This is a genomic window from Psychrobacter sp. K31L, from assembly GCF_017942195.1.
Classification (GTDB): Bacteria; Pseudomonadota; Gammaproteobacteria; order Pseudomonadales; family Moraxellaceae; genus Psychrobacter; species Psychrobacter glaciei.
Genome location: NZ_JAGKSC010000002.1, coordinates 533,715 through 582,796, shown reverse-complemented (window position 1 = coordinate 582,796; position 49,082 = coordinate 533,715). Strand labels below are relative to the sequence as shown.

Below are 49,082 nucleotides of genomic sequence, written 5' to 3'. Positions count from 1 at the left end.
TGTCAGAGTAATCTGATAGTCGTTAAGCAGTTCGTGAAAAGCCGCTCTCTTTATTGAGGGTGGCTTTTTTTTGGGTGGCAGAATGTTGTTTTAGAATTCTTAGAGAGATTTAAATTGAATGCCATATCTGCTATGTCTCCTATTGTAATATAGCGCTTGTCTTGTTATATTAACGCTGCTTCTTACGAAGCATTTTTTATGAAAAGAGCGTTTGTTGATTAGAGAAATTAGCTAAAATATACAATTTTAACGCTAAAGGCTTGCATTCTATGCTCAATATTGTATAATGCTGTCCTTTACACCCATAGGCGATTGGCTCAATTGGTAGAGCATCGGTCTCCAAAACCGAGGGTTGTAGGTTCGAGTCCTACATCGCCTGCCATCTTCTTATCACATCTTTGTTACACCTCACCATCTCCGAAGCGAGTTCTTTATGAGCAATAATCAAGATAACCTCGAGAATAAGTTATCTGATGCCAAGGCGGGTGCTGGTGGAATGCTGTCTAAAGGTCAGCACATCTCAGCAGGCAATCAAACGACGGCTGTTGAAGTGGCTAAAACTGGCTCAATGAAAGATGTGATTCTGTGGCTACTTGCCGCAGCAGTTTTAATTGGGGCGACGTTAGTTAATCAATATTTACCTGGCTATTGGCAGCCTGCCAATGATGTCTGGGTACGTATTGGTATTATCGTTGCCCTTATTGTATTTGCTTTAGTCTGTTTAGCATTAACGCATCAGGGTCGCGCTTTTAAAATATTGTTAAAAGATGCTGCCGTTGAATTACGCCGCGTGACATGGCCAGGCAAAGACGAGACTTTTCAGTATACTTGGCAAGTTCTTGTGATGATTGCCATTGTTGGGTTTCTAGTTTGGTTATTAGATAACTTTTTCAACTGGTTCGTTGGCCTCTTTATTGGTTAATAGCACGTATTAGTGCATATTAACCCAAAATTTACTTATAATGATCAGGAGCGTGACATGCGTTGGTATATTGTCCAAGCGTTTTCAGGATATGAAAAGCAAGTACAGCGTTCATTAACTGATCGTATTAATCGTAGTGACTTCGCTGAATCATTCGGTGACGTATTGGTTCCTACTGAAGAAGTCGTCGAAATGAAAGACGGCAAAAAGCGTAAAAGCGAGCGTAAATTCTTTCCAGGCTATGTATTGATTCAGATGGAAATGAATGACAATACTTGGCACATCGTCAAAGATTGTCCACGTATTATGGGTTTCATCGGTGGTACACCTGAAACACCAGCGCCAATCACCCAAGTAGAAGCAGATCGTATTTTAAACCGTTTGAATCAGACTGAAACTGACCCACGTCCTAAGACTCTATTTGAGCCGGGCGAAGAGTTGTTGGTTATCGATGGTCCATTTACTGACTTTAAAGGGTTGGTTGAAAAAGTGGATTATGAAAAGTCTAAACTACATTTAACGGTAAACGTATTTAATCGACCGACTCAGGTCGAGCTTGAGTTTAGTAAAGTTGAGAAGCTAGACTAAACCCGTAAAAATTCATCAACCGGGGAGCTGTTAGTCAATAAGGTTTATACCACGTTGATTTGGCGCTATTACCCATTTAGGAGAGTATCATGGCTAAGAAGATTGATGGTTACATCAAACTGCAAGTGCCTGCAGGCAAAGCAAATCCTTCACCACCGATTGGTCCAGCATTGGGTCAAAAAGGCGTGAACATCATGGCATTCTGTAAAGAATTTAACGCTGCAACCTCAAACCAAGAGCCGGGTCTACCGATTCCTACTGAGATCACTGTATATAGCGATAAGTCTTTTACCTTTATCATGAAGTCACCACCAGCTGCGTACTTACTACGTAAGGCTGCTGGTATCGCTAAAGGTTCTGGTACGCCAAACACCGCTAAAGTCGGTAAAGTTGACCGTGCACAATTAGAAGATATCGTTAAGACTAAAGATGCAGATTTGACTGCTGCTGATCTTGATGCTGCTGTTCGTACCATCGCTGGTACTGCACGTTCAATGGGTATTACCGTGGAGGGTGTGTAAATGAGTAAACTTACTAAGCGTCAAAAGTTAATCGCTGAGCGTGTAGAAAACGAAAAGTTATACACGATTGAAGAAGCGGTTCAAATCTTAAACGATTTGCCAGCACTAAAATTCAAAGAGTCTATCGACATTGCAGTAAACTTGGGCGTTGACCCACGTAAATCTGATCAAGTCGTTCGTGGCGCTACCAACCTACCTGCTGGTACTGGTAAAACCAAACGCGTTGCTGTATTTGCTCAAGGTGCTGCTGCTGAAGCCGCCAAAGAAGCTGGTGCTGACATCGTTGGTTTCGAAGACCTAGCAGAACAAATCAAAGCTGGCAACATGGACTTTGATATCGTTATTGCTGCTCCTGATGCAATGCGTGTTGTTGGTCAGTTAGGTACTATCCTAGGTCCACGTGGCTTAATGCCTAACCCAAAAGTTGGTACAGTAACGCCAAACGTTGCTGAAGCTGTGAAAAATGCTAAAGCTGGTCAAGCACAGTATCGTGTAGACAAAGCGGGTATCATTCATACTACTATTGGTCAAGTTGGTTTCACTGCTGAGCAAGTTATTCAAAATGCTGAAGCATTAATCACAGATCTAAAACGTGCTAAACCTGCTACGTCTAAAGGTACTTTCATTAAGAAAATCACCTTGTCTAGCACTATGGGTCCAGGCATCACTATTGATGCTGTTCCTTACCGCACTGCTAAATAATTAAGTATTCACTCTTCAAATATTTTGAATAATGCGTACAAAAAAATTCTAAAAAATTAGGTCAGCGTAGCATATGCTACGCTGTCTAAGACCGTAGGTAGAGAGTGGTTTAGTGTCATAGATAGCAATTTTCGAATGGTTAAATATGATAACAAGCTGCTTTTTTTAATCGACCACAGATGAAAATCTTAGTTGTCCTACGCAGACGGTGATCCACCCAGTTGTTGATAAGAGCCGATAGTTCAATCTATCACTTGATGTCATTCTGATAACGGTGCCGTAATCAGTCGTTACGAGTAGGTTTTATTTTTATAGAATTTATGAATAACGTGTCGTATCAAGTCAGTCTAATTTAGTTGTTTAATAATTGAAAATTTCGGTTTTTAAGTATTGAAGTACTGAGCAGACTGATAAGATTAAAGGAGTCAACTTATGGCATTAACGCTAGAGCAAAAACAACAAGTTGTGGCTGAAGTGTCTGAAGTTGCTGCTAATGCTTACTCAGCAGTAGCTGCCGAATATCACGGTATTGGTGTTGCAAAGCTTACTAAGCTGCGCGAACAAGCCCGTGAGAAAGGCGTGATTTTGAAAGTGGTAAAAAATACCCTAGCAAAACGCGCTTTTGAAGGCACTAAGTTTGAGAGCATGTCAGACCGTATGACTGGTCCACTACTTTTGGCTTTCTCTATGGAAGATTTGGGATCTGCCGCTCGAGTCGTTTTCGACTTTAGCAAAGATAACAAAGCTTTAGAGACCAAATTGGTATCAGTCGGTGGTGTTGTTTATGGTCCAGAAGAGCTAGAGCGCGTATCGAAGCTACCAACTCGCGACGAAGCAATCTCTATCTTGATGGCTACTATGAATGCACCAGTGACCAAGCTTGTCCAGACTATGAACGCTGTTCCTGGCAAGTTCGTTCGCACTGTAGCGGCAATCAAAGACGCAAAAGAAGCTGCTTAATTGCTTGTTTTAACGTAACTTTGACATCGCTGATTGTACTTTATTGCCAACACTATTTGAACATTTGGCAAACAATCAAAGCGATATTAAAATCAATTAAATTTTATCAGATAACGGAGAGTTCTCATGGCACTATCTAAAGATGATGTGTTAAACGCAATCGCTGAAATGTCAGTAATGGATATCGTTGAGTTAATCAGCGACATGGAAGAAAAATTCGGCGTAACAGCTGCTGTTGCTGCTGCACCTGCTGCTGCTGGCCCTGCTGCTGCTGCTGCTGAAGAAAAAGACGAGTTTGACGTAGTTCTTGCCAGCTTTGGCGAGAAGAAAGTTGGCGTAATTAAAGCCGTACGTGAAGCTACTGGTCTTGGCTTGAAAGAAGCGAAAGATTTGGTTGAAAGCGCTCCAGCTCCAATCAAAGAAGGCGTTAACAAAGCTGAAGCTGAAGAGTTGAAAAAGAAACTTGAAGAAGCTGGTGCAACTGTTGAACTAAAATAAGCTGAGCTTATCTTAGTGTTGTACAAAAAAAGCTGGTAATGCCTTGCATTGCCAGCTTTTTTTTATTATAATTCGTAGCTTGACCTTTTGTGTCTGCCAACATACGTATGCAACAACACGGTGGATACCCATCAAAAGGACAGACGATAGCTATGCAAATAAACACAGTGCAAGCACACATACCAGTTTTTGAAATCAGTTAATATCAGCTAAACGTCCATAGATGTTTGGCATTTTTTTGTGTCTGCATGCTTTCCCATTAACACTATAGTTTATACTGATTCTAAAAGTTATAGTTACCCCAATTATTATTAATTCTGAAAAGCTGTTAATCTTAGGTTATCCATTTAGCATGGTTTTACTGTCAGTAGGTAGGCTCGTAGACGGTATATATCAGCGACGACATTGGTTTTGACGGTAAGTAGATTAGGATAACCCTAATAGAAGTTGTTTCTTCTCAAGAGTATTGGTAAGTATTAACCTATAAATCAATTTATTATAGATTGACTTATATTGAAACTGTCGATCTAAACCATCATATAGAGTGGCTTAGATACCGATGATAAGACTAGATTGATTTGTAAGATTAAATGCAGTTGCAACATTAAATGCAGTTGTAACATTAAATAATAGTGTCATAGTGGCGCACTGATGAAGCACATACCAATGTATCACCTGTACGAATGGATAAACAGTCACTAGCTGAGTATTAACACCCGTTTTATATTATCGTTTACGTTGCCAAGTTTGCATAATATTAATATCAAATAGTATTGATGCATGCTGGCCACGCTTTCAATTTGTTTCCACGTTTACTGTAAGGACTCTCGATGGCATATTCTTATACTGAAAAAAAGCGTATTCGCAAAAGTTTTGCTGAATTGCCCACTGTGATGGACATTCCCTATTTACTGTCTATTCAAGTAGATTCCTACGAGCAATTTTTGCAAGAGCATAAAAAGCCAAAAGCTCGTGAGAATAGTGGCCTGCAAGCTGCGTATTCCTCTATTTTCCCAATTGAGAGTCACTCTGGTAATGCTGAGTTACAATTCGTTGAATATTATTTGGGCGATCCTGAGTTTGATGAGCGTGAGTGTATCTTACGTGGCTCAACGTTTGCAGCACCAATGCGTGTCAAGATCCGCTTAATTATCAAAGATAAAGACAGCAAAGACAAAGACAGTAAAGCGGCAATCAAAGATATCCGTGAGCAAAGTGTCTATATGGGTGAAATCCCATTGATGACCCAAAACGGTACCTTTATTATCAATGGTACTGAGCGTGTTATCGTATCGCAATTACATCGCTCACCTGGCGTGTTCTTTGATCATGATAAAGGCAAATCACATTCAAGTGGTAAAGTGCTTTATAACGCACGTATCATCCCTTACCGTGGTTCATGGCTTGATTTTGAATTTGATGCAAAAGACTTAGTCTTTGCTCGTATTGACCGTCGTCGTAAATTACTGGCATCTATTATCCTTCGTGCCCTAGGCTTGAGCACTGCTGAAATCTTAGATCTTTTCTTTGATAAAGTAGCGGTTTATAAAGGTGAAGAGCAGTTTGAGATTGATCTGGTTGCAGATCGTCTGCGCGGCGAGATGGCTCAGTTCGATATCGTATCACCTGAAGGTGACGTTATCGTAGAGCAGGGCAAACGTATCAATGCCCGTCGTATCCGTCAGCTTGAAGAAGCGGGTATGACTAAAATCTCTATCCCTGATGAATACTTATATGAGCGTATTTTGGCCGAAGACATCGTCGTCAACGATGAAGTCATCGCTAAAGCCAATACATTAATTGACCATGAATTATTGGTTAAATTAAGCGCATTTGAAGCCAGTGACTCTATCAAAGAGTTCAGCATTCTGTTCACCAATGATATCGATCAAGGCAGTTATATTGCCGATACGTTACGTGCTGACAGTACTTCAAGCCGTGAAGAAGCCTTGATTGAAATATATAAAGTCATGCGTCCAGGTGAGCCACCAACGGTCGAAACTGCTGAAAAACTATTTGATAGCATGTTCTTTAACGCTGATCGTTATGACCTATCAAATGTTGGTCGTATGAAATTCAACCGTCGTCTTGGTCTAGAATTTGATAACACGGATGATCCAGATATCCAGCGCGAACGTAGCGTATTGACCAATGCCGATATCGTTAACGTGCTAAAAGAGCTGATCGAAATTCGTAACGGTCGCGGCGAAGTCGATGATATTGACCATCTAGGTAACCGTCGTATTCGTTCGGTTGGTGAAATGGCAGAAAACCAATTCCGTGTTGGTCTAGTGCGTGTTGAGCGTGCGGTTAAAGAGCGTTTAAGCTCAGCGGAATCTGATAACTTGTCACCACAAGATTTGATTAACTCAAAGCCTGTTGCGGCTGCGGTTAAAGAGTTCTTTGGTTCAAGCCAGTTGTCACAGTTTATGGATCAGAACAACCCGTTGTCTGAAGTTACCCATAAGCGCCGTGTATCAGCATTAGGACCCGGTGGTCTGACTCGTGAACGTGCAGGCTTTGAAGTACGTGACGTACATGATACCCATTATGGCCGTGTATGCCCAATTGAGACTCCTGAAGGTCCAAACATTGGTCTTATCAACTCATTGGCAACATTTGCTAAAACCAACAGCTTTGGCTTCTTAGAAACGCCTTATCGCCGTGTGGTTGATGGTAAAGTCACAGATGTTATTGAATATCTATCCGCCATTGAAGAAGTAGGTACGGTCATTGCACAGGCTGATTCGCCAGTAACCGCAGAAGGCGCGTTATCTGATGAAATGGTCAGTGTGCGTAGCTATGGTGAATTCGTTCGCATGCCGCCAGAAAAAGTGACGCATATGGATGTGTCACCAAGTCAGGTCGTATCTGTCGCAGCAGGTTTGATTCCGTTCCTAGAGCATGATGATGCTAACCGTGCCTTGATGGGTTCGAACATGCAGCGTCAGGCTGTTCCTACGCTACGTGCTGATAAGCCGTTAGTAGGTACGGGTATGGAGCGTCACGTTGCTCGTGACTCTGGTGTTTGTGTCATCGCTAAGCGTGGTGGTGTGATCGAAGACGTTGATGCCTCACGTGTTGTGGTTCGTGTAAATGAAGATGAGATGATTGCTGGTGAAGCCGGTATTGATATCTATAACCTCGTTAAATATACGCGTTCTAACCAAAACACTTGTATCAACCAACGTATTATCGTGAACCAAGGCGACGCTATTGCTGTAGGTGATATCTTGGCTGATGGTCCGTCAACGGATCTTGGCGAGTTGGCATTGGGTCAGAACATCCGCATCGCATTTATGCCGTGGAATGGTTACAACTTCGAAGATTCAATCTTGTTATCTGAAAAAGTGGTTAAAGAAGATCGTTTCACCACTATTCATATTCAAGAATTGACCTGTGTGGCGCGTGATACCAAGCTAGGTACTGAAGAGATTACTGCTGATATTCCAAACGTTGGTGAAGCGGCGCTATCAAGCCTTGATGAAGCGGGTATCGTTTATATCGGTGCTGAAGTTGATGCTGGTGATATCTTAGTCGGTAAAGTGACGCCAAAAGGTGAAACACAACTGACGCCAGAAGAGAAACTCCTCCGGGCTATCTTTGGTGAAAAAGCCGCTGATGTTAAAGACACGTCTTTGCGTGTTCCAACATCAAGCAAAGGTACGGTTATTGACGTTCAAGTCTTTACCCGTGATGGCGTCGAAAAAGATGCGCGTGCAAGAGCGATTGAAAAATCACAGCTTGATAGCTACCGTAAAGATTTAAAAGAAGAGCTACGTATCTTTGAAGAAGCCGCTCGTGGTCGTATTGGTAATTTGCTTGATGGTCAAAAAGTCAGTGGTGGTTCAGGTCTAAAGGCCGGTACAGTGATGGCATTGGCTGATATGAAAGATATGAGCCTTGAGACTTTGCTTGATATTCAGCCAGTTGAAGAAGAAATCTCTGAGCGTCTAACGCAAATCGCTGATTACTTAGTTGATAAGCAAAAAGACATCGATGTGAAGTTTGCTGAGAAAAAACGCAAATTGACTGCCGGTGATGACTTGCAACATGGCGTACAAAAAATCGTTAAAGTATATCTAGCGGTTAAGCGTCGTATTCAGCCTGGTGATAAGATGGCTGGTCGTCATGGTAACAAAGGTGTTGTATCGCGTATTATGCCGGTTGAAGACATGCCTTATGACGAAAATGGTAATACCGTTGACATCGTACTGAACCCACTAGGTGTTCCATCTCGTATGAACATCGGTCAGGTGCTAGAGACGCATTTGGGTATGGCAGCAAAAGGTTTGGGCGAGAAAATTGATGGTATGCTCAAAGCACAAGCCGCGATCAAAGACTTACGTGATTTCTTAGACCAAATCTATAACAAAGTAGGCGGTGAACAAGTTGATCTAGATAGCTTGAGTGATGATGACATCATGGCGCTATCAGACAACTTGCGTGGCGGTGTACCGATGGGCACGGCAGTATTTGATGGTGCGCATGAGCATCAAGTCAAAGACTTGCTAGAGCTTGCTGGTCTAGCCAGAAACGGTCAGCAGACGTTATATGATGGTCGTACGGGTCAGAAGTTTGATCGTCAAGTAACCGTCGGCTACATGTATATGCTCAAGCTTAACCATTTGGTTGATGACAAAATGCATGCACGTTCAACCGGTTCTTATTCACTAGTGACGCAGCAGCCACTTGGTGGTAAAGCACAGTTTGGTGGTCAGCGCTTCGGTGAGATGGAAGTATGGGCACTAGAAGCTTACGGCGCGACTTACACGCTGCAAGAGATGTTGACAGTGAAATCGGATGATGTCGAAGGCCGTACCCGTATGTATAAAAACATCGTCGATGGTGAGCAATATATGGATCCAGGTATGCCTGAATCGTTTAACGTCTTGACCAAAGAAATCAAATCATTGGGTATTAACATTGAGTTAAAACAAACCCATTAAGAATGGCTGGCTGACTGAATTAAGATTATTACAGTCAGTTATTAACCTTAGTGGTTAGCTAAAAGCAGTATGCTAAATTGCTGCTGCTTTTAGCCATTTATCTCAACCCTATTCATTGCCTTCATTCATCTTATCCGCGTTAATAGTACGCTGTCAGATGATTATAAAGATAACGGAGAAGCAACTTGAAAGATTTACTCGATATCATGCAAAGCCCTACCGGCAACGGTAACCAAGAGTTTGATAGCATTCAAATTACTTTGGCCTCACCTGACGTGATCAAGTCATGGTCGCATGGTGAAGTGAAAAAGCCTGAAACCATTAACTATCGTACGTTTAAGCCTGAGCGTGATGGTCTTTTTTGTGCCAAAATTTTTGGCCCAGTAAAAGATTTTGAATGTCTATGTGGTAAGTACAAACGCCGTAAATTCCAAGGCGTTATCTGCGAAAAATGTGGCGTTGAAGTCACTACCGCCAAAGTCCGTCGCGATCGCATGGGTCATATTGACCTAGCCAGTCCTGTGGCGCACATTTGGTTCTTAAAATCATTACCAAGCCGCATCGGTCTCTTGCTAGACATGACGCTACGTGATATTGAGCGTGTTCTATATTTTGAAAGCTATATTGTCACAGAACCTGGCCTGACTTCTTTAGAGAAGTACCAATTGCTTGACGATGAAGATTACTACCGAGCGCTTGAAGAGTTTGGCGACGAATTCACTGCCAAGATGGGTGCAGAAGCGGTACAAGACCTATTAAAAGATATCGACTTAGACTTAGAAATCGATGAGCTGCGTGAAGCGATTCCGCAAACGGGTTCTGAAACTAAGCTCAAAAAGATGTCTAAGCGTCTTAAACTATTAGAAGCATTCCGTGATTCTAATAACAAACCTGAATGGATGGTGATGACCATCTTGCCAGTATTACCACCAGATTTACGTCCTCTAGTACCGCTAGAAGGTGGTCGTTTTGCGACTTCAGATTTGAATGATTTGTATCGCCGTGTTATCAACCGTAACAACCGTCTCAAGCGTCTGCTTGAGCTGAGCGCCCCTGATATCATCGTACGTAACGAAAAACGTATGTTGCAAGAGTCAGTCGATGCGTTGCTAGATAACGGTCGTCGCGGTCGTGCAATTACGGGTAGTAATAAGCGTCCATTGAAATCTTTGGCAGATATGATCAAAGGTAAGCAAGGTCGTTTCCGTCAAAACTTACTTGGTAAGCGTGTCGATTATTCTGGTCGTTCGGTAATCGTTGTAGGTCCAACACTACGCCTACATCAGTGTGGTCTACCGAAGAAAATGGCACTTGAGTTATTCAAGCCATTTACTTATAACAAACTGTTATCTCATGGTTTGGCGACTACAATTAAAGCTGCCAAAAAGATGGTTGAGCGTGAAGAACCGCAAGTGTGGGACATGCTGGCCATGGTTATCCGTGAGCATCCAGTACTTCTTAACCGTGCACCAACGCTTCACCGTTTGGGTCTACAAGCGTTCGAGCCAGTACTAATCGAAGGTAAAGCAATTCAATTGCATCCGCTCGTATGTACTGCATTCAACGCCGATTTTGATGGTGACCAAATGGCCGTTCACGTGCCATTGACGCTAGAAGCTCAGCTTGAGTCACGTGCTTTGATGATGTCGACCAACAACATCTTGTCACCTGCGAACGGTGATCCAATCATCGTACCGTCACAAGATGTGGTATTGGGTTTGTACTATATTAGCCGCTCATCAGTGAATGCTAAAGGCGAAGGCATGATCTTTGCCACCGTCAATGAAGCATTGCGCGCGATTGGCTCAAACGATTTGCATGTAAACGCGAAAATTAAAGTTCGTGTGACTGAAACGCATTTCGATGAAGAAGGCAACGAGACCAAAGAAATCAGTATCAAAGATACGGTTGCTGGTCGTTTACTTATCTGGAACATCATGCCTAAAGGTATGACGTTTGATGAATGTAACCAAGAAATGACGAAGAAAAACATCTCACGCTTGATCAACTCTTGCTATCGTAAAGTAGGCGTTAAAGACAGTGTTATGTTTGCTGACCAATTGATGTACCTAGGTTTTGCGCAAGCAACGCTATCTGGTGTATCTATCGGTTTAGATGACATGGTTATTCCACCGAGCAAAAAGCAAATTATCGAAGTTGCTGAAGGCGAAGTGCGCGAGATCGAAGATCAGTTTGAGCAAGGTTTTGTGACGGCTGGTGAGCGTTATAACAAAGTGGTCGACATCTGGTCACGTACCAATGACAAAGTCGCGAAAGCGATGATGGATAACTTGGCGACCGATAAAGTCATCAATGCGCAAGGTGAAGAAGAAGAGCAGAAGTCATTTAACTCTATCTTTATCATGTCAGATTCTGGTGCTCGTGGTAGTGCGGCACAGATTCGTCAGTTGGCTGGTATGCGTGGCCTGATGGCGAAACCAGATGGTTCAATCATTGAGACACCGATTAAAGCCAACTTCCGCGAAGGTTTGACGGTACTACAGTACTTTATCTCTACGCATGGGGCACGTAAAGGTCTAGCAGATACGGCATTGAAAACCGCTAACTCGGGTTATTTGACTCGTCGTTTGGTTGATGTTGCACAAGATTTGGTTATCACCAGTGATGACTGTGGTACCGAGCAAGGCTTGCTCATGAAACCACATATTCAAGGTGGTGAAATCATCGAGAAACTCGGTGAACTAGTACTTGGTCGTGTGACCGCGCGTGATGTCACTTACAATGATGACGCTGATAAGATATTGATTCCAGCGGGTACATTGATCGATGAGCATTGGGTCAATGTGCTTGATGAAAACGCGATCGATGATATCTGGGTACGTTCAGTTATTACTTGTAATGTTGAGCATGGCGTTTGTTCACAGTGTTATGGTCGTGACCTTGCACGTGGTCATAAAGTGAATATCGGTGAATCAGTCGGGGTTATGGCCGCTCAGTCTATCGGTGAGCCGGGTACTCAGTTAACCATGCGTACGTTCCACGTGGGCGGGGCTGCAAGCTCAGCCTCTGTGGACAATAGCATCTCTGTACGTAATGCTGGTCAAGCGCATTTCGAGAACATGAAAACGGTTCAACATACCGATGGTCACTTAGTCATCGTATCGCGTTCTGCTGAAATTGCATTGACTGATGAGCTTGGTCGTGAGCGTGAACGTTATAAAGTGCCTTACGGTTCAAGCGTACTTGTGAAAGATGAAGATCAGGTCGAAGGTGGTCAAACTATCGCTAAATGGGATCCGCACACGCATCCTATCATCACAGAATTTGCTGGTACAGCACGTTTCAGTGATATTACTGATGGTCTAACAGCTACCGTGAAGGTTGATGACGCGACTGGTATGAGCTCATTTGAGATTCTTGCTACTCGTGACCGTTCAAGCTCAGCAAAAGACTTACGTCCTGCTATTATCTTGAACACAGACGAAGGCAAAGAAGTGGTTTACTTCTTACCAGCTGAAACCATCATTCGTGTGAGCGATGGTGAAAAAGTTGCCGCAGGTTCGATCCTAGGCCGTGTACCACAAGCGTCTTCAGGTACCAAAGATATTACTGGTGGTCTACCACGTGTTGCTGATTTGTTTGAAGCACGTCGCCCGAAAGATCATGCCATCATGGCAGAAATGTCAGGTGTGGTGAGCTTCGGTAAAGAGACCAAAGGTAAAAACCGCTTTATTATCACCAATGAAGATGGTGAAGTACATGAAGAGCTGATCCCGAAATGGCGTCAAATTAACGTCTTTGAAAACGAGACAGTTGCTCGCGGTGAAGTGATCGCTGATGGTCCACAAAACCCACACGATATCTTGCGCCTAAAAGGTCAAACGGCACTTGCTGATTATATCGTTAATGAAGTACAGGACGTTTATCGTCTGCAGGGCGTAAAAATCAACGATAAGCACATCGAAGTTATTATTCGTCAGATGCTGCGCAAAGTTGAAATTACCGATGGCGGCGATTCAAGTCACTTCAAAGGTGATCAGGTAGAGTATGCAGACATCAAAGCATTGAATGCGAAGCTAGAAGCGGAAGATAAATTCCCAGTACAGTTTGAGCGTCAATTGTTAGGTATCACCAAAGCCAGCTTGGCAACGGAAAGCTTTATCTCAGCAGCGTCGTTCCAGGAAACGACTCGTGTGCTAACTGCTGCTGCCGTTACTGGTAAAGTCGATGAACTACGTGGTCTGAAAGAAAACGTGGTTGTTGGTCGCTTGATTCCAGCTGGTACTGGTCTTGCTTATCATAAAGCCCGTAAAGAGAAAGCGGATCAAAAGCTACAAGACAAAGATCTCAATGCAGCGTTTGATATGACTGCTAGCACTGATAGTAAAGACTTTGCTAGCTTTGATGAAGCTTTTGCACAAGAGCTGAACCAAGATAACTCATAGTATTAGACATCTTTGATTCATTGTTAACTTAATAAAAAAGCCAGCCTACGTTGCTGGCTTTTTTATGCGCTGGAAAAACAGATAAAAATGAATGATTGAAAGTACATACAATGAAAGACAATTCTCTTAGAAATCTGTTTCAAAAAATAGTAAACTGAAAAGTAGCTTATTTTTTATGAATACTGAACTCCCAATATAAGGATGATTAAAGCATGGCAGGTAAAACGCGCGTTGCTAAATATCAAGCAGATCGAACCAACCAAAAGCTGTATTTTTGTCGTCTATCTTGCCAAGCGGCTGGAAGTACCAACGATAAGCAGTTATATCAAGCACACTGTGAAACTGCTATTTTCCATTTGTATGGCAGTTTCTTAGCTTTTATCCAAGAGCTTGGTCATTTTTATAGCTTAAACATGACGGCGCCCACTTTGTCAGATATCGAGCAAGCACTAAGTGAACGTACTCAAGTGTCACCTGAAATTCAACGCTTGCAGCAGTTACAAGAACAAGGCTTTCTAGCCAATGTAGAGCGCGCTTATCAACGTTGCCTGTATGCGGTACTGCCAGATAATTCGGCGGCTGAAAATGCTAATATGGTTGAGATAGAGCCAAAAGATCTTATCGTTAACGTTGTCACTTTATCGAATCAGTGGTTGCCAGATGAGGCGACCATACGTGAGTGGCGGCAGCAGCTTTTAGAGCTGATTGAGCAGTTGCGTGCGGGCATGGTTGAGTTTTAGTAGGGTAGGACTTAACTGATTTTATAAGCAGATCTTTAAGATTATAGTTTCAAAATAAAAAAGGGCTGGTTCAGTGATTACTGAACCAGCCCTTTAATGCTAAATAGCCGTTACCCTCGTAAAGTATTTACTCTGGCATGGGTGGCATACGTTCGACAGGGGTGACCGTTAAAGGGTTTTGTGGCACGCTATCAGCGTTATTATTGCTTGGCTGTGACACGGGCGAACGCTCAGGTTCTGATGGCTTACGTTGCTGTGCTTTGGTCTTGACGGGTTTGGCTGACGTGCTAGTATCGGCATCATCATCTTCGCTGTCAACAATGCCATCATCTGTCATTTCTAGGATTTGTTGCATCTGTTTCTTAGATTTGGCACGGTTGTTAACAGACACCCATTGATTAGGCACATCTTTAAGCTGCGCTCTCATAAAGTCCATCCATACAGGCAGCGCCGCCACGCCACCATACTCACGGCGACCCATGGTTGATGGTTGATCAAAACCCATCCATACGACAGTAGTGTTAGTAGGATGAAACCCTGCAAACCATGCGTCTTTCGCATCGTTGGTTGTACCAGTTTTACCACCAATATCATTACGTCCCAACGCTTTTGCTCGTACAGCTGTACCACGCTGCACGACATCACGCAAGATATCAGCCATATCATAAGCCACTCTTGGCTTCAAAATACGCGGTGCTTGCATGGCAGTAATGTACTGCACGACAGGTGCTTTCAAACGATCTGAGGCTGGACTCCCATCATAAATATTTAAATCAAGCGCCTCGTTATCTTTTGCCGTATTGTCGCTATTTTCTGCATTGAGGTCAGCAGCTGATTTATTTTCTGTTGCTTTGTCTTTAGCGTTGGCTTTTTCCTCTTTTTTAGCAGCAAGCGCTGCATTCTCTTTTTCTATTTTTGCCTCATAATCTACGATAAGCTTTTTATTGAGATTTTCAAGTTGTTCGTTAAAGCATACAGCACAAGCTTGCTGCGGATTGGCTTGGAATAACAATTTGTTGTCGTAGTTGTAGATCTGTTCTATAAAGTAAGGTTGAACACGGTGACCACCATTGGCGAACGTAGAGTAAGCCGTTGCCATTTGTAATGGCGTTGCTTGCCCTGCGCCTAATGCCAACGATAAAGTCGTTGGTAGCTTTTCTTTATCAAGACCGAATTCGTCCAATAGATTGCGGGCATCAGAGATACCAATAGCCTGTAATAAGCGAATAGAGACTAAGTTACGTGATAAATACAAGCCACGACGTAAAGTGATATCACCTAAGAAACGTTGATCGGAATTTTTCGGTTTCCAGTCACCTACTTGAATCGGGCGATCCGAGACAATACTATCTGGGCGATAGCCTTTTTCTAATGCAGTGGTGTAGACCAGCGGCTTAATCGTTGAGCCTGGCTGACGCCACCCTTGCAAGGCACGGTTGAACTTACTGTGGTTAAAGTCAAAACCACCAACCAATGCATTAACCGCTCCAGTCTCAGGATTCAAGGAGACCAGACTTCCTTGTATTTTAGGAATTTGTCCCAACTGCCAATTACCATTCGCGGTCGGTATCAAACGAATGATATCGTTTTTATTAACAATTTGGCGAGCATTGTCAGGAAAGTAACCGATACGATTGGCAGAAATATACTTGCGTGCCCAGCTCATCCCAGACCAACCAACAGTTACATTCTCACCAGAGGGCATTGTCGCCTCAAAACTGCGAGCATTCACTTTGGTGACTTTGGCAGGAGTCATATTACTATAACGACGGAAATTTTCTAGCGGTTCATCATTTGCTTCAGCCCCGCGCCAACCATGACGATGTTCGTAAGCCACCAAACCTGTCAGTATCGCCGCTTCCGCATCTGTTTGTGCTTTGCTATCAACCGTAAGGCGTACCCGCCATCCACTATGCATCACTTGCTCACCATAGCGATCAACTAAGGTAGAGCGTGTCATTTCTGCCAAATAAGGCATATTAACGTCTAGCTTTTCTTGATATAAATTGATGGCTACTGGAGAATTTACCGCTTCGTCGTGTTGCGCTTTATTGATATAGCCCAGCTCAAGCATACGACCAATGATCCAGTTACGGCGAGTAAGGGCGCGGCTAGGGTTGGCAACAGGGTTGTATTTAGAAGGGGCTTTTGGGAGACCTGCTAACATTGCCATCTCAGCAATATTCAGGTTTTCTAACGATTTACTATAATATTTTTTGGCGGCGGCACGAATGCCATAAGCGCCTTCACCGAGGTAAATTTTATTGACATAGAGAGTCAAAATATCATTTTTACTGAGTTCGTCTTCAATCTTACGAGCCAAAAACAATTCCGTCAATTTACGGTTTAAGGTACGTTCTGGGCTTAAAAAGTAATTTTTGGCAACCTGCATGGTGATGGTAGAGCCACCAGTTTGGCTGTCATCGTCAGTCACTACTTCAGTCACCGCGCGACCAAGACCTTTAATACTAATACCACTATGCTGGAAAAAAGCCGCGTCTTCTGCCGCTAAAAAAGCATGCGTGAGATCTTCAGGAATGTCATCAAAAGTAACAGGTAGGGAGAGACGATTGCCATACTGACCGATTAATTTATCATCTCGGCTATAGATCTGTAATGGCATCTCTAAATTGGCAGTTTTGATTTCTTGGGTACTAGGCAAGGTGGGTGATAGGTACATCGCCATCCCATAGAAACCAATAGGCACAGCAAGCGCTAAGATAACGGCGAGCGCCAGACAGGCAATGAAAAGCCCCACCAAAAAGCGAATGAGACGAACGGTAGCATTTTTTTTAGCCATAATGAGACTTATCAATTAAAATTTGCAACAAATGAGGCATTATACCTTGAACAAAATAGGGAGGTCATAATAAATGTGTAAGTTGACCTTAATAACTTATTTAAATGCTTGAATCTATCTGGTAAGTAAAGTATTGTACTAAAATATTACAAATCACTATCAGATTGTACACTTAATATAAGGTATAGAGTTTGTGAGGCTATTTACTTCCAAGAGTCGACATTTGATTGGCATAGATATCTGTGCTACTTCGGTCAAATTGGTTGACATACAGCGCCAACAAGGGATGTTTCATCTAAAATCCTATGGTATTGAAAGACTACCGGAAGGCGTAGTCGTTGACAAACTTCTTGTAGATACTGAGGCAGTGGGTAATATTATAGCTGGCTTGGCGCGACGCTGTCAGGTAGCGGGTAGCGATGCCGCCGCCGCCGTCTCAGGCTCAGCAGTGATCACCAAAATCATTGATATGGATATGGTGCTAAGCGATATTGAGCGCGAAGCGCAAATCCGTCTGGATGCTGATCAATATGTGCCTTATCCCTTAGAAGATGTCAATCTGGATTTTGAAGTATTGGGCCCTTCTTTAGTAAATGACGAGATGGTACAAGTGTTGCTTGCTGCCTCGCGCTCGGAAAATGTCGACCAAAGAGTTGATGCTTTAACCTTTGGTGGCTTGCAAACCAAGGTAATGGATATTGAAACACATGCCATTGAGCGTGCGTTCGGTTTGATGGCAGATAACTTGCCAAATATGCCAGAGATTGTCGCCTTGATCGATATCGGACACAACCAAACCACACTATATATCGCCAAAAATGGCGAATTTATATATAGCCGTGAACAGTTATTTGGTGGCTCTCAGCTCACAGAGGCGATACAAAATCGCTATGGACTATCGGCTGAAGAAGCAAATATTAGTAAACGCGCAGGTACCTTGCCTGATGATTACTATCCAGATGTATTGACCCCTTTTATAGAAAATACTATCCAACAAGTCACTCGCTCTCTACAGTTTTATTTTTCCTCGAGCCAATACAGTAGTATCGATCATATCGTACTGGCAGGCGGTAGTAGCTCTATTGCAGGTCTGGCCGGTATGGCGCAACAAAAACTGGGCGTGACGGTTAGTATTGCCAATCCTTTCACCAACATGACTATTGCGCCGCACATTGATAATGAGCAGCTGGTCATTGATGCCCCGAGTTTAATGGCCGCGTGCGGTCTTGCGTTAAGGAGCTTCGACTAATGGCTCGTATTAACCTACTGCCCTGGCGGCAAGAAGAACGCGCGCGTCGCAATAAAGAATTTCTTACTTTAGTAGTGGCGGTCACTTTATTTGCCTTACTAGCAGCGTTCGCTTCATGGAGCTATTTTAATAATGAGCTTGATGAACAACGCAATGCGAATGTACTGATTGAGCAAGAGAACGCTCGCTTAGACAAAGCATTGATCGAAATTGATAGCCTGGAGCAACGCCGTGAAGATATTATCTCTCGCATGCAGGTGATTCAAGATTTGCAAGGTCGACGACCTGTGCCTGTACGTCTATGGGATGATTTGGCCAAAGCCATTCCGCCTGCGCTTTATCTAAATAACCTAAAGCGCGAAGGCGATATCCTTACTTTGACGGGTCTTGCGGACAATCCAAATGTCGTATCAAGTTTGATTCGTAACCTTGATAGTAGCAAATGGATGGGCAACTCAGCGGTCAGCAATATTCAGCAAAATATTAGCGCGTATACACCAGCGCCTGCGCTTAATGAGCCGGTAACAACTGATGGACAGCCACGTCCCGTTTATCCTGAGGACAGTTACGTACAGTTTGTCGTAACGACCAAGGTGCAATCAGAGACTGCTGTAGCCGTTGATGCTGATGGTAGTACTGGGCTGGGAGGTGAGTTATGAAGCTGAGTCGTAAAAAAAGCCTAATCAAAACTAAAAAGAGCGCTGTCAATCCTAAAAAACAGTTTGACTTGAATGAGTTTCGCCGCAGTTTTGAGTCTTTGGATTCTGAAAACTACGGCAGCTGGCCAGTTCCGGTAAAGATAACGGTCATTGGATTTATCATTGCACTGATAGCGGCGCTATCGTGGGCGTTACCGATTAGCAGCAAGATTGATGAGATTACTGCGGCAGAAAGTCAGCAGCAAACCTTACTTGATAGTTACCGTGAAAAAGAATCACGTGCACGTCACTTAAAAACTTATCAAGCACAGGTTGTCCAGATGGAGACGGAGTTCAACACCTTACTTGACCAACTGCCAAAAGACACCCGCGTGTCAGAGCTGGTAGAGGGTATTAACATGACAGGTGTTGGCAGTAATATACGCTTCCAAGATATTTCTGTAGAGCCTGAGATTGAAAATGAATTCTTTATCGAGCAGCCTATTCGCATTGCAGCGTTAGGGGAATATCATCAGTTTGGTAGCTTTATCAGTGGTCTTGCTGCCTTACCACGCATTATTACGATGCACGATTTTGAAGTCAGTAATCCACAGCCTACTTTAGATGTGTTGCCGGAGCTGAATTTGGTATTACAAACCAAAACGTATCGCTCAAAAGAAGCGGCGCCTGAAGGTGAAGAGGCTGTTGCTACTGATGCCGCTACGACCGATGCTGCAGGAGGCAACTAATGAATATCAAAAAACTGCCCATGCTACTGATTTTGAGCGCTGCTGCTTTATCAATCACAGGTTGTAGTGATCGTATTGGTATGGCAGAAAAGGCGATGACCGATATTCGCAATCAGCCTGCTCAGCCTATCGAGCCACCGCCAAAAGCTGAGCTGGTAGAAGATTTTGTCTATAGTGCCAGTACGCAGCGTAGCCCGTTTTTGCCGCCAAGCTTAGTCAATGTACAAGGTCCTAGCACCTCTATCGATGGCGTACGCCCTGATATCACCAGAGTAAAAGAACCGCTTGAGCAATATGAGCTCTCACAGCTGACTTTTCGTGGCGTCGTAATTTCGCCAGAAGGTCAGCAGTATGCACTTGTACAACGTCCTGATGGTTCGGTTGCTAGTGTGAGAGTAGGTGATTATCTTGGATTAAATGACGGCCGTATTGTTGAAATCACGCCGACCCAGATTAATTTGATTGAAATTGTGCCAGACAGTCGCGCCGGGTTTATTGAAAAACCCCAGTCGCTGGTCTCCCCTATAAGTTAAGTCGGCAGATTTTTTGAGGAATAAATAATGACAGTACGCAATAACAAGGTAATGATGATGAGCAACCGCGTCTCTTCTGCTTTTGCCATTTCTGCATTGGCAATCAGCATGGTAGCAGTTAGTAGCAGCGCCCATGCCGCCCAGCGCATTAATAATGTCTCTGTGGTACAGACTGCACCAGCAGTGACACAAATGCGTTTAGGCTTTGTAGGTTTGCCAGTATTACCTGCCGCTTACCAGCTTGATGATCCTAGCCGTTTGGTGTTGGATTTTGAACAGGTGCAAAACGGACTTGCCAGTCGCTTTAACGAATACAATATTGGTATGGTAAATGATGTCACGACGCTAAGCAGTGACAGTACCACGCGTCTGATCGTTGGGCTTAAACAAGCGGGCAACTATACGACAGCGATTGATGGCAATGATCTGCTGTTGACCCTTACCGATCCCAGTCGCCCAGTCATCACCAATGACCCGATTCAAGACGTACTCAATGACAATAATGGCATTACCACGACGGCAGTGGTCACACCGATTGTAGAAACCAGTAGCGTGCCTGTCACTTCAGTGAGAACAGTCGCAACTAGCACGACCGTGGTGAATAACCAAGTGCCGACGGATACAATGGTCGTACGCGTAAATCCGCTATTAAATCCACAGCTTGCTGCCTCTCAAGTTAGTAAGCAGTATAGCTATGATGGCTTAACAGCGGTGAATTTTTCGGCAGGGAGTAACGGCGGTGGCAACGTCAGTGTTGCGCTTGCCAACGAAGCGATTCCGGTTGATGTACAGCGCCAAGGCAATAAATTGGTCATACGCCTAACTGGCAGCACGGTACCGAGAAACTTATTGCGTCGCTTGAATATTAATAGTGGTCTCGTTAGTAGTATTGATACCAAAAACCAAGGTCAAAATGGGGTTATCACCATTAACATGACTGAAGATTATGAGTATCAAGCTTACCAATCGGGTAACCAGCTAAATGTCAGTATCAGTAAACCTGAGCTGCTACGAGAGCCAACACTGGAAGAGAGAGTGTATAGTGGCGAAGCGCTATCCATGGAGTTCCAAGATGTTGAAATCCGTAGCGTCTTAGATATCTTAGCGCAGTTCACCGATATGAATATCGTCGCTAGTGATTCGGTGGCGGGTAACATCACCTTGCGCCTGATCAATGTGCCTTGGGATCAAGCGCTTGATATTATTCTAAAAAGTAAAAATCTGGGCAAACGTGAGAATGGCAATGTGATTTTAGTCGCGCCATCTACAGAACTTGCTGAACAAGAAGCGCGTGAGCTTGAAGCTCAGCAAGCGGTTGAATCTTATGCGCCACTGCGTACCGAATACATTCGCTTAAGCTATGCAAAAGCGCAAGATGTATTGACCCTTATTTCGCAAGGTAGTGGCTCATCTGGTGGCAGCAACACTGGCAATTCAAATGCTAATGACAACAATACCTTATTGTCTAATCGTGGAACGGTCACGGTTGATGAGCGTACCAATACTCTGATTATCAAAGATGTCGCGGATAGTATCGAAAATATCCACAATCTAATCAGCAAAATTGATATTCCGGTTCGTCAAGTGATGATTGAAGCGCGTATCGTTAGTGCGACTGATAGCTTTAGTAAAGAGATTGGTGTTCGTTGGGGTATCCTATCTAATGGCGCGGCGAATAACCGTAGCCTATTGGTCGGCGGTAGTAATCAAACTTTGGCAGATCTTAAGGATTTTGATATTGAAACGACGACTGTCAATGGTCAGACGGTTTCTTATCCTTCCTATGATATCAGCCGTCCCGATAACTTAAACGTTGATTTAGGCGTTGCCAATCCAGCGGGTAGTATCGCTTTTGGCTTGTTAAGTATGTCGGATGTGATGCTGGATCTTGAGTTGTCAGCACTGCAAGCTGACAATCGCGGTGAGGTCATTTCAACGCCGAAGATTTTGACAGCGGACAAACAAACGGCCAAAGTATCATCGGGTACGCAGATTCCTTATCAAGAAGCATCGGCCAGTGGCGCAACCACGACCAGCTTTAAAGAAGCAGCGCTAAGCTTAGAGGCGACGCCGAACATTACACCAGATGGTAAAATTGGCTTGCAACTTGTTATTACCAATGGCACGCCAACGATTATCAATAATCAGGTAGCGATCGCTGAAGATTCAATCTCGACCAATGTCATCGTTGAAGATGGTCAAACCATCGTACTAGGCGGGGTATTTAAAAACCGTACGACTAATGAGGTAAATAAAGTGCCTTTCTTAGGAGACTTGCCTTACGTCGGTCGTGCATTCCGTCGTGATGTCCGTAGTAACTCTAAAGAAGAGCTACTGATATTTGTCACGCCAAAACTGATCAACGATGGTGTGAGCCGTTTAAATTAATAATCGTGTTATCGGTTATGAATCAAAAAAAGCAAGCCCTAGTGCTTGCTTTTTTTATGGGTAAGTTTTTGTGCGTGCGTGGATTTTACTCATAATAATCACTGCTCATTACTAGCCAGAATATCAATGACGTTGTATCATACCTAATTTAGCTGAGTGAGTGTTATGGTGGAGGAATTACCGTCGGTATTTTTAGTGGGGCCGATGGGAGCGGGGAAGACCACAATTGGCCGACTGCTTGCCAAGCAGTTAGGGCGGACATTCGTAGATAGCGATTGGTATATCGAGTCGCAAACCGGCGCTGATATTGCTTGGATATTCGCTAAAGAAGGCGAAGCGGGCTTTCGTGAACGTGAGACACGTGCCATTGATGAGCTGAGCCAGCAAAAGCAGATTGTCTTGGCAACGGGTGGTGGTGCTGTCATGGCTGCTGAAAATCGTGAATTTCTTAAGCAGCGTGGTATCGTGGTTTATCTCAATGCACCAGTTGATGTGCAAATGGCACGCACTGCCAAAGATAAGTCGCGACCCTTATTACAACAGCCCAACCCCAGAAAAATATTGCAAGATTTATACAGTAAGCGCGATCCATTATACCGGCAAGTGGCTCACATCATTATGCCTACTGGTCATACGTATCCTCGCCATATGGTCAATCAATTATTACAGCAGCTCGAATCTTTGTGTTGCGCGCCTTCTATAACACCAGACTCTAAAGAAGATTGAAGATAAAAAATAATAGACTATGGCGTGTCCTCATTTTAATCCATTTAGCTCGCTATCGATTAAATTGAGGACACGCTCTAGATGTATAACGATACTCAGCTAATGTTACTTCACTAAAAAATGCTCAGGGAGACTTTCATGGCAACGGCACTGTTTCATGATGGCTTAACGGTACACACGCAAAGCCATGATTATCCAATCATCATTACTGAAAAATCTGCGACAGAAGCTAGCAGTATGGCGAAGCAAGTCGCACCTTATATTAGCGGTCGCCAAGTATTGATTGTCACCAATGATATTGTGGCACCTTTATACTTAAAATCGTTAGAAGATGAGCTAGCACAGCAATTTACGGTAAAGGTCTGTGTGTTACCAGATGGTGAGCAATATAAGAACCAGACGAGTATTGACCAGATTTATGATGCCTTAATGGCTGAGCATTTCAATCGTGATGTTACGCTTATCGCACTTGGTGGCGGCGTGGTTGGTGATATGACAGGCTTTGCAGCCGCCAGCTTTATGCGCGGAGTGAATTTTATCCAAATTCCAACCACGTTATTGTCTCAAGTGGATTCAAGCGTTGGTGGCAAAACAGGCATCAATCATGCCCAAGGCAAAAATATGATTGGGGCTTTTTGGCAGCCGCAAATAGTACTTGCTGAGATGAGTACGCTAAAAACCCTACCAGCGCGTGAGCTTTCGGCAGGTCTTGCTGAAGTCATTAAATACGCGCTTATCATGGATGCAGATTTTTTGACGTGGCTTGAGCACAATTTACCGGCAATGATGGCTTTAGATTTGGCGGTACTTGGCGAGGCGGTAAAACGTTGCTGTCAGTACAAAGCCGATGTCGTCGCCCAAGATGAAAGAGAGTCGGGTGTGCGTGCGTTATTGAACTTCGGCCACACTTTTGGTCATGTGATCGAAACCCATGAAGGCTATGGTAATTGGCTGCATGGTGAGGCCGTTGCCGCTGGCATGGTACAAGCGGCTGAGCTGTCACAAAAACTAGGCTGGTTAACGAATGAGGACGTGGCTCGTATTAAGCGCGTTTTGACATTGGCCAATTTGCCTATTACCCCGCCTACTATTGACGTACAAACGGCTTTAGACTTGATGGGTCATGATAAAAAAGTGAAACACGGACAAATCCGCCTTATTTTGCTAAAATCAATAGGTGAAGCTGTGTTGACCAATGATTTTGATGCCGAGCTTCTCACTGATGTCTTGTCACAACATAGCTCATGAGAACGTCAAATTTATTGATTGTCACTATATTGGTATGAGCACAGATTTAAAGCGTTTAACTATATTTCACCAAGGATCTCCTCATGGCAGCATCTAGCTCGTCGACTCGCACCGCTGGTCAGTCATATCGTCGTCAAGCACTGATTTGGTTGTTAGTGACCCTAGTGTTGGGCGTTGCTACGGCTTTGGTCTGGATGTTTAGTCAAACACCAGCGATGGGTGCCAAGATTGAAAATGCCCCGATATCAGCTCCGCAAACATTAAGTGCCGAACTTGAGCAGCCATTAGCCATTGAGTCGCTACATGAACTAGATACGGATGTACAGCCGATCAGTTTTGATGCGACGGTTCGTGATTTACGCAGTTATCCTGATGAGTTTAAAGACAAGCGTTATCTGCTGGCCAATAAAGGAAAATGGACCGTGCAGGTGATGAATGTTGCAGAAAACGAGGTGATTGTCAGTTATTTAGAGGGCCGTGAAGACCGTGAGAAGTTTTCTTACTTTCGCTATCTTGATGATAATAATCAGATCCGTTATATGCTGACTTATGGCTTGATGAGCAGTCCGCAAGAGGCTGTTGGTGCTGCCAAATTAATTGATTTTAGGCTACCGGCCAATGTGCGTGTCTTGCCTGAAGAAATTAATCGCTATGTCAGTATCATCGACAATTATGAACGCCCTGATCCGGTCAAAGACTTGAGTGCTAGACGCACACAATCTGTTAATTTGCGTCCAACCAAACGTGAATTGCCGGTGCGTCAGACAACGCAAGCTAATGATAGTGTCAATGAAAAAGCTGTCAGCAATAATGCCAATCGTGGCGGTCAAGAAGTAACTAATAGTAGTAGCGAGGAAAGTATCCGCCAGTCGGTTGATACTTCAGCGACCTTGTCGGTCAATGAAGAACGTACTGTTGGTAATGAATCACAATCAATCTCTGAATTACCGGCTAAAAACGAAAATGAGGCAAATAGGTCTAATCAGGACAATAAAACGCCTACGACATCAGGAACGGGTAATAATCCTATAAAAAAACCACCAGTGGTAGTAGCGCCAAAACCACCAAATACGAATAGCAGTAATGGTGCAAGCAATAATTCGAACGCTACTGGTCGAGTCGCCAATACCAATCCTTCAAAAAATAATAGTGACAGCATGAAGGCGCTAATAGAAGATAAAAGCAACTGATCCTTATTGATTGTTGATTTAATAATGAAACCCACTAACTGTCTTTGTTAGTGGGTTTTTTGATGTATTAGCACTCGTTTTGGCTGTTTTAAAGTGAGGTTTAGAGACAGCTAGGCTTTACGTTTCTTCGCAGTTAAGTCTTAAATTTCTCTCTTCGTATTAAGTTTTCAATACGGTTTTTCATTGTCCTATAACTAATAGTAATAAGTTGTCTTACAATTTATGGCTGATGAATCGATAGAAAAGACTAGATTTTTTGTTAAGCATTAACTAAGATGAGTATGGGCAACGCTCTGTATAGTTATCGTAAATAACGGTTTAACGAGCAGTCATTTAGTAACTTATTATTAGTGGTAAGATAGTTGCTTACTAAACGGTTGTCGCTTCAAGTGCGGCGATTGGCCCTCTATAGTAAGCTTATTACAAATCGCACAATCCCTGCTAGTGTCACTTCGATTAGGGTTACTAAGGCGCTTGTATATAGAGTGTCTGATATTCAATATTAATAAAATGCCATATTGTCGCATGCTCAACTAGCCGCGTACTAAGCCACGCTAGTAGGATGTAACACCAAGCGTTAATGAAAGTGCTAATGAGTGGGTAACTGGTATACAGGGTGTTATTTTACCCGGTTGCCATGGGCGGTTACTGACTGTTTATTGGTGCATTTTATTATTACACGAGTGGTCTGTTATTAGATTATCAAAGGATTGGTTGCCAAAGCACTGTGAGAGTTAGAGTTTCATCTTATTCTCACAGCATAACTGTCTACTGAGCATCGCACTATTTATTAATTCGAATATACGAATATTTACCTACCAGCCCGTTCTGCCTGCGGTCACCAGTTTATACTCCGCATTGGATATATAAGCTGCCCGTTTACTCAAAAGGACAAGCTATGTCAATGATCTCTTCCCATACGCATTTGGCCACGCCGGATGACTTTTCTGATAACTGCGGCTTTGGTTTGATTGCTCATATTGAGGGACAAGCCAGTCACGATTTGGTAAAAACGGCTATTCATAGCCTCAGCTGTATGACGCACCGTGGTGGTGTTGCTGCTGACGGTAAGACAGGCGATGGTTGTGGTTTGCTATTGGCGACACCCACGGCTTTCTTCAAAGACATTGCTCGCGAGCAACAGTTAGTAATCACAGATAATTTCGCTGTGGGTATGGTGTTTGTTAATCTCGACGAGTCCAAAGCCCAGTACAGTCAGCAGGTACTTGCTGATGAAATTATTACTGAAGGTTTAGAGATTGCTGGCTGGCGCGACGTGCCACTTGATCTAAGTATTGTCGGTGAGATTGGTCGTGAGACCTTGCCAGGCTTTAAGCAAGTATTTGTCAACGCACCTGACACTTTAGATGCGGAAGATTTTAACCGTAAGCTGTTTGTAGCCCGCAAAAAAGCAGAGCAGCGTTTGGTGGATGATGAGCTGTTTTATGTGTGCTCGCTGAACTGTCAAACGATTATTTACAAAGGCTTGGTAATGCCTTCCGATCTACCAGCGTTTTTCTTGGATTTACAAGATGAGCGTTTGGCCTCGCATATCGTGGTGTTCCACCAGCGTTTTTCAACCAATACATTGCCGCGCTGGCCATTGGCACAGCCATTCCGTTATCTTGCCCACAATGGTGAACTGAATACCATCACGGGTAATCGTAACTGGTCTAAAGCACGTACGCCAAAATTAAAATCAGACAAACTGCCTAACTTAAATGAACTGACGCCATTAGTGAATAGCACAGGTTCGGACTCATCAAGCTTAGATAATATGCTTGAAGTACTGATGTCTGGTGGTATGAACTTGTTCCATGCAATGTCGATTCTGGTACCACCTGCGTGGCAGAATGTTGATAGTATGGATATGGATTTGCGCGCGTTTTATGAATTTTATTCGCAGCATATGGAAGCGTGGGATGGTCCAGCAGGTCTTGTGATTCAAGATGGACGCTATGCGGTCTGTATGCTCGATAGAAACGGCCTGCGTCCTTCACGTTGGGTAACGACCAAGAACGGCTACATTACCGTTGCGTCAGAGGTTGGCGTTTGGGATTACTCGCCACAAGATGTATTGGCAAAAGGTCGAGTCGGACCTGGTCAAATGCTGGTCATTGATACGTTGACCGGTCAAGTCTTAGATACGACTGCCATTGCAACCTTACTAAAAACGGCTCATCCATATCGTAAATGGCTACGTGAAGAAGCAACACGCGTCCGTGATGATGAGCGCTTAGAAGAAACCTTGGCAGCGCAAGCTTGCCGTGGTGATAAGCTAAAAGCCTTACAGAAAATGTATCACATCACCAATGAAGAGCGTACAGAAATCATTCGTCCTAACGCTGAAAATGGTCAAGAGCCAGTTGGTTCGATGGGTGATGATACGCCAATGGCGGTACTGTCGCAGCAAATTCGCCATGTCGGTGACTTCTTCCGTCAGCAGTTCGCTCAAGTAACCAATCCACCAATCGATCCACTACGTGAATCCATTGTGATGTCGCTACAGACCTGCTTAGGTGCGGAAACCAACGTATTTGCGCCATCAGCTAGAGACGCACACCGTATTATTTTATCGTCACCAGTCTTGTCAGCCAGCAAAATGCAGCAGCTTGAAACCTTAGATGATTCGGCGTTCAAAATGGCGCGCATTGATCTGAACTATGACCGTACTGTAGAGCTGTCTGATGCTATCGTGGCTATTTGTGAGCAAGTAGCGACTAGCATCCGTGCTGGTAACACGCTGATCGTATTGTCTGATAAAGATATCGATGCCGACAAAGTACCAGCCAATGCCATCATGGTTACGGGCGCTGTGCATCACTATTTAATTGGGCAAGGTATTCGTACTGATGCCAACTTGGTGATTGAGACAGGTCTGGCTCGTGACTCGCATCAAATAGCGGTATTGATTGGTTTTGGCGCGACCTGTGTGTATCCGTACTTAGCTTATGACGTCATCGATGATTTGGTTGCCACTGGTGAGCTATTGGGCGATCCGATTCAAGCGCGGGTTAATTTCCGCAAAGGCTTGGATAAGGGACTGCTAAAAATCTTATCAAAAATGGGTATTTCTACCATTGTTTCTTATCGCGGTGCGCAGTTGTTTGAAGCAGTCGGCCTCTCAGAAGAAGTCGTCAATTTATGCTTTAAAGGCGTACAAAGTCGTATCAAAGGGGCTACCTTCGCAGACTTAGCTGCCGATCAAGCGCAGCTAGCAGCGAATGCCTTTAAACGTCGTGCGCCACTGGATCAAGGTGGTCTGCTGAAATTCGTCTTTAATAAAGAATACCATGCCTTTAATCCTGACGTGATTAACAGCCTACATACCGCTGTACGCACGGGCGATTATGACAATTATCGTAATTATGCCAATTTAGTAAATAGCCGTCCGGTCGCCACTTTGCGTGACTTATTGCAGTTAAAGACGGACAATCCTATCGATGTCAATGACGTCGAAGATATCTCCAAGATTTTGACCCGTTTTGACTCGGCTGGTATGTCGTTAGGCGCGCTATCTCCTGAAGCGCATGAAGCCATTGCTATGGCGATGAATACTATTGGTGGTCGCTCAAACTCTGGTGAGGGCGGAGAAGACCCAGTACGTTATGGTACCTTGCGCAACTCAAAAATTAAGCAAGTAGCCTCGGGTCGTTTTGGTGTAACTCCAGCGTATTTACGCTCAGCAGAAGTGATGCAAATTAAAGTGGCGCAGGGTGCTAAGCCGGGTGAGGGTGGTCAGTTGCCGGGTGGTAAAGTCAATGCCTTGATTGCCCGTCTGCGTTATTCAGTGCCGGGGGTGACGTTGATTTCACCGCCGCCGCATCATGATATTTATTCTATTGAAGATTTGGCGCAGCTGATTTTTGACTTAAAACAAGTCAATCCAGATGCCTTGGTTTCGGTCAAACTGGTCTCACGTCCGGGTGTTGGTACTATCGCTACTGGCGTGGCAAAAGCCTATGCCGACTTGATTACCATCTCAGGTTATGATGGTGGTACCGCCGCTTCACCATTGTCGTCTATCCATCATGCTGGCTCGCCGTGGGAGCTAGGTCTTGCTGAGACGCATCAGTCATTGCGAGTCAATGGTCTCCGAGATAAAGTGCGTATCCAAACGGATGGCGGTCTAAAAACTGGTCTGGATGTGGTCAAAGCGGCTATCCTTGGTGCTGAAAGCTTTGGCTTTGGTACGACGCCGATGATTGCTGTTGGTTGTAAGTATTTGCGTATTTGCCATTTAAATAACTGCCCGACTGGCGTTGCCACGCAAAAAGCCCAACTGCGTGATGAGCATTTCATCGGCGAAGCGGAAATGTTGATTAACTTCTTTAAGTTTGTCGCTACGGAGACACGCGAGTGGTTAGCGGCATTGGGCGTGCGTAGTATGGAAGAGCTGGTTGGACGTACAGACTTGCTTGACGTGCTAGAAGGCAATACTGATAAGCAGCGCCATTTAGATTTATCACCGCTATTATTTAGCCATCCGGCCAGTAGTGGCAAAGCGCAGACCTGTCAGGTAGAGCGTAATGAGCCATTTGATAAGGGCTTACTTGCAGAGCAAATGATTAGTGATATGCTGCTCAATATTCGTCAAGGTAATGGCGGCGATTATAGCTATTTTGTTGGTAACTGTGACCGATCTATCGGTGCTCGTATTTCTGGCGAGATTGCACAAGTATGGGGCAACCTGGGCATGAGTGATATGCCGATAAAACTTCGTTTGACTGGTACAGCAGGGCAGAGTTTGGGCGTGTGGAATGCTGGCGGCTTGAATATTGAGCTTGAAGGCGATGCCAATGACTATGTTGGAAAAGGCATGGCAGGTGGTGAGATTGTCATTTATCCGCCAGAAGGCTCAAACTTCATCGCACAAGAAACAGCCATCATCGGTAATACCTGCCTATATGGTGCAACTGGCGGTAAGCTATATGCCGCTGGTACCGCAGGTGAGCGTTTCGGGGTTCGTAACTCTGGTGCGCATGCAGTCATCGAAAGCACAGGTGATCATTGCTGTGAATATATGACGGGCGGCATAATGACCATTCTTGGGCGTACTGGTCTCAACTTCGGTGCTGGTATGACGGGTGGCTTTGCTTATGTGCTCGACATGGAAGGGGATTTCTTTGATCGCTGTAATCATGAATTGATTGATTTAAACCGTATCTCAAGTGAGCAGACGGAAGGTCATCGCATTCATTTACAACAAGTGATTGAGACCCATGTAGAGAAAACTGGTAGCGCGTGGGGTCAGACTATTTTGGCTGACTTTGAGCATTATGTTCGTAAGTTTTACTTGGTGAAGCCAAAAGCGGCAAACATTGCGAGTCTCCTTAAAACCACAATGGCTGACCCACAATAGCTTGTATTAAGTTGATTCAATCAATTAATTTAATCAGAGTCGCCAGCGTTCCGTTTTAAGACACGTTTTAACTCACAGGTTTCGAGTAGGCAAGTGGCAGCAACGACATAGAGCTCCTAAGTCCTGATGTATTAAGCATCGTTGCTTGCCACCACCCATCATAGAAGAGCCTTATATTAAAGAGATAACACCATGGCAAAACGCTTAGAAAATAGCTTTCAGTTTTTAGATGTACCTCGGCTTGAGCCGACCAAAAAAGACATCGCGACGCGCTCAACAGAGTTTGTCGAGATTTACAAACCGTTTGAGAATGAATCAGTGGCACAGCAGTCGCATCGCTGTCTTGAGTGTGGTAACCCGTACTGTGAGTGGAAATGTCCAGTACACAACTACATTCCAAATTGGCTCAAACTGGCGACAGAAGGTCAAATATTTCAAGCAGCAGAATTGTGCCACCGTACCAATACCTTGCCTGAAGTATGCGGACGAGTTTGTCCACAAGACCGTCTGTGCGAAGGTGCTTGCACGTTGAACGACGGCTTTGGTGCAGTGACGATTGGTAACGTCGAAAAATATATCAATGACACCGCTTTTGCACTCGGTTGGCGTCCAGATATGTCTGAGGTGGTATGGACAGACAAAAAAGTCGCGGTTATCGGTGCAGGACCAGCAGGTCTTGGCTGCGCAGATATCTTGGTCAGAAATGGCGTAAAACCTGTCATTTTTGATAAACGTCCTGAAATCGGAGGCTTACTGACTTTTGGTATTCCTGAATTCAAAATGGAAAAAGACGTCATGCGCAATCGCCGTGTGATTTTTGAAGACATGGGTATGGAATTCCGCCTAGAAACAGAGATTGGCACAGATGTCACTATCGATGAGTTATTGGCTGAATATGATGCAGTCTTTATGGGTATGGGTACGTACACCTATATGCGCGGCGGCTTTGCTGGCGAAGAACTGACAGGCGTTTACGATGCGCTAGATTACTTAATCGCCAATGTGAACCGTTGTAATGACTGGGAAAAAGATGCCGAAGAGTATATCGACTTCAAAGGCAAGAGAGTGGTGGTATTAGGTGGCGGTGATACAGCGATGGACTGTAACCGTACCAGTATTCGTCAAGGTGCTGAGCAAGTGGTCTGTGCCTATCGCCGTGATGAAGAAAACATGCCTGGCTCACGCCGCGAAGTGGTCAATGCTCGTGAGGAAGGCGTTGAGTTTTTATTCAACCGTCAGCCTACTGAAATCATTGGCTTAAATGGCAAGGTCAATGGCGTAAAAGTAGTCACTACGCATCTAGGTGCGCCGGACAACCGTGGTCGTCAGCGTCCTGAGCCGATTCCTAACTCTGAAGAGATCATCCCATGTGATGCCGTCATTATGGCATTTGGTTTTAGACCAAGTCCTGCTGATTGGTTTGAGTCTCAGCAAGTGGCGATGGACAGCTCTGGTCGCGTATTGGCCGCAGAAAAACAAACCTTTAAATTCCAGACCCAGAATCCTAAAATATTTGCCGGTGGCGATATGGTGCGTGGCTCCGACTTGGTCGTAACCGCTATTTGGGAAGGCCGCGAAGCTGCGGAAGGCATCCTCGACTATTTGGAAGTTTAGTCAGATTTATTAAACTCAGCAATTTATAAGTAGCGTTTGAACATGAACGTCTTTTGTCTTTTGATAGGCAGGAGACGTTTTTTTTGATTAATGCTATTGTAAATAGAGAATCGACTGCTAGCATGTTTGTGAGTAACCTAGGTGATTTATCATTTATCTCGCTTATCAACTAAAACTCGCTTAACCACTAAAAAGAGTAGCCTTGCGTGAAACCAACCCTTTATCAGCATGTTACTGCGCCATTTATTGAGCCTTATGTCCGCTACCAACATGCAGATGTTTTGCATGCCATACGCTTAGGCACCGCTATAATACTGGCTTTGTTAGTCAATAAAGTCACTAACTTCCCACATGGTGAATGGACGACCATTACGGTTTTTATCATCTTGGGATTATTACAGTATCAAGGCGCTATCTATACCAAAGCGAAAGAGCGCATACTGGGTACGCTATTTGGTATTGGCACTGCCTTTGGGGTGTTGTGGTTTAATCAAAACGCAGGTGCATGGCTATGGGTGGACTATGCGCTCATCGGTCTATTAAGCGGTATCATTGGTTATTTAGCGGTCAGAAAGCTTGGATATACAGGGCTATTGACGGGTATTACCATGTTGATGATTGTCTCTGATCTAGGTAACAATAGTATCGGTCAAGACGGCATCTACCGCGCTCTGAATATCTTGCTTGGTACTGGCGTTGCGGTAGCCGTGACACTGATTTTACCGCTCAAATCGACCTTGATGTGGCGGTTTTTGTTGAGTAGTAACCTTGACGCTTGTAGTAGTCTCTACGCTGGCGTCGGCCATCATATTGACGCAACGGATGGAGTAGTGGAAGACTCTGTGCAAAAGTTGAACCCAGTAGCCTTTTCTATTGAGGAAGTGCCCGTTGATAGAGCATTGGTCACAGCGCTACAGCAGATCAATAAACGCCTGCTGGCTGTGCGTCCACATATCGCTGCGACAGCGAGCGAATCAGGGATCGAACAAGAAACGCTAGAGACGATTCAACGTACTCATCGTAATATCATCGGCACGATTGATTTATTATTAAGTGCCGCGCCGCGCTTGGCGAATATTGAAATCGATGAAGAGAACCATGTCCTATTGATACATTATCAGCATGAGCTGACCCAAGCCATGCATCATATGGCCGCGGTATTACGTAGTCCAAGCGATGAAGTGTTTCGACCCATTACTCGTATTGCCGTCTCAGAGTACCCAAGCGTACAGCACTTGGCATTTGAGTGGCAAGGGTATTTTTGGTTGACACAAACTTTGCAGACCCAGCTGCAGCAGTTGAGCGACTTGCTACAAACGACTAAGCCACACTGGTTTGCAGCATCTGGTTTGGGCTATCAGCGCCGTGAGCAGCGCAGGATAAAAGAGCATGGTGGTGAGACAGATCTCCATTTATAACACATAAAAAAACGCTGACCATTTAAGGTCAGCGTTTTTTATTTTTAAAAGTATGCTTTATTTTAAAGTACTAAATCAAAACTATTAACGACCAGTTTTTAGCTTATCCCAATACTGCTGATACACTTGCAATGCTTCATCACCGACATCTTCTTGAAATTCCGCTTTTGCCAGTACGTCTTTGGCAGGGTAAATCGTTGGATTGTTTTGGACGCTCTCATCCATCAGCTCACGTGCTGCTATATTTGGCGACGCATAGCCAATCTCTTCACTCACGATTTTTGCATTTTCAGGACGCAATAAGTAATCAATAAATTTGTGTGCTGCATCTACTTGTTTGGCATTTTTTGGAATGACAAAATTGTCCATCCATAAAATAGCGCCTTCCGTTGGATATTTATAAACCAAGCTGGTCAGACCTTCGTCATTGGCCATGACTGCCTCGCCATTCCACGTCATACCGAGCGAAGTTTCACCTTCGATGTACGGCATACGTGTGGCATCAGAGTTAAAGGTTTTGACGTTCGGCATCAACGTAGTGAGCTTATCGTAAGCGGCTTTGATTTCGTCAGGATTTCTACTATTGCCTGAGTATCCAAGAGTCAGTAGTGCCATACCAAAGACTTCGCGTACGTCGTTGGTGAGCATCACTTGACCTTTATACTTAGGATCCCATAGGTCATTCCAGCTATTGACGGTTTTAGGGTCGACACTGTCACCATTAATCGCTAGACCGGTGCTGCCCCACATATAAGGAATAGAGTATTTGTTTTCAGGATCGACTTTAGTATTGGTAAATGAAGTATCGAGGTTTTTAAAATTGCTCAATTTAGACTTATCCAGCTCTTGCAACAGTCCTTCTTTGGCCATTTTTTCGACATAATAAGTCGATGGAATTGCTAAATCATATTGGCTAGAATCATCCAGCAGTTTGAGTTTGGCGTACATCGCTTCGTTAGAGTCAAAGGTGGTGTAATTGACCGAGATGCCAGTCTCTTCTTCGAAACCATCTAAAATCTCTTGCGGCATATATTCTGACCAGTTATACAGATTGAGCGTCTCATTACTCGCCGCTGCGCTGCCATCCGCTGCATTGTCAGAGTTGCTACAGCTGGCAAGCACTAAGCCGACAGCCGCCGCTAATAATGCTTTTGGCACTATGCGACCGATACGAGCCGAGGTATTAATGGTTGGATGGGACGATGATAAATGGGTCAAAATATCTCTCCTAAATAAAGATGATGCAAATCAAAAAAATTGATAAAAATGGCAAGATGATAAATGCCTAATGTCGCCAATAAAACTATTATGGTTATCGCTTTGCACAATTTAAAGAGCTATCTTCAAGACAGTACTTAGTAATACTAATAAAGGTAGCGAGTCGTGCCAATCAAATGAGTATTAAAGCTAACTTAAAGGCAGCCAATGTTTGGTAGGGCTTTTAGAAAATCGCCAACAGTGAATCGAGAGAAGGCAGTATATAACCATGCTATGATTAACGCAGGCCAAAACGCGCTAAGCCCTTAATTCTCATAATACTAAATAACCATACCACAATAATAAAGGATGCAACATCATGACTCAAATTACCTCGACTCACAGCACCTCAGTGATTCCTGCACTGCTCACAGAAAAAGTCGCTATCGTTACGGGAGCCAGTCGTGGACTGGGCGCACAGATTGCTCAGCAAATGGCAGCAGCAGGCGCAATCGTTTGTGTCAACTATCTCAATAGTGAAGAGGCAGCTAATAGAGTGGTTGCTGACATCATAGCGGCGGGTGGGCAAGCATTTGCATATCAGGCAGATGTCACCGAGCTTGAGCAAGTACAAGCAATGGCGGCTGAAGTCGTCAGCCGTCATGGTCGTATCGATGTATTGGTCAATAACGCCTTGCCAAATTATCAGTTTAATCCCAGTGCCGAGTACACCAGCATTGAGACCGTCAAATGGTCGCATTTCTCGCAGCAGATAGACGGTATCGTCAAGGGAGCGGTCAATACAGTACAGGCCGTATTGCCGCAGATGAAGGCACAGCAGATGGGTAAAATTATCAATATCTCAACCAACCTTGTTTATAATCCAGTAGTCACCTATTACGACTATACCACTGCTAAATCAGCATTGATTGGGCTGACACGCAATCTCGCTGCGGAGCTAGGGCAGTATGGTATTCGCGTAAACTTGCTGGCAGGTGGTTTGCTTAAGACCACCGATGCAAGCAGTCTAACCACCGAAGAAGTATTCGATTATATCGCGACCACCACGCCGCTGCGTCAAGCGACTTCAGTGGCTGACTTTGCCAATTCTATATTGCTCATGGCATCAGATTTGAGTTCGGCTATTACTGGACAGTCGATCGCTGTCGATGGTGGTTTGACCATGCCTTAACAATGCCTTGATTGGCTAGTATCATTTGATTGAGTTTAGAAGAGGAATGAGATGAATAATCGTAAACGTACTGGGATTATTACGGCTGTGCTTGGTATCGTCGCTTTTATGGCACTGTTCAATGCTGGCTCACCGACCGCTATCATTGATTGGCCAGTTGAGACATATATGAGTTTGGTGTTTACGATTGGTTGGTTGAGTAGTGTGCGCAATTGGTTGGCTTATGTATTGGCGGCTGTGGTGCTTATTTTGATTATTGTCGGATTTTATAAAATTGGTGGTTGGGTTCATGGCTTAATAGTAAGAAGATAAATTTCACTAACTTTTCCTATTAAAATTGATCTTGCACCCACAGCTTATCGCCTATGAAAGGTTGTAGCGTGTAACAGTTATCGCACGCTACGGTCTATTTTTATAATGCTACATGCAATCGATCAAGCACCGCTTGTATGCCGTACTCTTCAATCGTCCCAGTGACAAAGTCTGCACGCGCAATCAATTCTTGCTTTGCATCACCCATCGCTACCGCATAGCCGACCAAGTCAAACATCTCTAAATCATTCATTCCATCGCCGAACGCCATACACTCACTGGCATCTACCGCATAATATTTGCACACATCTTTGATACCTCGTGCTTTAGACGCATCGGCTGGGAGTATGTCTGCACCAATCTGATGCCAGTGCACCAGTTTTAAATCATACTGCGCAAAATCGACGTCTTGCATTTTTTCTTGTTGATTATTAAAAAATACCGAGCACTGATAGACAGTGTTTAACTTGTAATACTCAGGGTCAACGATAGAGTTGGGTGTGACAGCATTGAACTCGCGCAAACGGTCATTTTCACCTGACCATGCGATATGGGTTGCCGAGTCAAACTTATGAATCAAATCACTCTGCTGGCACAAGCGCACTATTTTATCTGTTTGTTCAGCGGACAACGGATAGTGGCTAATTCGACCGCTTTTATCAAAGCTATACTGTCCATTCATACAAATAATGGCATCTAAGACATCAGCTTCGAGCAAGGCTAAAATATCTGCTGGCAATATCGCTTTGGAGCGTCCCGTTGAAATCACCAGCTTAATACCAGTACCTGCAAGCTGCTCAAGGGTCGCTTTGTTGTGTTCGGCAATGATGCCATTGCGGCTCAAAGTATCATCGATGTCAAAAAAGATGATTTTAGGTGTCGAGATTTTAGTGGTCATACTTTCTTTGGCAATCTTATCTTCGATAAACATGATGATCCTATTATTTTTAGTCGTTTCAATACCAATGATTTAGATACTACTACAACACACCCAAAGAGATAAATAACTATCGAGTAACCTGTGATGCTGAAAATTTGGCTACTGATGCAGTATTTGCTTTGCTGGTGGTGCGATCAATTAATACTTATTCGAAGGATTAACAAAAATCCTAAACGATATGATTAACTTAACAGTGTTGATTTATTATAAGGTTATATTTAATTATTAAAATTAATTTATAAGATGAGATGGATTGTTTTTATTCCTATGAGGTGCCAGTAGGGATTGAGATGGTCGCAGAATACCGTAGCCGTAAAGGCGAGGTGGGTGGTGCATATAAACCGCCTTGCTCAGGTGGCAAAAACCATCTATATACGGTAGATGTGCAGGCATGGCAAGGCGATAGTGTCCTTGCTGAGACAACGGTTGAGATGGGTCGCTATTGATGCTTTACGTTACAAGATAGTTTCTATTTTAGGCTTAAATTGCGGTTGATAGGCTAATATAGATTAGACTTTTGAACGATTAGAATAATACTATTACACTGATTTTGACAACTTTTATAGTACTATTTTACTGTGATAGATGCTGCGTGCTATCCCGTTAAAATTTTTATGCTATGACTCTAAAAAATCATGATAGCTGATAAAAAATCGGTCAAAATCCAAAATTTTATTGATTATATTTTATAATAAAGTGTATCTTAGTTTAGGTAAGCATTTTATAAATAAGGTTTCTTATGCATACAACGACAAGCCATACTCCAGAAAGCAAAAAAAGAAGTGGCGAGCATATTCTTATCAAAATGACATATATCGCCAAAAATGTCGACCTAGATTCGGGGATCGAGCTGACTCGTGCACTTGAGTATTGGCGCAGATATTTTGAAGAAAACGATATCGTTTCAGCTTTAGTTATTAGTGAAGGTTATTTCGTTCAAAGTTTTCAAGGGACAAGGCCTGCTATCAATACTGCCTTAGAAAAAATACTTGACGAGCACTCAGCCATTTTTCCCAATATCGTTAATATAGAGGAAATAGAATCGCGTCAATGGAATGGGTTTTTAGTCAAACATCTTACGTCAAGCGCTGAAGATGAAGAGTATGCCCTAAAAAGCTTCTCAGCAGGTTCTGACTATAATCCCTATCTAATGACAAGTACTCAGATTGAAAGCTTTTTGACAGCAGTTTTTGAAGATGCTGACTCTAAAAAGTCTTAAATAAGTTCTCTATTCTGATTGTCGTAAAAAAGCCGTCTATACCGTGTATATAGGCGGCTTTTTTGTCCAATAAAAGGTATTGTTAAAAATTTATTTTCCTAATACTACCGATATCCCATCCTGAAAAATTGATACCATCATCAACTAGTAAAGTATCATTATTGGGCTCGAACGGACTTACCCCTGACATGATAAGACTATTTATTTTATCTTTTTGTCCACTCGATAAACTATTCCACCATACAGGTGAAATAAATGTATTTTCAGCAACTCCAAAAAAGAACCTTATTAGCGCACTAAAAATTTTGTTTTCTTTCAAAGCTAGTAGTGAGTTGATAAAGCTTAATACTTTAGTAGAGGTTTTTAACCAACTAAAAACCACATATCCTTTGCCATCACTAGAAAATGAATTAAAAACTAAGTGCTCAGCAACAATACTTAGGTCACCTAAATCTTGGATTAAATTTCCATCAAAGTCATTTATAGGTGCAACAATTGAAGAAACAGCAACAGGCATAGGTGATGTTGAATCAATAATAAGATGGCTTAAATTGCCAACTGATTTTCCTAGGAGCTGATCATCAAGTTCAGATTTAAGTTCCGATAATTCTGCGAGAGCAGCATTGAGCGCTTTCTGTTGATCTGCAACAAAATTTTGAATAGATAATTGACCCAATAGGTGCTTACCTTTATCACCATTTTTAGCAAACTCGGAATTGTTAAGCCCACCTTCTTTAGCATAAAGCTCTTTCGCTACTGAACGATACATCAGAGCTAAACACTGTTCGTCATCTCCAACAAACTCTTTATCTTCGATACAAGAAAAAAGAGATTTGTCATGTGTTGAGCAGAACCCTTTAAATGTGGATGCTTGATTAATACCTATTTTTTCAGGAACTAGCTTCCCTTCATTTTTTATTATATTCGCTAAGTTTATTTTTAGTCCTAAAACATGATTACTTTGATCTGCAATTTCTTTTAGACTACTACTTTTTGAAACGGTATGAGCATTAATGATTTTTTTACTGCACTCATGTTTCAAATCAGCAGGAACATAACAACACTTTCGTAAAGCGTTTTTCTGACTATGACTAATAGCCTCGCCTTTACTCACAGGAGTCTCATTCTCGCGTCCATTGTGGCAACGTTTAAATTTCTTTCCTGAGCCGCACCAACACTTATCGTTACGTCCTGTTTTCATAGGTTTCTGCTTATATTTAATTTGCTAAGAAGATATTCGATGTTACATAGGCCGGGTGAAGTTTATGATATCCAACACTACGAAAATGTAAGCTAAACGTTTAACATGTTTGAGGATTTAGCTAAGTCACCCAACCTCAACACTCGTCACATTTTGAAAGCCTCTTGGCAACTGCCCACCACGATTACCACGTACACCCTTATAGTTGGCCAAGTCATTTGGCTTGAGTGTCACATGACGTTTGCCAGCAGTAATAATAAGGCTGTCTTGCTGACTGAGTGGCGTGATAGTAAGCACCTCTTCGCCATCTTTCAACTTGATAAGTTTGTTGCCTTTGCCGCGAGCTTGCTCAGGTAAATCATCGAGGGCAAATATCAATAAATATCCTGCATTGGTCGCGACGGCGATATGGTCAGGTGTCACGCGTATACTACTATTTTCACCTTCGGCATTATTAGCTGTTTCTACAGACGCATCAATACGTGCAACAGGGAGCAATCGGCTATCAGTGGCTAGGTTAATGACATTTTTCCCTGCCTTTTGATTGCTATCGAGATTACCGATGGTATTGATAAAACCGTAACCTGCAGAGCTGGCGAGTATGATGCGTTGTGCGTCAGCACCCGTTAGTAGCTGCTCAAAGCTGGCACCGGCTGGTGGTTTTAATACGCTAGTCAACGGGTCGCCTTGACCACGCGCCGAGGCGAGATTGTGCGCATCGATACTGTAGCTGCGTCCAGTGCTGTCGAGCACGTAAATCCTTTCATTAGATTTACCGCGTACGTGCGCTTGATAGCTGTCACCTGAGCGGTAGCTCATGCCAGCGGCATCGACGTCATGACCCTTAGCAGCACGAATCCAGCCTGCTTTCGATAGAATAGCGGTGACAGGCTCGCTTGGTACGAGGTCAGACTCTTTTAATGCTTGTGCTTCTTCGCGTTCTGCCAATGGTGACACACGCTCATTACCATGTTCTTTCATATCAGCTGTCAGCTCATCGATCATCAGATTGGTCAGACTGTCTGGGTTGTCTAGATACTCTTGAATGATGGCGCGTTCGGCAGCCAGTTCATCTTGCTCGCGACGCAGCTCAATCTCTTCTAACTTTGCCAACTGGCGCAGACGAATATCCAAGATAGCATTTGCTTGAATATCAGTTAGATCGTAGTCCTGCATCAATGTTGCTTTTGGATCGTCCTCTTCACGAATGATGCGAATCACTTCATCAATATTTAGATAAGCAATCAGCAAACCTGCCAAGATGTGTAAACGCTTATCGATTTTATCAAGACGATATTGCAAGCGGCGCGTGACCACAGAGCGGCGACAGACTAGCCACTCATCAAGGATTTCTTTTAGGTTTTTGACCTGCGGTTTACCATTTAAGCCAATCATATTCATGTTGACGCGATAGTTACTTTCTAGATCCGTACTGGCAAACAGATGGCTCATGACGCGATCGACATCGACCCGTGTTGATTTTAGCTCAAGCACGATACGGCAGGCATTTTCGTGATCTGACTCATCATGAATATCAGTAATCCACGGCAGCTTTTTATCGGTCATGAGCTTAGCGATTTGCTCTTGGATTTTGTTGCCTGAGACTTGGTAAGGCAGCGCATCGATGATGACGAGATTCTTTTCTTTAGGGTCAACATGGAACGTCGCACGCATTTTATAGCTGCCACGACCAGTCTCGTACATCGCTTGCAAGTCTTTTTTACTGGTAATGATTTCAGCTGGCGTTGGCAAATCTGGCGCTGGTATCGACTGGGTAAGCTGCTTAACTGACAGTTCTGGGTTTTTTAATAGACGAATCGCTGCGCGTACTACTTCATTCAGGTTATGCGGCGGGATATCCGTCGCCATACCGACCGCGATGCCTGTTGTACCGTTCAATAGAATATTGGGCAGGCGGGCAGGTAGGGTGGTCGGCTCTTGCATCGTGCCGTCAAAGTTATCTTGCCACTCGACTGTGCCTTGTCCGAGTTCTGCCAGTAAGGTATTGGCATAAGCAGACATTTTGGCTTCTGTATAACGCATCGCCGCAAATGATTTTGGATCATCTGGGCTACCCCAGTTACCTTGACCGGTGATGAGTGGATAGCGATAGCTGAACGGCTGCGCCATCAGTACCATGGCCTCATAACAAGCACTATCACCATGCGGATGGTATTTACCCAAGACGTCACCGACGGTACGTGCGGACTTTTTGGCTTTGGCAGTTGATTTTAGCCCCAGCTCGCTCATGGCGTAGACGATGCGGCGCTGTACTGGCTTTAGGCCATCAGCGATGTTTGGCAGCGCCCGATCCATGATGACGTACATGGCATAGTTGAGATAGGCCTGCTCAGTGAACTCTGCGACTGAGCGAGTATCCATCGGTTCAGTGGGAATGATTGGGACAATCGTATGATCAATAACATCAGACATAAAATAGGATTCACTTATCAGTTTTAATAGGTATAGATAATTGGTGCAAGCGTACAAATAGGATAGTGCTATCGTAAAGGAAATTGGCAGAATTAAAAAGGTATAAGTCAGAATAGACGACAGGTCGTGACGCGCTTATATTTTGCTTTTATAGAGCCTTCTTATCATGTTCTGATACATAGCTTTTATGGATTAAGTTGAGTATAGTAAATCTAATATTTGTTTTCTATATTATTAATAAGTGCTCCAATATTTGAGCGCGTTTATCTTATGTTATTCATCTATCATTGGCGTAATGTGTCGATACGAACACGCTGCCATTGACCTATTTGCAATAAGGAATATCTGCCATGTCATCTGACTATCTGTCAAAAATGCTTACACCTGCCGTTATTGAAAACAGAACCAAACCCATAGGCCAAAATTTTACTAAAAATGCACTGTTAATTAGTGTTGTAGCCAGTTTAGGATTGACAGCCTGTAGTCCCTCACAAATAAGTAAATCTGTGCCAGCCGAGCCAAGCAGTACCGTGGAACAAGATGCAGCGGTGATGTCAGAATCTGTCGTGGCGTCACCCATTGCCATAAACTTGGCCAGCGGACAACAGATGATGATACGTTCTGCACCCCAGACAAGTGTCATACGTCCGTCACCGAGCATCATAGTCACACCAGAGACGAAAGACAACTATCAAAAAAACGAGGCGAATCCTGTACATCGGACTACGGATATGGCGGTATCGACCTTATCTATCGATACGGATACGGGCAGCTACGCCAATGTGCGCCGCTACTTAAATGAAGGACAGCTACCACCCGTCGATGCTGTACGAGTAGAGGAGATGATCAACTATTTTAACTATCAATTTGATGATGGCAAACGCCTTGGCAACGCACCATTTGTGGTTGCAACGGAAGTGGTTGATTCGCCGTGGGATAGAGCAGATCAAGGCAATAAAATTGTCAAGGTTGGCATCAAAGCCGTTGATAGTAGTTGGTCACAAAAAACTGATAAACAGTCCATGCCACCTGCCAATCTCGTATTCTTAGTAGATGTCTCAGGCTCTATGTCGTCGCGCGATAAGCTACCATTGGCGCAGTCGTCGCTTAAACTATTGACGGAACAAATGCGCTCTCAAGATAGCATCAGTATCGTCACGTATTCAGGCAGTACCAGTGTGGCGTTACCTGCGACCAGTGGTGACCAAAAAGCGAAAATACTGGCTGCGATTGAAAGCTTAAGCGCGGCAGGCTCAACCAATGGAGAAGATGCACTCAAACTGGCTTACAGACAAGCTGAGCAGGCGTTAAAAAAGAACGGCATCAATCGAATCATGATGTTAACAGATGGCGATTTTAACGTTGGTATTAGTGATGTCGATGATATGCTTGATTTGGTCAAAGCCAATCGTGATCGTGGTATCTCTTTGTCTACGGTTGGCTTTGGGCGTGGTAATCTCAATGACCACATGATGGAGCAGATGGCGGACAACGGCAATGGTAATTACAGCTATATCGACAGCTTAACTGAGGCCAAAAAAGTTTTTGGTGATGAGTTAGCAGTGACATTCAACACCGTTGCCAAGGATGTAAAAGTTCAAGTAGAGTTCAATCCTGATGTGGTAAGTGAGTGGCGTTTGATCGGTTATGAAAACCGAGTATTGGCTGAAGAAGACTTCAATAACGACAAAGTAGACGCTGGCGAGTTGGGGGCGGGTAAAGCCGTGATTGCGCTGTTTGAGGTGACGCCAAAAGGGCAAAAAGGTCTGTATAGCGACAGACGTTATGGAGAAAGCAGTGCTAAAGAGATAAATGCCAATACCAAGAAAGGTCAAAAAAATAATGAGCTTGGTTATCTAAAAATCCGTTATAAAGCGCCTACAGGCGGTAGCTCTAAACTGATTAGTCAACCAATTAACAACACCAGTCATGCTTTGAATAAAGCCAATATTGACACCCAATTTGCCGTGGCAGTAGCGGGCTTTGGTCAACGTTTAACCCAAAGTGAATATATTAATAATTGGCAATACAGTGATAGCACAAAGCTTGCAAAAAACAGTATCGCAGATAAACCAAGCAGTGACACAGATGTCACGCGCCGTAACTTTGTGACGTTGACCGAGCTTGGTAGTGCGCTTGATGGCAAGCGCTAATGCAACGCATATCAGACGATAGCAACTGATATAAATGGATAATTGTTTAGTAGTGAAAAATGGTGGATATGGCTATTATTTTATAGATAGGCTATTGATATAAATAGTAATATACTACGTCAAGGTGCTTTACGAACTCAGGTAGCAATCTTTTGTATTGAGTAGTTTGTACAAAGTGTGTATGTTAAAGAACAAAGGGCTATTTGCTGCTACATTGTTTACTCATCACCATACGTCGACGTCGTCAGCCTTGCCACCCTGAAGAGGGTTCGCTTGCGCTCCGATGTTTCGTATGTTTATCACTCTGTGATTGGTATGGGTGGACGATAACGCATTATTATTACTAGGAGAGATAAGATTATGGAAAATCAAGGTAACCTCATTCGTCGTAATGACAAGGTATGGGTCAAAACTTACGAAAAACTTGGTATTCAGTACAATATTGACATGCCAGCTGCCAACACCTCTTTAATTGACGTACTTGAGCAGAACTTCATCAATCACGCAGGCAAAACTGCGTTCGTATGTATGGATGTTAAGCTCTCTTACGAAGATTTGGACTGCTATAGTAAACAAATTGCTGCCTATCTACAGTCACTTGGGCTAAAAAAAGGCGATAAAGTCGCTGTCATGATGCCAAACATTTTGCAGTTACCCGTTTCTGTATTGGGTGTACTTCGCGCTGGCATGACCTTGGTCAACGTTAATCCGCTTTATACGACCAAGGAGCTTGAGCATCAGTTAGAAGATTCTGATACCAAAGCTTTGATTCTTTTAGAGAACTTTGCCAAAACCTATGAAGATATTGGCAAGGACTTGGTTGATCATGTGGTCGTGGCGTCCATGGGTGATTTGATGAGCCCATTAAAGGGTCTGATCGTTAATACCGTTGTGCGTCATGTCAAAAAAATGGTGCCTGATTATCATATTAGAGGCAGCGTTAAGTTCAAAAAAGCCCTACATCGCTTCCCAGCCAAAAGCTATAAACGCCCTAACAATATCGGTCTCGACGACGTCGCGGTACTTCAGTACACGGGTGGTACTACGGGCGTGGCAAAAGGTGCGATGCTGACCCATGGCAACTTGGTGGCCAACCTGATTCAGAGCGATACGTATCTAGGCGATGCTTTTGATAAGTTCGATGGTAGTAATGAGCAGCCAGTCATTATGACTGCTCTGCCGCTATATCATATTTTCTCATTTACTGTGTGTGGCATGTTTGGCCTATACCGTGGTTGTATCGGTCTGCTCGTGCCAAACCCACGCGATGGCGCCAGCTTGATCAAAGCTTACAAAGACTATCCACCAGCATTTTTCCCTGCGGTTAATACCCTGTTTAATGCCCTCGCCAACAGCGAAGTTTTCCAAGCGTTAGATCATAGCAAGCTTGAGATGTCTATGGGCGGCGGCATGGCAGTATTGAAAGACACGGCCGAAAAATGGCAGAAGATTACTGGTAATGTAATTGTACAAGGCTATGGTTTGTCAGAGACCTCTCCTGTTGCTTCAGCAAATCCGCATGGTACAGGGGAGTTCTCCGGTAACATCGGTTTGCCGATGCCTATGACTGATATGGCCATCTTGGATGAAGAAGGCAATGAAGTGGCCCTTGGTGAGCGTGGCGAGATTTGTGTTCGCGGCCCGCAGGTCATGAAAGGTTATTGGAAGCGTGAAGATGCGACGGCGGAAGTCATGACTTCAGACGGTTATTTCCGTACTGGTGATATCGGTGTGATGGATGAAGAAGGTTACTTTAAGATTGTCGATCGCAAAAAAGACATGATCTTGGTGTCTGGCTTTAACGTCTATCCAAACGAAGTTGAAGACGCCATGTCAACGCATCCAAAGATTTTGGAATGTGGTGTTATCGGTATTGATGATGAGAAGAGCGGTGAAGTACCGAAGATTTACGTGGTACGTAGTGACAACAGCCTGACAGCCGAAGAAGTCATCGCTTATGGTAAAGAAAACCTAACTGGCTACAAACGTCCTCGCCATGTTGAGTTTATTGATGAGCTACCAAAATCTAATGTTGGTAAAATCCTACGCAAAGATTTACGAGTGCTTGAAGAAAAAAACCACGGTTAGATAATCAATAGTCAATGCTAGACAGTTTGTTATCAGCCGCCTTTTATTGGAGCTGATAACAACTATCGTGGTATAAAATTTCGTAATGACCAAAAATGATAAGGCCAGTTCTATACTGCCTTATCATTTTTGTTTGTTTCTATCAGCGTTAAATAGCTGGTTAATATCCCGATATTATTTGCGCTATTTTTCTTGTTTGACGGTAATTTATCTCATTTTTATCACCATTTTTAAATTGAAGACACGCCCTAGCAGAACTGCTATAGTGCCTGCCGATATATTTTCTTATTTAGCGATAGAATTGCATGAGTTTGGCGCTATAGAGCTGGCATGATTATCGTCGTAAAAACGTATTAGCGGCTTAACCTTTTTGCCTGATTTGTAGTAGGCTTAGTGATGAGTGTCAGGATTGTTCATTTATTGGAATGCATAAATAATCCTGACGTTCAGGATATTTTCATCAAATTATTCTATCTTTTTAACGGTAATATTTAGGGGAAGTTATGACGGACAATATCAATAAAGAGACAACAAACGACAGCGCGGCTAAAGATGCTCAGTCAACGATTGAGACCAACACCTTTCCTACGATGCCGGCGATAGCTAGTGACCGTCCTTGGCTGAATGCTTACGAGCGCTATAATATCGATGCAACTATCGATATGCCAGATGACAGTACCTCTTTACTTGAAGTGTTCGAACGCAACTTTAGCCGGTATGGACAAAAACCTGCCTATATCTGTATGGGCGCCTCTATTAGCTTTAAGCAATTAGATCTATACAGTCGCCAGATTGCCAGCTACTTACAGTCGTTAGGACTGGTCAAAGGCGACAAAGTGGGGGCGATGATGCCCAATATTTTGCAATATCCTATTGTGATGTTAGGCATCATTCGGGCAGGTATGGTGTTGGTCAATGTCAACCCCTTGTATACCAGCCGCGAATTGTCGCACCAGTTGCATGACAGCGGTGCCAAAGCGTTGTTTATCGTCGAAAACTTCGCCAAGACTTACGAAGAGGCAGAAGACAAAGGTCAGGTCAAGCACGTCATTGTCTGTAAGCTCGGTGATATGCTCGGCACGGTGAAAGGAACCGTGGTCAACCTCGTCGCTCGCCATGTCAAAAAAATGATTCCGTCTTATAGTTTGCCAGAGAGCACTAGCTTTAAGCATGCGCTAAATGCGGTCTCAGCTAGCGAGTATAAGCGCCCTGACATGAATCTAAGCGATGTGGCGTTGTTACAATATACTGGTGGCACGACCGGTGTTGCTAAAGGCGCGATGTTGTCTCATGGCAACTTAATAGCCAATATGCTACAGATTAGTGCGCTCATGGACAGCGCTTTTGAAGATGATATCGAAGCTACTGATGTTCTTTTGACGGCGCTACCGCTATACCATGTGTTCTCATTTATGGTTTGTGGGATGTATAGCATGTACCAAGGTTGTGCTGGTTTACTTATTCCAAATCCACGTGATCTTGACGGCTTGATCAAAGAGATGGGTAAATACAAACCTGCTTTTATCCCTGCGGTAAATACCTTGTTTAATGGCTTGGTACATAAAGACAGCTTTGCCGACCTAGATTTCTCTAACTTAAAAGCCTCGATTGGCGGTGGTATGTCGGTATTGCCAAGTGTGGCAAAAGAGTGGCATAAAATCACTGGTTTACCTATCGTCGAAGGTTATGGTTTGTCTGAGACATCCCCTGTGGTTGCCTTTAACCCGATGACCATCGCTGAATTCACGGGTAAAATTGGTATTCCGGCTTCTAGCACCGATGTGATACTGATTGATGATGATGAAAATGAAGTCGCCTTAGGCGATCGTGGTGAAATCTGTGTCAAAGGCCCGCAGGTGATGATTGGTTATCAAAATCGTCCGGAAGAAACCGCCGAGAGTTTTACTGTCAACGGTTACCTAAAAACGGGTGACATCGGTATCATGGACGAAAAAGGCTTTATAAAAATTGTCGATCGCAAAAAAGACATGATTTTGGTCTCTGGCTTTAACGTCTATCCAAACGAAATCGAAGAAGCCATGAGCGAGCATCCAGGTGTGGTAGAGTGCGGTGCCATTGGTATTCCGAACGATGATCGTGGCGAAGAACCAAAAATCTTTGTGGTCAAAAAAGGCGATGTGACTGA

General features: G+C 43.7%; 32 protein-coding genes and 1 tRNA gene (1 of these 33 only partly in view). 28 read left to right on the top strand and 5 right to left on the bottom strand.

Going from position 1 to position 49,082, the window contains the following annotated elements:
* The first annotated feature begins 306 nt into the window (after window positions 1-306).
* The 10 genes from J5X94_RS05565 (at window position 307) to J5X94_RS05520 (ending at window position 14,286) form a co-directional block, all read left to right on the top strand.
* Window positions 307-382: transfer RNA gene (locus tag J5X94_RS05565), tRNA-Trp, on the top strand.
* 51 nt (window positions 383-433) lie between these two features.
* Entirely contained in the window at window positions 434-922 is a 489-nt protein-coding gene (gene secE / locus J5X94_RS05560; RefSeq protein WP_194619557.1) for a preprotein translocase subunit SecE, read from the top strand.
* A gap of 57 nt (window positions 923-979) precedes the next feature.
* Complete coding sequence (gene nusG, locus J5X94_RS05555) at window positions 980-1,510, top strand: transcription termination/antitermination protein NusG (protein WP_010201718.1); 531 nt, start codon at window positions 980-982, stop codon at window positions 1,508-1,510.
* A gap of 89 nt (window positions 1,511-1,599) precedes the next feature.
* Window positions 1,600-2,031 (top strand): 50S ribosomal protein L11, encoded by a 432-nt coding sequence (gene rplK / locus J5X94_RS05550; RefSeq protein ID WP_010201717.1) that lies wholly within the window; start codon window positions 1,600-1,602, stop codon window positions 2,029-2,031.
* Window positions 2,032-2,733, top strand: coding sequence for a 50S ribosomal protein L1 (gene rplA, locus J5X94_RS05545; RefSeq protein ID WP_010201716.1), 702 nt, complete (start codon window positions 2,032-2,034; stop codon window positions 2,731-2,733). It abuts the gene before it with no gap.
* A 432-nt stretch (window positions 2,734-3,165) separates the two neighbouring features.
* The gene (gene rplJ, locus J5X94_RS05540) at window positions 3,166-3,693 is read left to right on the top strand and encodes a 50S ribosomal protein L10 (RefSeq protein ID WP_010201715.1); all 528 of its coding nucleotides are present in this window, start codon (window positions 3,166-3,168) and stop codon (window positions 3,691-3,693) included.
* 126 nt (window positions 3,694-3,819) lie between these two features.
* Window positions 3,820-4,191, top strand: coding sequence for a 50S ribosomal protein L7/L12 (gene rplL, locus J5X94_RS05535; RefSeq protein ID WP_010201714.1), 372 nt, complete (start codon window positions 3,820-3,822; stop codon window positions 4,189-4,191).
* Window positions 4,192-5,021: 830 nt separating this feature from the next.
* Window positions 5,022-9,140 (top strand): DNA-directed RNA polymerase subunit beta, encoded by a 4,119-nt coding sequence (gene rpoB / locus J5X94_RS05530; RefSeq protein WP_189585786.1) that lies wholly within the window; start codon window positions 5,022-5,024, stop codon window positions 9,138-9,140.
* A 185-nt stretch (window positions 9,141-9,325) separates the two neighbouring features.
* Window positions 9,326-13,546, top strand: a complete 4,221-nt coding sequence (gene rpoC, locus J5X94_RS05525) for a DNA-directed RNA polymerase subunit beta' (RefSeq protein WP_210540519.1) — start codon at window positions 9,326-9,328, stop codon at window positions 13,544-13,546.
* A gap of 212 nt (window positions 13,547-13,758) precedes the next feature.
* Window positions 13,759-14,286 (top strand): DUF6586 family protein, encoded by a 528-nt coding sequence (locus J5X94_RS05520; protein WP_189585783.1) that lies wholly within the window; start codon window positions 13,759-13,761, stop codon window positions 14,284-14,286.
* Window positions 14,287-14,413: 127 nt separating this feature from the next.
* Here J5X94_RS05520 and J5X94_RS05515 read toward each other — a convergent pair whose 3' ends face one another.
* Window positions 14,414-17,086, bottom strand: coding sequence for a penicillin-binding protein 1A (locus tag J5X94_RS05515; RefSeq protein WP_210540518.1), 2,673 nt, complete (start codon window positions 17,084-17,086; stop codon window positions 14,414-14,416).
* A gap of 193 nt (window positions 17,087-17,279) precedes the next feature.
* On the opposite strand from J5X94_RS05515, the gene pilM reads away from it, so the two are divergent.
* The 11 genes from pilM (at window position 17,280) to J5X94_RS05460 (ending at window position 34,201) form a co-directional block, all read left to right on the top strand.
* On the top strand, window positions 17,280-18,335 hold the full coding sequence (gene pilM, locus J5X94_RS05510) for a type IV pilus assembly protein PilM (RefSeq protein ID WP_210540517.1): 1,056 nt from the start codon (window positions 17,280-17,282) through the stop codon (window positions 18,333-18,335).
* Window positions 18,335-18,994, top strand: a complete 660-nt coding sequence (locus J5X94_RS05505) for a PilN domain-containing protein (RefSeq protein WP_189585774.1) — start codon at window positions 18,335-18,337, stop codon at window positions 18,992-18,994. The genes pilM and J5X94_RS05505 overlap by 1 nt, the downstream gene beginning before the upstream one ends.
* On the top strand, window positions 18,991-19,722 hold the full coding sequence (locus J5X94_RS05500; RefSeq protein ID WP_010201707.1) for a type 4a pilus biogenesis protein PilO: 732 nt from the start codon (window positions 18,991-18,993) through the stop codon (window positions 19,720-19,722). Before J5X94_RS05505 ends, J5X94_RS05500 begins: the two co-directional genes overlap by 4 nt.
* Window positions 19,722-20,255: a pilus assembly protein PilP gene (locus J5X94_RS05495; RefSeq protein ID WP_010201706.1), complete on the top strand. Its 534-nt coding sequence runs from the start codon at window positions 19,722-19,724 to the stop codon at window positions 20,253-20,255. The genes J5X94_RS05500 and J5X94_RS05495 overlap by 1 nt, the downstream gene beginning before the upstream one ends.
* A 27-nt stretch (window positions 20,256-20,282) precedes the next feature.
* Window positions 20,283-22,643 carry a type IV pilus secretin PilQ gene (pilQ, locus tag J5X94_RS05490; RefSeq protein ID WP_210540516.1) on the top strand — a complete coding sequence of 787 codons (2,361 nt, stop codon included), beginning with the start codon at window positions 20,283-20,285 and terminating at the stop codon, window positions 22,641-22,643.
* Between the two features lie 165 nt (window positions 22,644-22,808).
* Window positions 22,809-23,369: a shikimate kinase AroK gene (aroK, locus tag J5X94_RS05485; protein WP_026037374.1), complete on the top strand. Its 561-nt coding sequence runs from the start codon at window positions 22,809-22,811 to the stop codon at window positions 23,367-23,369.
* A 138-nt stretch (window positions 23,370-23,507) separates the two neighbouring features.
* A complete protein-coding gene (gene aroB, locus J5X94_RS05480) occupies window positions 23,508-24,617 on the top strand; it encodes a 3-dehydroquinate synthase (RefSeq protein WP_189585762.1) in 1,110 nt (369 codons plus the stop codon).
* Between the two features lie 83 nt (window positions 24,618-24,700).
* Window positions 24,701-25,807, top strand: a complete 1,107-nt coding sequence (locus J5X94_RS05475; RefSeq protein ID WP_210540515.1) for a hypothetical protein — start codon at window positions 24,701-24,703, stop codon at window positions 25,805-25,807.
* An 898-nt stretch (window positions 25,808-26,705) separates the two neighbouring features.
* On the top strand, window positions 26,706-31,169 hold the full coding sequence (gene gltB / locus J5X94_RS05470) for a glutamate synthase large subunit (protein WP_210540514.1): 4,464 nt from the start codon (window positions 26,706-26,708) through the stop codon (window positions 31,167-31,169).
* Window positions 31,170-31,361: 192 nt separating this feature from the next.
* Window positions 31,362-32,783, top strand: a complete 1,422-nt coding sequence (locus tag J5X94_RS05465) for an FAD-dependent oxidoreductase (RefSeq protein WP_189585753.1) — start codon at window positions 31,362-31,364, stop codon at window positions 32,781-32,783.
* A gap of 206 nt (window positions 32,784-32,989) precedes the next feature.
* Window positions 32,990-34,201: an FUSC family protein gene (locus J5X94_RS05460; RefSeq protein ID WP_210540513.1), complete on the top strand. Its 1,212-nt coding sequence runs from the start codon at window positions 32,990-32,992 to the stop codon at window positions 34,199-34,201.
* An 84-nt stretch (window positions 34,202-34,285) separates the two neighbouring features.
* Here the strand turns inward: J5X94_RS05460 and J5X94_RS05455 are convergent, their stop codons facing one another.
* The gene (locus J5X94_RS05455; protein WP_210540512.1) at window positions 34,286-35,419 is read right to left on the bottom strand and encodes an ABC transporter substrate-binding protein; all 1,134 of its coding nucleotides are present in this window, start codon (window positions 35,417-35,419) and stop codon (window positions 34,286-34,288) included.
* Window positions 35,420-35,777: 358 nt separating this feature from the next.
* Here J5X94_RS05455 and J5X94_RS05450 point away from each other — a divergent pair, with 358 nt between their 5' ends.
* On the top strand, window positions 35,778-36,590 hold the full coding sequence (locus J5X94_RS05450; protein WP_210540511.1) for a 3-oxoacyl-ACP reductase: 813 nt from the start codon (window positions 35,778-35,780) through the stop codon (window positions 36,588-36,590).
* Between the two features lie 51 nt (window positions 36,591-36,641).
* Window positions 36,642-36,902, top strand: a complete 261-nt coding sequence (locus J5X94_RS05445) for a hypothetical protein (RefSeq protein ID WP_210540510.1) — start codon at window positions 36,642-36,644, stop codon at window positions 36,900-36,902.
* A 100-nt stretch (window positions 36,903-37,002) separates the two neighbouring features.
* On the opposite strand, the gene J5X94_RS05440 is transcribed toward J5X94_RS05445, so the two are convergent.
* Entirely contained in the window at window positions 37,003-37,833 is an 831-nt protein-coding gene (locus J5X94_RS05440) for an HAD family hydrolase (protein ID WP_210540509.1), read from the bottom strand.
* Between the two features lie 257 nt (window positions 37,834-38,090).
* Here J5X94_RS05440 and J5X94_RS05435 point away from each other — a divergent pair, with 257 nt between their 5' ends.
* Entirely contained in the window at window positions 38,091-38,288 is a 198-nt protein-coding gene (locus tag J5X94_RS05435) for a hypothetical protein (RefSeq protein ID WP_210540508.1), read from the top strand.
* Between the two features lie 293 nt (window positions 38,289-38,581).
* A complete protein-coding gene (locus tag J5X94_RS05430; protein WP_210540507.1) occupies window positions 38,582-39,061 on the top strand; it encodes a BLUF domain-containing protein in 480 nt (159 codons plus the stop codon).
* 82 nt (window positions 39,062-39,143) lie between these two features.
* On the opposite strand, the gene J5X94_RS05425 is transcribed toward J5X94_RS05430, so the two are convergent.
* Both J5X94_RS05425 and parC read right to left on the bottom strand, forming a co-directional pair.
* Window positions 39,144-40,262: a YecA family protein gene (locus J5X94_RS05425; RefSeq protein ID WP_210540506.1), complete on the bottom strand. Its 1,119-nt coding sequence runs from the start codon at window positions 40,260-40,262 to the stop codon at window positions 39,144-39,146.
* 126 nt (window positions 40,263-40,388) lie between these two features.
* Window positions 40,389-42,695 carry a DNA topoisomerase IV subunit A gene (parC, locus tag J5X94_RS05420; RefSeq protein ID WP_210540505.1) on the bottom strand — a complete coding sequence of 769 codons (2,307 nt, stop codon included), beginning with the start codon at window positions 42,693-42,695 and terminating at the stop codon, window positions 40,389-40,391.
* A 350-nt stretch (window positions 42,696-43,045) separates the two neighbouring features.
* Between parC and J5X94_RS05415 the strand changes: the two genes are divergently transcribed.
* The 3 genes from J5X94_RS05415 to J5X94_RS05405 form a co-directional block, all read left to right on the top strand.
* Window positions 43,046-44,848, top strand: coding sequence for a vWA domain-containing protein (locus tag J5X94_RS05415; RefSeq protein WP_210540504.1), 1,803 nt, complete (start codon window positions 43,046-43,048; stop codon window positions 44,846-44,848).
* A gap of 360 nt (window positions 44,849-45,208) precedes the next feature.
* Window positions 45,209-46,936, top strand: a complete 1,728-nt coding sequence (locus J5X94_RS05410) for an AMP-binding protein (RefSeq protein ID WP_189585723.1) — start codon at window positions 45,209-45,211, stop codon at window positions 46,934-46,936.
* Between the two features lie 503 nt (window positions 46,937-47,439).
* Window positions 47,440-49,082, top strand: partial view of an AMP-binding protein gene (locus J5X94_RS05405; RefSeq protein ID WP_210540503.1) — the 5' portion only. Its footprint extends 142 nt past the window's final position; 1,643 of the gene's 1,785 nt are visible here — the first part of the coding sequence; it begins with the start codon at window positions 47,440-47,442; the stop codon falls past the right edge of the window.

Bases quoted from the DNA above. Each gene is read 5' to 3' on its own strand.
- secE (WP_194619557.1), top strand. From the start codon at position 434: ATGAGCAATAATCAAGATAACCTCGAGAATAAGTTATCTGATGCCAAG.
- nusG (WP_010201718.1), top strand. From the start codon at position 980: ATGCGTTGGTATATTGTCCAAGCGTTTTCAGGATATGAAAAGCAAGTA.
- rplK (WP_010201717.1), top strand. From the start codon at position 1,600: ATGGCTAAGAAGATTGATGGTTACATCAAACTGCAAGTGCCTGCAGGC.
- rplA (WP_010201716.1), top strand. From the start codon at position 2,032: ATGAGTAAACTTACTAAGCGTCAAAAGTTAATCGCTGAGCGTGTAGAA.
- rplJ (WP_010201715.1), top strand. From the start codon at position 3,166: ATGGCATTAACGCTAGAGCAAAAACAACAAGTTGTGGCTGAAGTGTCT.
- rplL (WP_010201714.1), top strand. From the start codon at position 3,820: ATGGCACTATCTAAAGATGATGTGTTAAACGCAATCGCTGAAATGTCA.
- rpoB (WP_189585786.1), top strand. From the start codon at position 5,022: ATGGCATATTCTTATACTGAAAAAAAGCGTATTCGCAAAAGTTTTGCT.
- J5X94_RS05520 (WP_189585783.1), top strand. From the start codon at position 13,759: ATGGCAGGTAAAACGCGCGTTGCTAAATATCAAGCAGATCGAACCAAC.
- J5X94_RS05515 (WP_210540518.1), bottom strand. From the start codon at position 17,086: ATGGCTAAAAAAAATGCTACCGTTCGTCTCATTCGCTTTTTGGTGGGG.
- J5X94_RS05505 (WP_189585774.1), top strand. From the start codon at position 18,335: ATGGCTCGTATTAACCTACTGCCCTGGCGGCAAGAAGAACGCGCGCGT.
- J5X94_RS05500 (WP_010201707.1), top strand. From the start codon at position 18,991: ATGAAGCTGAGTCGTAAAAAAAGCCTAATCAAAACTAAAAAGAGCGCT.
- J5X94_RS05495 (WP_010201706.1), top strand. From the start codon at position 19,722: ATGAATATCAAAAAACTGCCCATGCTACTGATTTTGAGCGCTGCTGCT.
- pilQ (WP_210540516.1), top strand. From the start codon at position 20,283: ATGACAGTACGCAATAACAAGGTAATGATGATGAGCAACCGCGTCTCT.
- aroK (WP_026037374.1), top strand. From the start codon at position 22,809: ATGGTGGAGGAATTACCGTCGGTATTTTTAGTGGGGCCGATGGGAGCG.
- aroB (WP_189585762.1), top strand. From the start codon at position 23,508: ATGGCAACGGCACTGTTTCATGATGGCTTAACGGTACACACGCAAAGC.
- J5X94_RS05475 (WP_210540515.1), top strand. From the start codon at position 24,701: ATGGCAGCATCTAGCTCGTCGACTCGCACCGCTGGTCAGTCATATCGT.
- gltB (WP_210540514.1), top strand. From the start codon at position 26,706: ATGTCAATGATCTCTTCCCATACGCATTTGGCCACGCCGGATGACTTT.
- J5X94_RS05465 (WP_189585753.1), top strand. From the start codon at position 31,362: ATGGCAAAACGCTTAGAAAATAGCTTTCAGTTTTTAGATGTACCTCGG.
- J5X94_RS05450 (WP_210540511.1), top strand. From the start codon at position 35,778: ATGACTCAAATTACCTCGACTCACAGCACCTCAGTGATTCCTGCACTG.
- J5X94_RS05445 (WP_210540510.1), top strand. From the start codon at position 36,642: ATGAATAATCGTAAACGTACTGGGATTATTACGGCTGTGCTTGGTATC.
- J5X94_RS05440 (WP_210540509.1), bottom strand. From the start codon at position 37,833: ATGTTTATCGAAGATAAGATTGCCAAAGAAAGTATGACCACTAAAATC.
- J5X94_RS05435 (WP_210540508.1), top strand. From the start codon at position 38,091: ATGGATTGTTTTTATTCCTATGAGGTGCCAGTAGGGATTGAGATGGTC.
- J5X94_RS05430 (WP_210540507.1), top strand. From the start codon at position 38,582: ATGCATACAACGACAAGCCATACTCCAGAAAGCAAAAAAAGAAGTGGC.
- J5X94_RS05425 (WP_210540506.1), bottom strand. From the start codon at position 40,262: ATGAAAACAGGACGTAACGATAAGTGTTGGTGCGGCTCAGGAAAGAAA.
- parC (WP_210540505.1), bottom strand. From the start codon at position 42,695: ATGTCTGATGTTATTGATCATACGATTGTCCCAATCATTCCCACTGAA.
- J5X94_RS05415 (WP_210540504.1), top strand. From the start codon at position 43,046: ATGTCATCTGACTATCTGTCAAAAATGCTTACACCTGCCGTTATTGAA.
- J5X94_RS05410 (WP_189585723.1), top strand. From the start codon at position 45,209: ATGGAAAATCAAGGTAACCTCATTCGTCGTAATGACAAGGTATGGGTC.